The 49,243-nt window shown below is 68.8% G+C and carries 47 protein-coding genes (1 of these 47 only partly in view); 14 read left to right on the top strand and 33 right to left on the bottom strand.

Annotation, left to right across the window (positions count from 1 at the left end; all coding sequences use genetic code 11):
• Positions 1-176 precede the first annotated feature (176 nt).
• Both BLV57_RS28555 and BLV57_RS28550 read right to left on the bottom strand, forming a co-directional pair.
• The gene (locus BLV57_RS28555; protein ID WP_091293911.1) at positions 177-1,589 is read right to left on the bottom strand and encodes a S8 family peptidase; all 1,413 of its coding nucleotides are present in this window, start codon (positions 1,587-1,589) and stop codon (positions 177-179) included.
• A 116-nt stretch (positions 1,590-1,705) separates the two neighbouring features.
• On the bottom strand, positions 1,706-1,939 hold the full coding sequence (locus tag BLV57_RS28550; protein ID WP_091293908.1) for an SCO4848 family membrane protein: 234 nt from the start codon (positions 1,937-1,939) through the stop codon (positions 1,706-1,708).
• A gap of 97 nt (positions 1,940-2,036) precedes the next feature.
• Between BLV57_RS28550 and BLV57_RS28545 the strand changes: the two genes are divergently transcribed.
• On the top strand, positions 2,037-3,275 hold the full coding sequence (locus BLV57_RS28545; protein ID WP_091293904.1) for a D-alanyl-D-alanine carboxypeptidase family protein: 1,239 nt from the start codon (positions 2,037-2,039) through the stop codon (positions 3,273-3,275).
• Positions 3,276-3,307: 32 nt separating this feature from the next.
• Here BLV57_RS28545 and BLV57_RS28540 read toward each other — a convergent pair whose 3' ends face one another.
• Genes BLV57_RS28540 through BLV57_RS28530 form a run of 3 tightly spaced genes read right to left on the bottom strand, consistent with a single transcriptional unit; the run spans position 3,308 to position 6,272 of the window.
• Positions 3,308-4,315: a YhjD/YihY/BrkB family envelope integrity protein gene (locus tag BLV57_RS28540; protein ID WP_091293903.1), complete on the bottom strand. Its 1,008-nt coding sequence runs from the start codon at positions 4,313-4,315 to the stop codon at positions 3,308-3,310.
• Between the two features lie 36 nt (positions 4,316-4,351).
• Positions 4,352-5,371 (bottom strand): tryptophan--tRNA ligase, encoded by a 1,020-nt coding sequence (gene trpS / locus BLV57_RS28535; protein ID WP_091293902.1) that lies wholly within the window; start codon positions 5,369-5,371, stop codon positions 4,352-4,354.
• A gap of 13 nt (positions 5,372-5,384) precedes the next feature.
• Positions 5,385-6,272 carry a LysR family transcriptional regulator gene (locus tag BLV57_RS28530; protein ID WP_091293901.1) on the bottom strand — a complete coding sequence of 296 codons (888 nt, stop codon included), beginning with the start codon at positions 6,270-6,272 and terminating at the stop codon, positions 5,385-5,387.
• A gap of 70 nt (positions 6,273-6,342) precedes the next feature.
• Here BLV57_RS28530 and BLV57_RS28525 point away from each other — a divergent pair, with 70 nt between their 5' ends.
• On the top strand, positions 6,343-7,296 hold the full coding sequence (locus BLV57_RS28525; RefSeq protein WP_091293900.1) for an SLAC1 family transporter: 954 nt from the start codon (positions 6,343-6,345) through the stop codon (positions 7,294-7,296).
• On the opposite strand, the gene BLV57_RS28520 is transcribed toward BLV57_RS28525, so the two are convergent.
• The gene (locus tag BLV57_RS28520; RefSeq protein WP_091293899.1) at positions 7,259-7,807 is read right to left on the bottom strand and encodes a hypothetical protein; all 549 of its coding nucleotides are present in this window, start codon (positions 7,805-7,807) and stop codon (positions 7,259-7,261) included. The genes BLV57_RS28525 and BLV57_RS28520 overlap by 38 nt on opposite strands.
• A 212-nt stretch (positions 7,808-8,019) precedes the next feature.
• Here BLV57_RS28520 and BLV57_RS28515 point away from each other — a divergent pair, with 212 nt between their 5' ends.
• Positions 8,020-8,742: a S1 family peptidase gene (locus BLV57_RS28515; RefSeq protein ID WP_091293897.1), complete on the top strand. Its 723-nt coding sequence runs from the start codon at positions 8,020-8,022 to the stop codon at positions 8,740-8,742.
• A gap of 332 nt (positions 8,743-9,074) precedes the next feature.
• Here BLV57_RS28515 and BLV57_RS28505 read toward each other — a convergent pair whose 3' ends face one another.
• From BLV57_RS28505 to BLV57_RS28485, 5 genes are all read right to left on the bottom strand, one after another.
• A complete protein-coding gene (locus tag BLV57_RS28505) occupies positions 9,075-11,429 on the bottom strand; it encodes an ATP-binding cassette domain-containing protein (protein WP_091293895.1) in 2,355 nt (784 codons plus the stop codon).
• Positions 11,430-11,457: 28 nt separating this feature from the next.
• Entirely contained in the window at positions 11,458-11,868 is a 411-nt protein-coding gene (locus tag BLV57_RS28500) for a VOC family protein (RefSeq protein ID WP_091294255.1), read from the bottom strand.
• A gap of 10 nt (positions 11,869-11,878) precedes the next feature.
• Positions 11,879-12,319, bottom strand: a complete 441-nt coding sequence (locus BLV57_RS28495) for a helix-turn-helix transcriptional regulator (RefSeq protein ID WP_091293893.1) — start codon at positions 12,317-12,319, stop codon at positions 11,879-11,881.
• A 97-nt stretch (positions 12,320-12,416) separates the two neighbouring features.
• Positions 12,417-14,942: a bifunctional FO biosynthesis protein CofGH gene (locus tag BLV57_RS28490; RefSeq protein WP_091293891.1), complete on the bottom strand. Its 2,526-nt coding sequence runs from the start codon at positions 14,940-14,942 to the stop codon at positions 12,417-12,419.
• An 84-nt stretch (positions 14,943-15,026) separates the two neighbouring features.
• On the bottom strand, positions 15,027-15,323 hold the full coding sequence (locus tag BLV57_RS28485; protein WP_091293887.1) for a hypothetical protein: 297 nt from the start codon (positions 15,321-15,323) through the stop codon (positions 15,027-15,029).
• A 259-nt stretch (positions 15,324-15,582) separates the two neighbouring features.
• On the opposite strand from BLV57_RS28485, the gene BLV57_RS28480 reads away from it, so the two are divergent.
• The 3 genes from BLV57_RS28480 (at position 15,583) to BLV57_RS28470 (ending at position 20,095) form a co-directional block, all read left to right on the top strand.
• Positions 15,583-16,749, top strand: coding sequence for a cytochrome P450 (locus BLV57_RS28480; protein ID WP_091293884.1), 1,167 nt, complete (start codon positions 15,583-15,585; stop codon positions 16,747-16,749).
• Between the two features lie 141 nt (positions 16,750-16,890).
• Positions 16,891-17,937 carry a glycoside hydrolase family 19 protein gene (locus tag BLV57_RS28475; RefSeq protein WP_091294253.1) on the top strand — a complete coding sequence of 349 codons (1,047 nt, stop codon included), beginning with the start codon at positions 16,891-16,893 and terminating at the stop codon, positions 17,935-17,937.
• A 190-nt stretch (positions 17,938-18,127) separates the two neighbouring features.
• Positions 18,128-20,095, top strand: a complete 1,968-nt coding sequence (locus tag BLV57_RS28470; RefSeq protein WP_091293882.1) for a M6 family metalloprotease domain-containing protein — start codon at positions 18,128-18,130, stop codon at positions 20,093-20,095.
• A 70-nt stretch (positions 20,096-20,165) separates the two neighbouring features.
• On the opposite strand, the gene BLV57_RS28465 is transcribed toward BLV57_RS28470, so the two are convergent.
• From BLV57_RS28465 to BLV57_RS28445, 5 genes are all read right to left on the bottom strand, one after another.
• Positions 20,166-21,077, bottom strand: coding sequence for a hypothetical protein (locus tag BLV57_RS28465; protein WP_091293880.1), 912 nt, complete (start codon positions 21,075-21,077; stop codon positions 20,166-20,168).
• A gap of 21 nt (positions 21,078-21,098) precedes the next feature.
• On the bottom strand, positions 21,099-21,896 hold the full coding sequence (locus tag BLV57_RS28460; RefSeq protein WP_176968852.1) for an exodeoxyribonuclease III: 798 nt from the start codon (positions 21,894-21,896) through the stop codon (positions 21,099-21,101).
• Between the two features lie 108 nt (positions 21,897-22,004).
• Positions 22,005-22,799, bottom strand: coding sequence for an alpha/beta fold hydrolase (locus BLV57_RS28455; protein ID WP_091293876.1), 795 nt, complete (start codon positions 22,797-22,799; stop codon positions 22,005-22,007).
• A gap of 48 nt (positions 22,800-22,847) precedes the next feature.
• Positions 22,848-23,138 carry an SH3 domain-containing protein gene (locus tag BLV57_RS28450; protein WP_091294251.1) on the bottom strand — a complete coding sequence of 97 codons (291 nt, stop codon included), beginning with the start codon at positions 23,136-23,138 and terminating at the stop codon, positions 22,848-22,850.
• A 199-nt stretch (positions 23,139-23,337) separates the two neighbouring features.
• Entirely contained in the window at positions 23,338-24,558 is a 1,221-nt protein-coding gene (locus BLV57_RS28445; protein WP_091293874.1) for an NADP-dependent isocitrate dehydrogenase, read from the bottom strand.
• 162 nt (positions 24,559-24,720) lie between these two features.
• On the opposite strand from BLV57_RS28445, the gene BLV57_RS28440 reads away from it, so the two are divergent.
• Complete coding sequence (locus BLV57_RS28440) at positions 24,721-25,149, top strand: hypothetical protein (protein ID WP_091293872.1); 429 nt, start codon at positions 24,721-24,723, stop codon at positions 25,147-25,149.
• A gap of 14 nt (positions 25,150-25,163) precedes the next feature.
• On the top strand, positions 25,164-25,526 hold the full coding sequence (locus BLV57_RS28435) for a DUF2203 domain-containing protein (RefSeq protein WP_091293871.1): 363 nt from the start codon (positions 25,164-25,166) through the stop codon (positions 25,524-25,526).
• On the opposite strand, the gene BLV57_RS28430 is transcribed toward BLV57_RS28435, so the two are convergent.
• Complete coding sequence (locus BLV57_RS28430) at positions 25,523-25,975, bottom strand: MarR family winged helix-turn-helix transcriptional regulator (protein WP_091293869.1); 453 nt, start codon at positions 25,973-25,975, stop codon at positions 25,523-25,525. The genes BLV57_RS28435 and BLV57_RS28430 overlap by 4 nt on opposite strands.
• Before the next feature lie 127 nt (positions 25,976-26,102).
• Here BLV57_RS28430 and BLV57_RS28425 point away from each other — a divergent pair, with 127 nt between their 5' ends.
• Positions 26,103-27,053, top strand: a complete 951-nt coding sequence (locus BLV57_RS28425; RefSeq protein ID WP_091293866.1) for an alpha/beta hydrolase — start codon at positions 26,103-26,105, stop codon at positions 27,051-27,053.
• Here BLV57_RS28425 and BLV57_RS44440 read toward each other — a convergent pair.
• From BLV57_RS44440 to BLV57_RS28405, 4 genes are all read right to left on the bottom strand, one after another.
• Positions 26,990-27,163 (bottom strand): SEC-C metal-binding domain-containing protein, encoded by a 174-nt coding sequence (locus BLV57_RS44440; protein ID WP_425426052.1) that lies wholly within the window; start codon positions 27,161-27,163, stop codon positions 26,990-26,992. The genes BLV57_RS28425 and BLV57_RS44440 overlap by 64 nt on opposite strands.
• A 185-nt stretch (positions 27,164-27,348) precedes the next feature.
• On the bottom strand, positions 27,349-27,831 hold the full coding sequence (locus BLV57_RS28415; protein ID WP_091293865.1) for a hypothetical protein: 483 nt from the start codon (positions 27,829-27,831) through the stop codon (positions 27,349-27,351).
• A gap of 96 nt (positions 27,832-27,927) precedes the next feature.
• Positions 27,928-28,560, bottom strand: a complete 633-nt coding sequence (locus BLV57_RS28410) for a hypothetical protein (protein WP_091293863.1) — start codon at positions 28,558-28,560, stop codon at positions 27,928-27,930.
• Positions 28,557-29,201: a spermine/spermidine synthase domain-containing protein gene (locus BLV57_RS28405; protein WP_091293861.1), complete on the bottom strand. Its 645-nt coding sequence runs from the start codon at positions 29,199-29,201 to the stop codon at positions 28,557-28,559. Before BLV57_RS28405 ends, BLV57_RS28410 begins: the two co-directional genes overlap by 4 nt.
• Before the next feature lie 83 nt (positions 29,202-29,284).
• On the opposite strand from BLV57_RS28405, the gene BLV57_RS28400 reads away from it, so the two are divergent.
• Complete coding sequence (locus BLV57_RS28400; protein WP_091293859.1) at positions 29,285-29,479, top strand: DUF1918 domain-containing protein; 195 nt, start codon at positions 29,285-29,287, stop codon at positions 29,477-29,479.
• Between the two features lie 3 nt (positions 29,480-29,482).
• Here the strand turns inward: BLV57_RS28400 and BLV57_RS28395 are convergent, their stop codons facing one another.
• The gene (locus tag BLV57_RS28395) at positions 29,483-30,001 is read right to left on the bottom strand and encodes a TrmH family RNA methyltransferase (RefSeq protein ID WP_091293857.1); all 519 of its coding nucleotides are present in this window, start codon (positions 29,999-30,001) and stop codon (positions 29,483-29,485) included.
• Positions 30,002-30,387: 386 nt separating this feature from the next.
• Entirely contained in the window at positions 30,388-31,566 is a 1,179-nt protein-coding gene (locus BLV57_RS28390) for an MFS transporter (protein ID WP_091293855.1), read from the bottom strand.
• A gap of 105 nt (positions 31,567-31,671) precedes the next feature.
• On the opposite strand from BLV57_RS28390, the gene BLV57_RS28385 reads away from it, so the two are divergent.
• Positions 31,672-31,992: an ArsR/SmtB family transcription factor gene (locus BLV57_RS28385; protein WP_245757551.1), complete on the top strand. Its 321-nt coding sequence runs from the start codon at positions 31,672-31,674 to the stop codon at positions 31,990-31,992.
• 119 nt (positions 31,993-32,111) lie between these two features.
• The gene (locus tag BLV57_RS28380) at positions 32,112-33,281 is read left to right on the top strand and encodes an MFS transporter (protein ID WP_091293852.1); all 1,170 of its coding nucleotides are present in this window, start codon (positions 32,112-32,114) and stop codon (positions 33,279-33,281) included.
• On the opposite strand, the gene BLV57_RS28375 is transcribed toward BLV57_RS28380, so the two are convergent.
• Together BLV57_RS28375 and BLV57_RS28370 are read right to left on the bottom strand one after the other, a co-directional pair.
• A complete protein-coding gene (locus tag BLV57_RS28375) occupies positions 33,278-33,511 on the bottom strand; it encodes a DUF3017 domain-containing protein (protein WP_091294250.1) in 234 nt (77 codons plus the stop codon). The two genes, BLV57_RS28380 and BLV57_RS28375, sit on opposite strands and share 4 nt — an antisense overlap.
• A gap of 53 nt (positions 33,512-33,564) precedes the next feature.
• Positions 33,565-34,416 carry a bifunctional methylenetetrahydrofolate dehydrogenase/methenyltetrahydrofolate cyclohydrolase gene (locus BLV57_RS28370; RefSeq protein WP_091294248.1) on the bottom strand — a complete coding sequence of 284 codons (852 nt, stop codon included), beginning with the start codon at positions 34,414-34,416 and terminating at the stop codon, positions 33,565-33,567.
• 98 nt (positions 34,417-34,514) lie between these two features.
• Here BLV57_RS28370 and BLV57_RS28365 point away from each other — a divergent pair, with 98 nt between their 5' ends.
• Positions 34,515-36,839, top strand: coding sequence for a TNT domain-containing protein (locus tag BLV57_RS28365; protein ID WP_091293849.1), 2,325 nt, complete (start codon positions 34,515-34,517; stop codon positions 36,837-36,839).
• A 90-nt stretch (positions 36,840-36,929) separates the two neighbouring features.
• Here the strand turns inward: BLV57_RS28365 and BLV57_RS28360 are convergent, their stop codons facing one another.
• From BLV57_RS28360 to BLV57_RS28345, 4 genes are all read right to left on the bottom strand, one after another.
• Positions 36,930-37,517: a pentapeptide repeat-containing protein gene (locus BLV57_RS28360; protein WP_091293848.1), complete on the bottom strand. Its 588-nt coding sequence runs from the start codon at positions 37,515-37,517 to the stop codon at positions 36,930-36,932.
• On the bottom strand, positions 37,514-38,563 hold the full coding sequence (locus BLV57_RS28355) for a reverse transcriptase family protein (RefSeq protein ID WP_091293846.1): 1,050 nt from the start codon (positions 38,561-38,563) through the stop codon (positions 37,514-37,516). Before BLV57_RS28355 ends, BLV57_RS28360 begins: the two co-directional genes overlap by 4 nt.
• Positions 38,564-38,750: 187 nt before the next feature.
• Positions 38,751-39,224, bottom strand: a complete 474-nt coding sequence (locus BLV57_RS28350; RefSeq protein WP_245757550.1) for a VOC family protein — start codon at positions 39,222-39,224, stop codon at positions 38,751-38,753.
• A gap of 48 nt (positions 39,225-39,272) precedes the next feature.
• Positions 39,273-39,893 carry a DJ-1/PfpI family protein gene (locus BLV57_RS28345; RefSeq protein WP_091293843.1) on the bottom strand — a complete coding sequence of 207 codons (621 nt, stop codon included), beginning with the start codon at positions 39,891-39,893 and terminating at the stop codon, positions 39,273-39,275.
• 64 nt (positions 39,894-39,957) lie between these two features.
• Here BLV57_RS28345 and BLV57_RS28340 point away from each other — a divergent pair, with 64 nt between their 5' ends.
• Positions 39,958-41,292, top strand: a complete 1,335-nt coding sequence (locus tag BLV57_RS28340) for an aminotransferase-like domain-containing protein (RefSeq protein ID WP_091293841.1) — start codon at positions 39,958-39,960, stop codon at positions 41,290-41,292.
• On the opposite strand, the gene BLV57_RS28335 is transcribed toward BLV57_RS28340, so the two are convergent.
• The 4 genes from BLV57_RS28335 to BLV57_RS28320 form a co-directional block, all read right to left on the bottom strand.
• Positions 41,236-42,066: an alpha/beta fold hydrolase gene (locus BLV57_RS28335; protein ID WP_091293840.1), complete on the bottom strand. Its 831-nt coding sequence runs from the start codon at positions 42,064-42,066 to the stop codon at positions 41,236-41,238. The genes BLV57_RS28340 and BLV57_RS28335 overlap by 57 nt on opposite strands.
• On the bottom strand, positions 42,056-44,800 hold the full coding sequence (locus BLV57_RS28330) for a non-ribosomal peptide synthetase (protein WP_091293838.1): 2,745 nt from the start codon (positions 44,798-44,800) through the stop codon (positions 42,056-42,058). The genes BLV57_RS28335 and BLV57_RS28330 overlap by 11 nt, the downstream gene beginning before the upstream one ends.
• Before the next feature lie 154 nt (positions 44,801-44,954).
• Complete coding sequence (locus tag BLV57_RS28325) at positions 44,955-48,269, bottom strand: error-prone DNA polymerase (protein ID WP_091293837.1); 3,315 nt, start codon at positions 48,267-48,269, stop codon at positions 44,955-44,957.
• 108 nt (positions 48,270-48,377) lie between these two features.
• A protein-coding gene (locus tag BLV57_RS28320) for a DNA polymerase Y family protein (RefSeq protein ID WP_091294246.1) crosses the window boundary here: on the bottom strand, positions 48,378-49,243 show its 3' portion. 679 nt of this gene lie beyond the right edge of the window; only the last 866 of its 1,545 coding nucleotides appear in the window; the start codon falls outside the window, past its right edge; the stop codon is at positions 48,378-48,380.

Raw genomic sequence — 49,243 nt, 5'->3', positions numbered from 1 at the left:
GTCAGGGAGGCCCTCACCCACATAGCCGAGTCAGGGCCTCCTTCACCCGACCCACCCGAGTCAGGGAGGCCCTCACCCACATAGCCGAGTCAGGGAGGCCCTCACCCAAGCCCAGCAACGACAAAGGCCCCCTTCGGAACACCAAGGTTCCCAAGGGGGCCATCGTCAGAGCAGGGTTACTTCACCGCGTCCAGGGCGTTCACCAGGCCGTGGCCGTAGTACGAGTTGTTGTTCGCCGGCCCCGTGCAGATCGCGTCCGAGCAAGCGACCGGGTCGGCCTGACGCTCAAGCAGCCAGGTCAGCAGCGCCGGCGGAGCGAAGCGGTACTTGCTCGCCAGCAGCGCCGCGACACCGGCGGCATGCGGGGATGCCATCGAAGTGCCGCACTTGGTGCCGTAGACGCCGCCGAAGACCGACGAGAGCGGGCAGCCCGCACCCTGGCCTGCCGGGGGCAGCTGGGCGCGGTCACCGCCGGGGGCGGTGACATCGGTCTGGCCCGCGCCGAAGTTGCTGTACGAGGACTTGGTGCCCGCGTAGCCGACCGCGGACACGGTCACGACGCCGTCGATCGCCTTGGGCAGGATGCCGCAGCTCGAGTCGAGCTTGTGGTGCCGGATCTTGTCGACGGTCTGCTTGGTGACGTCGAAGCCGTCGTTGCCCGCGGCCGCGACGTTGAGCACGCCGCGGTTGTTCGAGTATGTGACGGCGCGGCGGACGGCCTCGTAAGCGGCGGCGTCACCGGCCTGCTTCGGGCAGTAGAACTCGCCGGGGTCGATGTAGTAGGAGTTGTTGGTGACCTCCATGCGGTGCTTCGCGGCCCACATGAAGCCACAGACGGCGGCCTCCGGGAGGATGTTGCCGTCGTCGTTCACCACCTTCACCGAGGCGAGCTTGACGCCGGGCGCGACGCCGGTGAACTTGGCCGCGTCGTCCTTGCCCGCGATGGTGCCAGCCACGTGCGTGCCGTGGTCCGAGGCCGTCGGAAGCCACGAGTCCGGGGTGGTGTCGGGCGCGCCGGAGTTGCAGTTGGCCGACTGCTTCGCGTCGACGGCGTTGGTCAGCGCCGGGTGCTTGATGTCGATGCCGGAGTCGAGGACGCCGACCGTGACGTTCTTGCTGCCCGGGTTGATCTTGTTGGCCTCGGGCGCGTGGATGGCGCGCATGTCCCACTGCTGAGCGCTCACGTCCGCGGCCGCGACGACCTCACGGGTCTCCTCACTCTCGCGCTCCGCGATGATCTCCCGGCGCTGGGCCGCTGCCGCCGAAGCGGGCGGGAAACGCACCTCGCGGTTACCGGAGTAGGCGCGGAACTCGCCGACCTTGGCCTGGAAGTCGGCGTTGCGCGACGACGCGACCGCGACCCCGATCTCGGGGTAGTACGAGACCCTCGTGCCGCACTTGGCCTTCAGTTCCTTGTCGACCAGGAACTGCGGGGTGTGCGGGTTGTAGATGACCACGTAGTTGAAGGCTTCGCTGGTCGTGTCGCACGTGGGCGCGGCCGGTGCGGCGGCGCTCGCGCTCGGCGCCATGCTCGCGGTCAGCGCGAGCACGGTGGCCGCCGGGAGCAGCCATCGACGGATGGGGGACATTCCACCTCCAGTGAACGGGCAGGGCGCGGTTCGGCGCGACATGCCCTGAACAAACCTGATGGCGAGAACGTTAGGCATTCGAAGGACTCAGCACTGTCCCCCATATGGGGTAATGCTCACCCATTGTTCGTTTTTTGCCGCCGGAATCCCCGCCATCCGATCACCCCAATGATCGAGCCGAGCGCGAACGACACCACGGCGAGCACGAAGTGCACGATGAAGAACGCGGTCGGGGAACCGTCGGCGGCCCAGGACCGATCGCCTGCCCACAGGTTCTTCACGAACGTGATCCAGATGATCCACGACCAGACGCCGAAGGCCAGCAGAAACAGCGAGACGCGACGAGACATGCCCCCGAGTATGCAACTCTCCCACCGCAGGTACCGCCTGCCCCTCCCCACCACCACCCTCAACGGAGGCGCTACGCGCCGCAGCTATATTCCGAGGGTGCACTCCGCAGTTACCCGGTCGCTCAAGGTTCTCGTTCCTGCCGTGATGTCGCTTTTGCTGACGGCTTCACCGGTTTTGGCGGCTCCGCCGTCGACGACGGCGAACGCACCCGCGTCCGGCTGCTCGAACCGGGAAACCCCGCCGCCGCCCATCGACACCTCCGAGAAGCCGTTGCCGGGAAAGCAGGCCCCTGCCCCGCTTCCGGTGCCCGCGACGCCGCAGGGCGGCCCGCGGATGGCGGAGTGCGACACCGTCGTCCCGAAGAACGCGCTCAACCCGCCGGACGTCACCTCGGCGTCCTGGGTGCTGCAGGACCTCGACACCGGCGCCGTGCTCGCCGCGAAGAACCCGCACGCGCGCCAGCGCCCGGCTTCGCTCATCAAGACGCTGCTCGCGCTCGTGGTGGTCACCGAGCTCAAACCCGAACAGGTGATTTCACCGACCAAAGAGGACGCCGAGCAGGAATGCACCTGCGTCGGCATCGTCGCGGGCGGCAAGTACACAGTGGACCAGCTGCTGCACGGCCTGCTGATGCACTCCGGCAACGACGTCGCGCACACCTTCGCGACCGCGCTCGGAGGCGTCGACGCGACGCTCGGGAAGATGAACGCGCTCGCCGCCAAGATCGGCGCGACCGACACCCGCGCGGCCTCGCCGTCCGGGCTCGACGCGGCGGGCATGTCGACCTCGGCCTATGACCTGAGCGTCGTCTTCCACTACGCGATGAAGCAGCCGGAGTTCGCGAAAGCCGTTGGCACCAAGGAATTCCAGTGGCCGGCGATGGGCGACAAGCCGTCGTTCCCGGTGTACAACGACAACAAGCTGCTCGGCGTCTACCCCGGCTTCCTCGGCGGTAAGACCGGCTTCACCGACGACGCGCGGCACACCTACGTCGGCGGCGCGGCGCGCAACGGCAAGCGCATCGCCGTGGTGACCATGCGCGGCGAGCAGCGGCCGACGCGCATCGTCGACCAGGCGTCGAAGCTGCTCGACTACGGCTTCGCGCTCGAAGCGTCGAAGGCCGAGCCGGTCGGCCAGATCGTCTACAAGGCGGGCACCAACGGCAAGGCCATCCCCGACCCGCAGGACAACTCGACCCCGAACGCGGCCGTCGCCGCGCCGGAGGACCGCTTCGGCGTCGTCGGCTGGATCCTCACCCTCGTGGTCGCCCTGATCATCGTCGCGGGCTTCACCATCGGCCACTTCCGCAGGAAAGCCGCAGCTCAGGGCTCGTGAGCGTTCCGACCGGTTAGAACCGGCCGGAACGCTCACGACCCTTTACGGCCCCTGAGGTAGCCGACAAGCGCTCCGGCCCCGAATGCGGCTGCGGGCACCCCGAAGCTCGGTCGACGCTCCACGGTCACGTTGGGCCGCAAAACGACCGGGTCCGGTGGCCGCACTACCTTGACCTCGTTCTCCGGAGCCGTGGCCGTCCAAGCGGTGACGAACAGCAGGAACCGCGAAACCAGGTTCGCGAAGAACAGCAGACCCAGGATCGGCCCGAACAGCACGGTGCTCGGCGACGAGCTCACGAAGCCCAGGTAGACCGTGGTGACCTGCTTCAGCACCTCGAAGCCGACGGCCGCGATCGCCGCACCCTTCAGCGCGCTGCGGAAGCTGACCTTCTCGCGCGGCAGCCGCGCGATCACCCACGTGAACACGAGCATGTTCCCGGCGAGCCCGAGCAGGATCGTCGCCAGCCGCAGCAGGAACACCGCCCAGCCCTCGTTCTCCAGCCCGACCAGCCGCAGCAGCAGACGGCCGACGCCGCTGCCCGCGGCGGTGATGCCGAACGAGAACGCCAGCGCCAGCCCGAGGCCGACCAGCCGCAGCAGATCCTTCAACGTCGTCGAGATCAGCGGCAGCGCCTGCTTCTCCTGACCCCACTGCGCCGTCAACGCGTCGCGCAGGTTCGTCATCCAGCCGATGCCCGAGTACAACCCGAGCACCAGGCCGAAGATCCCGGTGCCAGCGCCGGCCTGCAACGCGGTCGTGACGATCTGGTTCAGGAAGTCCCCGAGCCCGGCAGGCGCCGACTTCGTGATCCCCTGGCGCAACTGGTCGAGCGCGGCGGGGTCACCCTGCAGCACCATGCCCGCGATCGAGAAACCCACCATCAGCAACGGGAACAGCGACAGCACACTGAAGTACGTGATCGCCGCGGCGTAGTGATTGCCGTAGCGTTCGGTGAACGCGTCGTTCGCGCGGATCAGGTGATCGAGCCACGCGTACTTGCGCCGCAGCCGGGGCAGTAGTTTCTCTTCGCTTTCAGCCACCTACAAACGGTAAACCAGCGAACGCCCCCGCGCTGGTCAGCTGGGCGGCAGGAAACCGATCCGGTCGTACGCCGCCGCCAGCGTCCGCGAGGCCACCTCGCGTGCCCGCTCGGCGCCGCGCGCGAGCACCTTGTCCAATTCGGCCACATCGTCCATATAGGACTGAACCTGCGCCTGGAACGGCGTCACGAAGTCGACGAGCACCTCGGCGAGGTCCTTCTTCAGGTCGCCGTAGCCCTTGCCCTCGTAAGCGGCTTCGAGCTCGGCGATCGTCCGCGACGTCAGCGCCGAGTAGATGGTCAGCAGGTTCGCGACCCCAGCCTTGTTCTCCGCGTCGAAGACGACCTCGCGGCCGGTGTCGGTGACCGCCGACCGGATCTTCTTCGCCGAGCGCTTCGGGTCTTCCAGCAGCTCGATCAGCCCGTTGCCGGTGGACGCCGACTTGCTCATCTTCGACGTCGGGTCTTGCAGGTCATAGATCTTCGCGGTGCCCTTGACGATGTACGGCTCCGGCACGGTGAACGTCTTGCCGAGCCGCTTGTTGAACCGCTGCGCCAGATCACGCGTCAGCTCCAGGTGCTGGCGCTGGTCCTCGCCGACCGGCACCGCGTTGGCCTGGTAGAGCAGGATGTCCGCGGCCTGCAGCACCGGGTAGGTGAACAGCCCGACGCTGGCGCGGTCGGTGCCCTGCTTCGACGCCTTGTCCTTGAACTGCGTCATCCGGCTGGCCTCGCCGAAGCCGGTCTGGCATTCGAGCACCCAGCCGAGCTGCGCGTGCTCGGGCACGTGGCTCTGCACGAACAGCGCGCTGCGGTCCGGGTCGACGCCCAGCGCGAGCAGCTGCGCCGCCGAGAGCCGCGTGCGGTGCCGCAGCACCTTCGGGTCCTGCTCGACGGTGATCGCGTGCAGGTCGACCACGCAGTAGTAGGTCTCATGCGTGTCCTGCAGCGCCACCCACTGCCGGACGGCGCCGAGGTAGTTGCCGAGGTGGAACGAGTCCCCGGTCGGCTGGATCCCGGACAGCACCCGCAGCTTCGTAGTCACGTCTTCAGACACGGGGTCAATTCTGTCAGGAACCCCTGACCGCGATGGCAGCGAGGTCGGCCGCGAGCCCACGCGGCGAACGACCGGCCCGCCAGACGACCCGCAGCTCACGCCCGAGGTCGGCGCCCGCGACGTCCACGCCGACCAGCGTCCCGGCCGCCAGCTCGGCCGCGACCGTGTGCGCGCTCAGCACCGCAGGGCCGATCCCCTCGATCACCGCGGCCTTGATCGCCGTTGTCGAGGACAGCTCCAGCAGCGGCGCGGCCAGGTCGAGCGGCCGGACCGCCAGCTCGAGCGCGCGCCGGGTGCCGGATCCGCGTTCGCGGCTGATCAACGGGGTCGCGGCCAGCTCGGCGACGTTGATCCGGCGTCGCGCCCACCGATGACCGGGCGCGACGACCAGCCGCAGCTTGTCGCGGCCGACGCTGTGCGCTTCGAGCCCGCCGCGCAGATCCGGGCCCTCCGTGAAGCCCAGGTCGACCTTGCCGTCGAGCACCAGCTCGGCCACCTCGGCGGAGTTCCCGGAGCTCAGCGCGACCGCGCTCCCGGCGGGCAGCGCCGCCAGCCACTTCGGCATCAGGTACTCCGCGACCGTCAGGCTCGCCGCGACCCGCAGCTGGGTATCGCGTTCCGCGCGCAGCGCGGCGATGCCCGCCTCCAGATCGGCGGCCGCGTCGACCACCGGCCTGGCCCAGTCGACGACCAGCGCGCCCGCGTTCGTGAGCCGGGAGCCACGCGGCGACCGGTCCACCAGCGGCACGCCGACCTGGGTCTCCAGCTGCCGCAGCCGTGAGCTCGCGGCGGGCTGCGAGATGCCGTGTGCCCGCGCCGCCAGCCCGATGCTGCCCAGCTTGGCGATGGAAAGCAGCAGGTCGAAGCCGGTCAGGTCGGCCACCCTCGTCGGTAGAGCCATAGGCAAAGCTTATGAGTTCATCGCGGATCGGTCCCTACCGAGTGGGCGCGGAACCCACGATCGTGAAGTCATGCTCAAATCCGCGCCCGCCCGCCTGGCTCCGAAATGGTTCACCTCGGTCATGGGCACGAGCATCGTCGCGAACGCGGCGGTCACCCTCCCTGTGCACGGCCTGAAGCCGGTCGCCGCGGTGATCTGGGCCTGTGCGGCCGCCTGGCTGCTCGTGCTCTGCTGGAAACTCGTCAAGTCGGGCCCGGCGCCACTCGAGCATTTCTGGGGCGCGCCGCCGATGGCGTTGCTGACCATCGGCGCCGGTGCGCTCAACTTCATCGGCGGCACAACGGGTCTGGCCATCGACTGGACACTGTGGACGGCCGGAACCGCGCTCGGGCTCTTCACGACGGTGACGGTGCCGTATCGGATGATCACCGGCCGGATCGACGCGAGCGAGGTCTCCCCCACCTGGCTGCTGCCGGTCGTCCCGCCGATGGTGTCCGCGACGACCGGCGCCGCGCTGGCCGCGCATTTACCTGACGGGCAAGGAAAACTCGCGCTCGTCTTGGCTTGCTACGGCTTCTTCGGCATCAGTCTCTTCGCGACGGTCGCGCTGCTGCCGCTGATCTGGGGCCGCGTGATGCGCGGCGGCCTGCCGTCGCCGACGCTGTGGATCGTGCTCGGCCCGCTCGGCCAGTCGACGACCGCGGCGCTCGTGCTCGGCGAAGTGGCCCCGGCGCCGTACGGCAACGCGGCCCGGGCGTTCGGCTTGCTCTACAGCGTGCCGACGTTCGGGTTCGCGATGGTGTGGCTGGCGCTCGCGATCGCGGTCACCGTTAAGGAACGACCGGAATTCTCGTTGTCCTGGTGGGCTTTCACGTTCCCGCTCGGGACATGCGTCACCGGTGCGAGCGCGCTTGCCGCCCGCACCGGGTCCGCGGTGGTCACCGGTCTCGCGGTGACCCTCTATGTGCTGCTGGTCGCGCTCTGGTTCAGCGTCGCACGAAAAACGCGTTGGCGTCAGGCCTGAACTGGAAGTAGATCGCGCCGACGAGCAGCGCGATGTTCACCAGCGAGAGCAAGCCGTAGAGCGCGCCGAAGAAGCCGATCGCGAAGAAGATGCCAAGCGCGAGCAGGCCGATCAAGCTGAAGAGCAGGACGATGCCGCCGACGACGGTCAGCGTGATCCTGGCCCAGTTCTGGCCTGCCTTCATCTGCAGAACGAAGAAGACCCAGAGGCCGATCAGCACCAGGTTGAAGACGATGCCGCCGACGTTCGAACCACCGGATGGGAGGCCGCGGGCGACCAGCTCGGCGTTGATCGAGCTGTTGGTCACGATGCTGATGATGACGTTCAGCACGGCGAGACCGGCCGCGACGAACCAGATCTTGACCGAGGTGTCGAGTGACTTGGGCACCGGGCCCTGCGCGGCGGGCGCGTGGGGCGGCGGCGGCGGAGGCGCGGCGGGGAAACCGCCACCTGGAGGAGGCTGCTGCGGTTGCTGCTGGCCCCAGTTCTCAGGGCCGGGATTGGTCGACATAGCGCAGCAAGCTACTGCAGTCCAATCAGCCAAAACAGACGAAAACCGAAAAGTTACCCCCTACTTATCCACGACCGGGTGACCCCAGGCTCCCCCTAGCCGACAAAAGTACTAAACGGTTAAACCGCCCATACTTCCGTAGGTTATTCACCAACCGCAAGCGTTCCTAACGTGCAGGATGACCGGTTCACTCCTCACTGAAGGAGCACATGATGAAAGCAAGGTCCCTGCTCGCCGGCCTCGCCGTCACGGCGGCTGCGGCACTTTCGCTGACCGCGCCAGCCGCCGCCCAGACCGACATCGTCGGCGGCGGGAACGCGACCCAGGTCTACTCGTTCATGGCTTCACTGCAGTCCGCCAGTGGCGGTCACTCGTGCGGTGGCTCGCTAGTCAAGGCCAACTGGGTCGTCACCGCCAAGCACTGCGGGCAGCCTGCCCAGGTGCGGGTCGGCACCACGAACCGGACCAGCGGCGGCACGGTCGCCAGGGTGAGCAGCCGCATCGCCCACCCGAGCGCCGACCTCGCGCTGCTCAAGCTCGCCACCTCGGTGCCGCAGGCCCCGGTCGCGATCTCGGACTCATCCGGCCCGGTCGGCCAGGCCACCCGGATCATCGGCTGGGGTCAGACCTGCGCACCCGCGGGCGCCTGTGGGTCGCCGGTGACCCTGCAGCAGCTCGACACCTCGATCGTCGCGGACAACAAGTGCCTCGGCATCAGCGGCGCCAGCGAGATCTGCACCAACAACCCCGGTGGCAACAAGGGCGCCTGCTACGGTGACTCCGGTGGCCCGCAGGTCAAGCAGGTCAACGGGACCTGGGAGCTGATCGGCGCCACCAGCAGGGCCGGGAACAACTCCAGCACCTGCGCCACCGGCCCGTCGATCTACGTCGACGTGTCGTACTACAAGTCCTGGGTCACCAGCAACACCCAGTGACCGCCGGCTCGCGCCGCCCCATCTGCCCCGGGGGCGGCGCGGGCCGAGCAACACGGTGAGCGCACCGGGCGGCAGCTCGAACAGCTCCTCGAAGATCCGCACGGCGCGCAGTGAGTCCCTGCGCTCCGGGCGGCTTCTTCCGTTGCGCCAGTAGCTCAACGTCGCGACGCTGACGCGCACGCCGCGTTCGGCGAGGCGGTGGCGGACCCGTTCCAGGCTCAGCCCACTCGAGGTGATCGCGGCGTCCAGTGCTCGGGGGAACGCGTTCTGCATGTCTCCCGACACTGCCCGTTGATCACCACGGGAAACAATCAGGGACCACTACGTACTTGTCACCCGACGTAAGCCGCCAAGTGCTCACCGGTGAGTGTCGAGCGCTTCGCGACGAGGTCGGCGGGCGTGCCCTCGAAGACGACCTTGCCGCCGTCATGGCCCGCGCCAGGCCCGAGGTCGATGATCCAGTCCGCGTGCGCCATGACCGCCTGGTGGTGCTCGATCACGATCACCGACTTGCCCGCGTCGACGAGCCGGTCGAGCAGGCCGAGCAGGTGCTCGACGTCGGCCAGGTGCAGGCCGGTTGTCGGCTCGTCGAGCACGTAGATGCCGCCCTTCTCGCCCATGTGCGTGGCGAGCTTGAGCCGCTGCCGCTCGCCGCCGGACAGCGTGGTGAGCGGCTGCCCGAGGCTGATGTAGCCGAGCCCGACATCGGACAGGTGGGTCAAGATCTTGTGTGCCGCCGGGGTTTTCGCCTCACCGGCCGCGAAGAACTCGCTCGCCTCGGTGACCGACATGGCGAGCACCTCGCTGATGTCCTTGCCGCCCAGCTTGTACTCCAGCACCTCGGCCTGGAACCGCTTGCCCTCGCACTCCTCGCAGAGCGTGGCGACGGTGGCCATCACGCCGAGGTCGGTGTAGATGACGCCGTTGCCGTTGCAGGTCGGGCAGGCGCCCTCGGAGTTGGAGCTGAACAGCGCCGGCTTGACGCCGTTGACCTTCGCGAACGCCTTGCGGATCGGCTCGAGCATGCCGGTGTACGTCGCCGGGTTGCTGCGCCGTGACCCCCTGATCGCGCCCTGGTCGACCGCGATGACGCCGTCCAGCCCGGCGACCGAGCCGTGGATGAGCGAGCTCTTGCCCGAACCCGCCACGCCGGTCACCACGACCAGCACGCCGAGCGGGATGTCGACGTCGACGTTTTGGAGGTTGTGCGTGTCCGCGCCGCGGATCTGCAGCACTTCACTGGATTCCCGGACTTCCGGCTTGAGCGAAGCGCGGTCGTCCAGGTGCCGCCCGGTGAGCGTGCCGCTGGACCGCAGCCCGTCGACCGTGCCCTCGAAGACCACCTCGCCGCCCTTGGTGCCCGCGCGCGGGCCGAGGTCGACCACGTGGTCGGCGATCGCGATCGCCTCCGGCTTGTGCTCGACGACGAGCACGGTGTTCCCCTTGTCCCGCAACTGGATCAGCAGGTTGTTCATGCGCTGGATGTCGTGCGGGTGCAGCCCGATGGTCGGCTCGTCGAAGACGTAGGTGACATCGGTGAGCGCCGATCCGAGGTGCCGGATCATCTTGGTGCGCTGCGCCTCGCCGCCCGAGAGGGTGCCCGCCGGGCGGTCGAGGCTGAGGTAGCCGAGGCCGATCTCGACGAACGAGTCGAGCGTGGCCGTCAGGTTCGCCAGCAGCGGCGCCACCGACGGCTCCTTGAGGCCGCGCACCCAGTCGGCGAGATCGCTGATCTGCATCGCGCAGGCGTCGGCGATGTTGATGCGCTTGATCTTCGACGAGCGCGCCAGCTCGGACAGCCGCGTGCCGTCGCATTCGGGGCAGATGGTGAACGTGACCACCCGCTCCACGAACGCGCGGATGTGCGGCTGCATCGCCTCGACATCCTTGGACAGGAACGACTTCTGGATCTGCGGTACCAGGCCCTGGTAGGTCAGGTTGATGCCTTCGACCTTGATCTTGGTCGGTTCCTTGTACAGCAGGTCGTTCAGCTGCTTCTTGGTGAACTTCGCGATCGGCTTGTCGGGGTCGAAGAAGCCGCTGCCGCGGAAGATGCGGCCGTACCAGCCCTCCATGCTGATCCCCGGGATGGTGATCGCGCCCTCGTTGAGCGACTTGGTCTCGTCGTAGATCTGGGTCAGGTCGATGTCGTTGACCCGGCCCCGGCCCTCGCAACGCGGGCACATGCCACCGGTGATGCTGAAGCTCCGGCGCTCCTTGACCTTCTGCCCGGCCTTCTCGATGGTGACCGCGCCCGCGCCGCTGATGGACGCGACGTTGAACGAAAACGCTTGCGGTGAACCGATGTGCGGCTTGCCGATCCTGCTGAAGAGGATGCGCAGCATCGCGTTGGCGTCGGTGGCGGTGCCGACCGTCGAATGCGGGTTGGCCCCCATCCGCTGCTGGTCGACGATGATCGCCGTGGTCAGCCCCTCCAGCACGTCGACCTCGGGCCTGGCCAGTGACGGCATGAACCCCTGGACGAACGAGCTGTAGGTCTCGTTGATCAGCCGCTGCGACTCCGCCGCGATCGTGCTGAACACCAGCGAGCTCTTGCCGGAGCCGGAAACACCCGTGAACACCGTCAGCCTGCGCTTGGGCAGCTCGACGCTGACGTCCTTGAGGTTGTTCACACGCGCGCCCAGCACCCGGATGAGATCGTGGCTGTCTGCGACGGGCTTGCTCATCGTTTCTCCATCGGTCGTGAGCGGCTGGTTACGGCTGCTGCTGGATGCGGATCAGGTTGCCCGCCGGGTCGCGGAAGGCGCAGTCGCGCACGCCGTACGGCTGGTCGACCGGCTCCTGGACGACTTCGGCGCCCGCCGCCTGCACCTGGTCGAAGACGTCGTCGACGTTCTTGGTGGCGAGGCTGAGGCTGCCGTACGTGCCCTTGGCCATCATCTCGGTGATGGTCTTGCGCTCGTCGTCGGTGAGCCCGGGGGTGGCCTCCGGCGGGAACAGCACGATGTTGGTGTCCGGCTGACCGGCCGGGCCGACCGTGATCCAGTGCAGTCCCTTGTAGTCGACGTCGTTGCGGACCTCGAAGCCGAGGATGTCGCGGTAGAAGCCCAGCGCGGCGTCGGGGTCGTTCTGCGGAAGGAAGCTGGCGTTGATGGTGATGTCCATGGCGATCACACTAAGTGCGCCCCGAAGACCGCGCTTCTCGATTCCTGATCGGTCTGGTCACCTGCTTGGCCACGCACGCGGGCATGCCTTCCGTCGCGCTCGCGGCCTGGTCACGGTAGGTGCTGGGCGGCACGCCGACCAGCTCGGTGAAGCGGGTGCTGAAGGTGCCCAGCGACGAGCAGCCGACCTCGAAGCAGACCTCGGTGACGCTGAGGTCACCACGGCGCAGCAACGCCATCGCCCGCTCGATGCGCCGGGTCATCAGGTAGGAGTACGGCGCTTCGCCGTACGCGCGCTTGAACTCGCGGCTGAGATGCCCGGCGGACATGTGCACACCGCGCGCCAGCGCCTCGACGTCGAGCGGCTGCGCGTACTCGCGGTCGATCCGATCCCGGACGCGGCGCAAGCGCGCGAGATCGCTGAGTCTCGCCGCGTCGGGGCTGCTGGTCACGCCGACGATCGTGCCACGCGCACGCCCGCGGTGCCTAGAAAGCGGGATAAAGCGGGCTTTACTCCTTGGTGGAGTTAAGCCCGCTTTATCCCGTACCTCAGCCCGCGACCAGAGTTCGCCCGTAGGTGGTGGTGCGCTGGCGCGAGGGACGGCCCGCGAGCGAGGCCAGGTGGTCCAGCTCGGCCGCGGTCCGCGAGGAGCCGTGCTCCGAACCGGCCATCCGCGAGATGGTCTCCTCCATCAACGTGCCGCCGATGTCGTTCGCGCCGCCGCGCAGCACCTGCGCGGTGCCCTCGTCGCCGAGCTTGACCCAGGAGCACTGGACGTTGTCGATACGGCCGTTCAGCGCGAGCCGCGCGAACGCGTGCACCGCGCGGTTGTCACGCACGGTCGGGCCGGGCCGCGCCACACCGGCCAGGTAGATCGGCGCGTTGTGGTGCACGAACGGCAGGCCGACGAACTCGGTGAAGCCGCCGGTCTCGACCGCGATCCGGCCGAGCACCCGGAAGTGCCCGAGCCAGTGGCCGGGGTGGTCGACGTGGCCGTACATCATGGTCGACGAGGACTGGATGCCGAGCCGGTGCGCGGTCGACACCACGTCGATCCAGGTCTGCGCGGGCAGCTTGCCCTTGGTGAGCACCCAGCGGACCTCGTCGTCGAGGATCTCCGCCGCCGTGCCGGGGATCGAGCCGAGCCCGGCGTCGCGCAGCTCGGTCAGCCACTCCTCGACGCTGACGCCCGCCTTCGACGCGGCGGACACGATCTCCATCGGCGAGAACGCGTGGACGTGCATGTCCGGCACCGCCGCCTTGATCGCGCGGACGATGTCGGCGTAGTAGCTGACCGGCAGCTTCGGGTCGATGCCGCCCTGCATGCAGACCTCGGTCGCGCCGGCCGCCGCGGCCTCGACGGCACGCGCCGCGACCTCCTCGACGGACAGCCGGAACGCGTCGGCGTCGCGCTCACGCTGGGCGAACGCGCAGAACCGGCAGCCGACGTAGCAGACGTTGGAGAAGTTGATGTTCCGGTTGACGACGTAGGTGATGTCGTCGCCGACCACGTCGGCGCGCAGGTCGTCGGCGAGCTTGGTCATCGTCTCGAGCGCGGCGCCGTCGGCGGTCAGCAACGCCATCGCGGCACTCGCGTGCGCGGGCTCCAGCAGCGCGCCGGGGTAGTTCTCGGCGAGGCGCAGGCCCTCTCGGACGTCGGTGTCGAGCCGCTCGGCCGACGGGACCTGGGTCTTGAGGATGTCCCAGTCGCCGTAGACGCTGTCGAAGTCGCCACGCCGGTCGGAGGTGCGGCCCTCGGTGTCGATCGAGGTGTTGAGGTCGGCCCGGCCGATGGTCTCCAGCCCGCCGTCCGGCTCCTGCCAGCGGTGGCCGACCACGGGCGCGGACTCGTTCGCGAGGCCGTCCGCGTCGGCCAGCGCGGAGATGTGCGGGTCGAGCCGGATGTCGAGCCACTTCTCGGCGGCCTTGACGTACTTGGGGTACACCGCGAGCCGCTCGCGCAGTTCGAAACCGGCCTCGGCGGTCAGCGCGCGCAGCGCGTCGACAGCGGGCCACGGGCGCTCGGGATTGACGTGGTCGGGGGTGACCGGCGAGACGCCGCCCCAGTCGTCGATCCCGGCGCGCAGCAGCAGCGCGTGCTCGTCGCCGACGAGGTTCGGCGGCGCCTGGACGCTGACGCCGGGCGGCATCAGCAACCGTCCGACCGCGACCGTCGCGGCGAGATCGTGGAGGTCGGCGTCCGGGGTGTCGCGCATCGCCGTGTCCGGCTTCGCGCGGAAGTTCTGGACGATGATCTCCTGGATGTGGCGGAACTGCCTGGCGCGCTGGCGGATCGCGTGCAGCGACTCGGCGCGCTCGGTCAGCGTCTCGCCGATGCCGAGCAGGATGCCGGTGGTGAACGGGACGCCGACGCGGCCGGCGTCGTCGAGCACGCGCAGCCGGACGGCGGGCTCCTTGTCGGGGCTGCCGTAGTGCGGACCGCCCTTTTCGGACCAAAGCCGCGTCGCGGTGGTCTCCAGCATCATCCCCATGCTCGCCGCGACGGGCTTGAGCCGCTGCTGCTCCTCCCAGCTCATCACGCCGGGGTTCAGGTGCGGCAGCAGGCCGGTCTCCTCGAGCACCGCGATCGCGCAGGAGCGCAGGTAGTCCAAAGTGGAGTCGTACCCGCGCGCGTCGAGCCACTCACGCGCCTGGGGCCACCGGTCCTCCGGCCGGTCCCCCAGCGTGAACAGCGCCTCCTTGCACCCGGCGGCGGCGCCGGCACGGGCGATCTCCAGCACCTCGTCGCGTTCGAGGTACATCGAGTGGAGCTTGCCGGGGACGGTGACGAAGGTGCAGTAATGACATCGGTCCCGGCACAGCTTGGTCAGCGGGATGAACACGCTGCTGCTGTACGTGACGATGCCGCTGCGGCCCTGGTCGGCGAGGTGCGCGTCGCGGACCTTCGCCGCGGCGGCCAGGAGTTGCTCGAGGTCGTCACCACGGGCGTGCAGCAGCACGGCGGCCTCGGTGACGTCCAAGGCCACCCCGTCCGAGGCGCGGCGTAGTGCCCGTCGCATCGCGGAGGGAGTCGGCTTCGGCTCGGGCGGGGTGATCAACACGCGGTCAGCCATGACGCGAGCCTACGGACGTGGAGTAAGTCCTAGTAAGAGTTTTCGCTGTGAGGGATGTTGGCCTCACATGGGAATAAAACAGCCTCAGCCCGCGAGCGGCGCGCGAGAGGGCGGCTCGTCGGCCAGCACGGCCTCCGCCATGCCGGTGGCGGCCTGCGCCTGTGCCTCGGCGCGCGCCTTGCGGCGCTGGCGCAGCACCCCGAGCCCCATGCCGACGATCCCCAGCGCGACGGCGATGAGACCGACCGGGCCGAGCAGTCCGAACGCGACGGAATTGGACTCGACGGCGGCCGCGCCCTGCGCGTTCGCCGCGCCCGCGCCCAGCACGAGCAGCCCGGCGGCGAGTGCCGCTCCACTGACCGCGCGCAGGGCGGATCGCATGAGCAGATGAACTGGGTTGTGCACCGGAGTGCCCTCCCGCAACGTAACGGCTCGCCCGAAGGCCTTCACCCGGAAGAGGGATCCTCTTCGCGTCGATGCTGAAAAAGCTACCCAGTGTGTCAAGACCAGGGGGTCCCGCCGCACTGGGACGCCCAGAATAGCGACCAGCCGGGTACGCACCGCGACCGGGACGGCGGCTTGCCCCTGACCTGCGACAGGGCCGAATCTGGCTGTCCGACTTCACGCACAGGAGACCGCCATGGTGTCGTTCCCGTTCACCACTCCGCACAGTGACCACCAGGAGACGGAAGGTGCCAAGCTGCTGGCCGACGCCACCGTGGTCAGCGCCGAGCTCGCCGGGTCACCCATCTGGCTGGCGCTGGGTCACGACGCCTGCCGCAAAACGCTCTCGGATCAGCGCTTCAGCCGCGCGGCCGCGGTGGGGCCCGGCGCGCCGGTCATCGTGCGGAGCGCGGCCGACCCCGATGTGCTGACCAGCATCGACCCGCCGCGGCACGCCCAGCTTCGCCGCCTCATCGCGACGGCGTTCAGCCCGCGGATGGTGGAGGCGATGGCGCCGAGGGTCCAGCAGATCGTCGACGACCTGCTCGACGCCGTCCAGGCGGGCGACAGACCGGCGGACCTGGTGCCCGCGTTCGTCGCGCCGCTGCCCATCACGGTCATCTGCGACCTGCTCGGCATGCCCGGCGCCGACCACGCCCGCATCGGCGCCTGGTCGCGCAAGCTGATGGCGTCGACGGCGTACACCCCGGAGGAGATCGCCGCCGCCGTGACCGACATCCGCGAGTACCTGAGCGGCCTCGTCGCCGAAAAGCGGGCGAACCCCGGCTCGGATCTGACCTCGGTGCTCGCCGCCGCGCCCGAGCTGACCGAGGTCGAACTGCTGGCCAATTTGCAGATGCTGCTCATCGCGGGCCACGAAACGACGGTCAATCAGCTCGGCAATTCGATCGTCGCGCTGCTGCGCAACCCGGACCAGCTCGCGCTGGTGGGCGCGAAGCCCGAACTGATGCCGCAAGCGGTCGAGGAATTGATGCGCTACACGCGACTTACGACGAGCACGCTGCCGCGAGTGGCCACAGAGGACGTCGAACTCGATGGCAGGCTCATCAAGAAGGGCGAAGCGGTGATCGCGCTGACCGGCGCCGCGAACGTCGACCCGCGCGTGTTCACCGACCCGGCGGAGCTGAACATCGAACGCACCGACCGTGCCGTACAGCTGGGCTTCGGCCACGGCACGCATTTCTGTCTCGGCGCACACCTCGCCCGGCTGGAACTGCGCACGGCACTCGCCGCCGTGGTGACCCGCTTCCCCGATCTGGCATTGGCCGTCGACGAATCCGAGCTGCGCTGGAACGAAGGCACGCCGGTGCGCGCACTGAAAGCGCTTCCGGTCACCTGGTAGCCGCGAACGGACTCCCTCACTGGCGGAAACCCGACACCTGAGCCGCTCCTGCCCAAAATTGGTCTATACCTAACGTGGTATGGACCAATTGCCGCACAAAGGAGTGCTCTGGTGTCGATACAGCGTGTCTTCGCGTCCTTGATGGCTTTCGCCGCCGCCACGACACTCGCCGTGGTACTCCCGATGTCCTCCGCGTCCGCCGCGAGCTGTGTGGCGGCCTGGAGTTCGGGGCAGGTCTACACCGGCGGCATGACGGCCTCCTACAACAGTCACAACTGGTCCGCGAAATGGTGGACGCAAGGCGAGATCCCCGGCACCGTCGACGTCTGGGCCGACCAGGGCTCGTGCAGCGGCGGCTCCACCCCTCCCGGTGGCGGCGGAAGCTGTGACTACCCGGCCTGGGTCGCCGGAAAGTCTTATGTGACAGGCAATATCGTCAAGTACACCGACGGCAACTACTACATCGCCGAGCACGACAATCCCGGCTACGACCCGGTGATCAGCACCTGGTTCTGGGACCCGTACACCTGCGGCGGCACCCCGCCGACCACTCCGCCCACCAACCCCGGCGGGTTCGTGGTGAGCGAGGCCCAGTTCAACCAGATGTTCCCGAGCCGCAATTCCTTCTACAGCTACGCGGGTCTCACCGCGGCGATGAGCGCGTACCCGGCCTTCGCGCAGACCGGCAGCGACACGATCAAGAAGCAGGAGGCGGCGGCGTTCCTCGCCAACGTCAACCACGAGACCGGTGGCCTGGTGTACATCGTCGAGCAGAACACGTCGAACTACCCGCACTACTGCGACTACAGCCAGTCTTACGGTTGCCCCGCCGGCCAGGCCGCTTACTACGGCCGAGGCCCGATCCAGCTCAGCTGGAACTTCAACTACAAGGCGGCGGGCGACGCGCTCGGCATCAACCTGCTCGGTGACCCGTGGCAGGTCGAGCGCGACTCGGCCGTCGCGTGGAAGACCGGCCTCTGGTACTGGATGACACAGAACGGTCCCGGCACGATGACCCCGCACAACGCGATGGTCAACAGCCGCGGCTTCGGCGAGACCATCCGCAGCATCAACGGCAGCCTGGAATGCAACGGCGGAAACCCCGGCCAGGTGCAGAGCCGGATCGACGCCTACCAACGTTTCGTGCAGATCCTCGGCACCACCCCGGGCGGCAACCTGTCCTGCTGACCCGCGGGTGTCCGGCTCCCGGGATGATTCCCGCGTCATCCCGGGAGCACCACCTGCCCCACACGTCCGGCATGACCGACTTTCGTTGTGGGGCAAGCGGTTAGAGCCTGCGCGAGACTCGGAAACTCCTCCTTACCGTGATCTTCGGGGCCGTCACCCACGACGGCCCCGAAGATGTGAGGAGCCGCAGATGCGCTTAAGAGAAGCGTTTGCCCTACTCGCCGCCGCCGTCCTGCTGACCGGGCTAGGCACCGGCACCGCTTCGGCCCAGCCGCTCACCCGAGGCTGGCCCGCCCCGATCGACGCCGCCACCTGGCAGAACCAGGACGACATGACCTGGGCCGACTATCACAAGGTGCCAGGCACGAACTGGGCCGATCCGTCACTCAAACCGACCAAACGGACCTTCAAGGGCGCCGTCGTCCTCGCCGACTACCCCGACCAGAACTTCGTGGTGACCCAGCCGCCGAACTCGACCGTCTTCGGCAACCCCGGTGTCGCCGCGAGCAACATCCCGAGGGCGAACGTCGCCAAGTACTACCAGGACTTCCTCAACAAACCCGGTGCGCTCAACCACGGGCACACGATCAACGAGTACTGGATGGAGGACTCGCTCGGCCGGTTCGGCGTGCAGCTGACCGCGTTCGGCCCCTACCGGATGCCCGGCAAGTCCTTCGAATACGGCATGGAGTTCCAGCCCAACGCGTGCCCGCCGGACGCCAACTGCAACCGCAACCTCCGCACCGACGCGGGCAACGCATGGCGCGCCGAAGTCGGCGGCGGCGCGAACCAGTTCGACTTCATCTTCTACCTCTCAGCAGGTCAGGACGAGAGCTCGACGTGGCAGGAATTCGGCGAGATGAAGTTCGGCAGCAAGGAAAACGTGCCGGACACCTTCGGCCCGCCTAACCACAACCTCCCCAACTACGCCGCCACCCGCTACGTCCCCTGGACCTCGTGGAAGTCCGCCGCGAGCATCTGGCCGAACGCGCAAAGCGGCAGCTCGACCCAGGCCGAAAGCTCAGGTCAGTCCACCTACGCGCACGAGTTCAGCCACATCCTCGGCATCGCCGACAACTACAACAACCCGTTCGCCACCCCACCGTCACGCGACTACAGCGGACCGTGGGAAATGCTTTCGCGCGGCACGTTCAACGGCCCCGGCGGCCCGCACACCCGGTGGCAGATCCCGGCCACCCAGGGCAGTTCGATGGGCTCCCAGCACATGATCCGCAACAAGATGAAGCTCGGCATCGTCGACCCGGCCGCCATCCTCCAGCTCGACCGCAACAAGCTGGCGACCACCGGCCCGGTCACCGCCCGTATCACCGCCCGTGTGGCGGCGCCGCTGCCCGGCACCTACAGCGGCCTCAACATCAAGCTCACCGGCGGCGACAAGTCCCCGAAGTGCGACCGCGCGAAGGACCCGTTCTGTGACGGCGGCGGCTACGACAATTACACGGTCGAGGTCGTCGACCGGCTCGGCGCGGACTCCTTCAACCCGGATTCCGGCGTGCTGATCACCAAGACGAAGAACGCGGACAACGCGCCCTTCGAGTGGGTCATCGACGCCAACCCCGGCGACATCGGCATCACCGACTACAAGAAGCCCGACGGCACCCCGGTCAAGATCACCATCGGCGACTACCGCCAGCTCAACGACGCCGCGTTCAAGGCGGGCACCGGCGCGGCCAGTCCGTACGAGTACACCGACACGGCGAACCGGCTCCGCTTCCTGATCACCAATGTCGCCAAGGACAGCCGGGGCGTGCTCACCTACACGGTCACGGTCGCCTCACTGGACGGCTCAGGCACCCAGGAACGCGGGACCACGCTCTGGCCCGCACCACCCGCGTTCGGCGAGGGCGGCCTGGCTTCCTGCGACTTCACGCTGCTGAACAGCGGATCACCGCAGGGCGCCGAGGCCCCGTACGACACCGACACCTACCGGCTGACCGCGTCCACCGACGCGAAGGGCTGGGAGGTCCGCCTCCCGAACGCCCTCGCGACGGCCAAGTTCGGCCAGCACGTCAAGGTCGGCGCGCTGGCCAAGCGAAGCCAAGGCGGTGACCTCACCGCCCGCGTCAAGCTGACCGCCACGTCGATCAGCGACCCGTCGAAGACCGCGACGGGCACCTGCACCGCCTTCGGCTACTAAACAAGGTCGTGCGCGTTGCGGGCGGTTCCAACCGCCCGCAACGCGCACGAGCCCTGAATTCCTGCTCGCCTCAGTACCCTCGCGGCGGCCCGTACTGCCCGGGCGGCCCAGGTTGGCCCGGCTGGCCGTAGTGCCCGGGCTGCCCCGGTTGGGCGTACTGGCCAGGCTGCGGATAGCCGGGCGGGTAAGCGGGCGGCGGGTACGCCTGCGGGTTCTGCGCCGGGTAGCCGTGCTGCTGTGGCTGAGGCTGCTGCCACTGCTGTGGTCGCGGTGGCTGCTGCCCTTGGTGGAACTGCTGGGCTTGCGGCGCTTGCTGGACTTGCGGCGGCGGCGGGGCCTGTTGCTGCCCGAGATGTAGTGGCAGCAAGGAAACCAGCGACAGGAGTTTCCCCAGCACCGCCAGCACGTCGTCCGGCTTGGTCCGGCCGAAGATCGGGTGCTCGACGTAGACGAGCTCGTTCCCCACGAGCGACCAGGTGTGCAGTTTGAGCTGACGCATGGTGCCCATCACCTGCGGCGTCAGGACGTGCACGGCGAGATTCGGGTCGGTGTCGATCAGCTTGTACCACCGGTTGAACTTCCGGTCGGCCGTCGCGGGCTCGGGGTAGGCGTCGGTCTCGAACGCCGAGTCCACACTGGACACGATCTGGAAGTTCGGCATCGCCACGGGCAGCGTGATCACCCACACCGAGTCGATGGTGATCGTGTCGAGCTCGTTGATCTTCTTGTTCGTCCACCGGGTGTGCACGCTCGTCACGGTCGGCCGCCGGTGGAAGTCGAACGTCGTGAACGGCATGCCCTGGTACGCGCCGGCCAGCATGCCGAACGCGAGCCGCTTGTCACCGTGCTGGCTGAACGGCAGCACCCGCCACCGCTCGAGCAGATCCGGCGCGTCCGCGCGGAAGTGCCAGCCCTGCGCGAGCGAGAGCTGATACCGCTCGGAGTTGGTCGTCTCGATCCGGTTGGCCTCGTTGGTGTCCACGGTCCGCCCCAGTCACTTCGCTCAGTCGGAGTAGGTCACCGTGACCGGCGCATGGTCTGACCACCGCTGCGCGTAGGTCTCGGCACGCTCGACCACCGCGAGCTTCGCCCGCTCGGCCAGCCCGGGGGTGGCCACCTGCAGGTCGATACGCCAGCCCGCGTCGTTGTCGAATGCCTTGCCGCGGTAGGACCACCAGGTGTACGGGCCGGGGCCTTCCGGGGCGAGCCTGCGCTGGACGTCGACGTACCCGGCCTCGCCGTAGACCCGGTCCAGCCACGCGCGCTCCTCCGGCAGGAAGCCGGAGTTCTTGCGGTTGGTCTTCCAGTTCTTCAGGTCGACCTCGGCGTGCGCGATGTTCCAGTCACCGACCACCAGCACCTCGGAGCCCGCCGCCTCCGCCTTGCCTCGCAGCTCGACGAGGTAGGGCAGGAACGCCGCCATGAAGCGTTCCTTCTCCTCCTGGCGCGGGGTACCGACATCGCCGCTGGGCAGGTACAGGCTCGCGACGATCACGCCCGGCAGGTGGACCTCGACATACCGGCCGCTGTCCTCGAACTCGGCCTCGCCGAAGCCGATCCGCACCAGCTCGGGCTCGATCCGGCTGAACACCATGACGCCATTGCGCCCCTTGACCGCCGACGCCGCGTGCGCGACGTGCCAGCCCTCGGGCGCGGCGACCTCCGACGGAAGTTCGCCGAGCTCGGCACGCACCTCCTGGCAGCAGACGACATCCGCCTCGGTGGCGGCGAGCCACTCGACGAAGCCTTTCTTGGCGGCGGCGCGCAGGCCGTTGACATTCACACTGGAGACCGTCAGCACGCCAGCGAGGCTACCGGCAGGGTCCGACAAGTCCGCTCAGGCCCGTCAGCCGGTCAGCTTCTCCGCGAGCGCGGCCTCGTACTTCGCGGCGATCTTCCGCGGAAGGGCTCACTGTGAAGTTGTGAGCATGTCCAGCCAAGCGCCCACCTCCTTCGCGTAGCGCTCCGGCTCCACCCGGTGCGGTGTGTGCCCGGCCTCCGGGAAGGTGGCCAGCCGCGTACCCGGCCGCGACTGGACCATCTCCCGTGCCTCGGCGGCGGACAGCACCTCGCTGCGCCCGCCGTGGATCAGCAGCGCCGGGCAGCCGGACCCGAGCCAGTCCGGCCACCAGTCACCACCCAGGCTCCGGCCCGCGGACTCGATTTCGGCGGCGCGCCACCGGAATCCCCAGCCGTCTTCGAACTCGGCGGCGTTCTCGAGGAAGTAATCCTCTTGACCGGCCATGGCTTCGCCGAGTGCCCGCCGCAGGTCGCGGAAGGCGTCGAATCTGACAGGGAGCTCGTACATCCAGTCCGCGGGTCCGGGCTGAGGCCTGGCGCCGATGTCCTCGACCACGATCGCCGTGACCAGCTCGGGGCGCCAGGAGGCGAGCTGGAAGGCGTTGACGCCGCCTAGCGAATGCCCGAGCACCGGACACGGGCCCATGCCCAGTCGCTCGATCATTTCCGCGGCGTCGGACACGAAACCCTCACGCGAGTAGCAGGAAGCCGCGTCCGACCAGCCGTGTCCACGCTGGTCCGGTGCGACGACGCGCCACCGCGGGCCGAGCCGCCGGGCGAGGCCGGCGAACATCCGCCCGCGTCCGCAGATGCCGTGCAGCGCGAGCAACGGCCGCCCTGGCCCGCCTTGGTCGAGATAGGCGAGCCGGCGTCCGTCCGCGAGGGTCAGGAACCGGGTTTCCATGCCCCGATGTCTAGCAGGGCACACCGACAACTTTTGAAGATCAGCAGGTCAGCCGCAGTTCGCGGAGCCTTCGAGCGGCTTGACGAAGTCGGCGGACACCCACTTGCCCTCGGCGATCTTGCGGTAGCCGTTCTGCACGATCGGGAGCGCGTCGATCTTCGCGTCCTTGTTGTACTTGCCGACGATGCCGCCGTTCACGGCAGGCGCGTCGCGCGCGTTGAGCACGTCCGCGGTGACGATCACTTTGCACCCCGTGGGCGAACTCGCCGCGGACTGCTTGTCGGAGCCCAGCACGTAGACGATCAGGACACCGGCCAGCACGGCGATGACGATCAGCATCTTCTTCGGAATGCCCAAGAACACCTGTGCTCCTCAGGACGGAACTTGTCCTCGACCAGGGTAGACACACAGTGGGCCCGGCGGACAGCTCTGGCGCGATCAACCACCCGACAGCGCCAATGGCGTGACCGCCCAACTACTAAAAGTGATGGCCCCCTTCGCGAACGAAGGAGGCCATCACGGTCTATCAGGTGAAAAATCAGCCGGCGATCTTCTTGGCCAGGTTCTCGTCGAGGGTCGCGAGGAACTCCTCGGTGGTCTGCCAAGCCTGGTCAGGGCCGACCAGCAGCGCGAGGTCCTTGGTCATCTTGCCGCTCTCGACGGTCTCGACGACGACCTGCTCCAGCTTGTTCGCGAAGCCGATGAGCTCCGAGTTGGAGTCCAGCTTGCCGCGGTGCTCGAGGCCACGGGTCCACGCGTAGATCGACGCGATCGGGTTGGTCGAGGTCGGCTTGCCCTGCTGGTGCTGGCGGTAGTGCCTGGTCACCGTGCCGTGCGCGGCCTCGGCCTCGACCGTCCGGCCGTCCGGGGTGCGCAGCACCGAGGTCATCAGGCCGAGCGAGCCGAAGCCCTGCGCGACCGTGTCGGACTGGACGTCACCGTCGTAGTTCTTGCACGCCCAGACGTAGCCGCCCTCCCACTTCATCGCCGCGGCGACCATGTCGTCGATCAGGCGGTGCTCGTAGGTGATGCCCTTGGCGTCGAAGTCGGCCTTGAACTCGGCCTGGAAGATCTCCTCGAACACGTCCTTGAACATGCCGTCGTAGGCCTTGAGGATGGTGTTCTTGGTCGACATGTAGACCGGGTACTCACGGTCGAGGCCGTACTGCAGCGAAGCGCGCGCGAAGTCCTCGATCGACTTGCGGAAGTTGTACATCCCCATCGCGACGCCACCGGCCTCGGGGAACTTGGCGACCTCGAACTCGACCGGCGCGGAGCCGTCCTCCGGCGTGTAGGTCATGGTCAGCGTGCCGGCGCCGGGGACCTTGAAGTTGGTCGCCTTGTACTGGTCGCCGTGCGCGTGACGGCCGATGATGATCGGCTTGGTCCAGCCCGGCACCAGGCGCGGGATGTTCTGGATGACGATCGGCTCGCGGAAGATGACACCGCCGAGGATGTTGCGGATCGTCCCGTTGGGCGAGAGCCACATCTTCTTCAGGCCGAATTCCTCGACCCGCGCCTCGTCCGGGGTGATCGTCGCGCACTTGACGCCGACGCCGTGCTTCTTGATGGCGTTCGCGGAGTCGATGGTGACCTGGTCGTCGGTGCGGTCGCGCTCCTCGATGCCCAGGTCGTAGTAGTCCAGGTTGACGTCCAGGTACGGGTGGATCAGCTTGTCCTTGATGAACTGCCAGATAATGCGGGTCATCTCATCGCCGTCAAGCTCGACGACGGTGCCCTGGACCTTGATCTTGGCCATGAGCGACGGTGCTCCTCTCGCGCGGATCTTCGCGTCTTCTTAAGCCTCTGGGTAGCGGTACAAGCGTACTGCTAAACGGACCTGAATGGTTCTAGAAGTGGTCAGCATCAAGTCTCTCAGCAGGCCATTGTGTGCGACATCACCGGGCGGGATCGTAGGGGGATGAGATCTCTCGGGATCGGGGTCGTCCTGGTGCTGCTCTCGGGGTGCGCGGCAGCGCCGACGCAGGTCACAGCGCAGGCCGACTGCGCGCATCCGCCCGCCTACGCCGACGGCCACGGGGTACAGGCGACGTCGGCGGGCGGCACGATCTACGCGTTGTTCTTCACCGGCGACGAGGGGGTGATCGCGGGCGTCGAGAGCAAGATCGTCTGGCGGATCACCGGCACCGGACCGGCCCGCTTCAGCGCGACCGGGCCGAACTTCCAGTCGGTCACACCGACCTGGGGCCCCGAGGGCCATGGCGGCTCGACCTTCAACCACCCTGGCGAGGAGTGGGGAACCGGCTTCGTCTTCCCCAAGCCGGGCTGCTGGACGATCCATGTCGCGCGCGACGGCGTGAGCGGGTCTCTGAGCCTGCCCGTTCGCTAATTACGATTACGGCCATGGGTTTGTTCACGGTGCCAGAGGCGCGCGCCGAGCTCGTCCGCCTGCGCCCGGTGCTCGACGAGCTGGTGGCCGTCCGCGCGGACGCCGCCGAGCTGGCCGCCTCGCTGAACCCCGGTGGCACCCCGACCGAACTCGGCGGGCTGCCCGAGCTCAAGGGTGCGCAGGCCAGGCTCGACGAACTGATGACCACCGTCCAGCGCACGGGGGCGGAGCTCAAGGGCTTCGCGCCCCTGCTGGTCGACTTCCCCGCGGACCTCGACGGCGTGCCGGTGCTGCTGTGCTGGCTCGAAGGTGACACCGAGCTCGCTTGGTATCACCGGCTCGACCTGGGCTTCGCGGGACGGCGACCGCTGTCTTAAAGCGTCTGACGGTATGCGTTCACCGAACGGGTCAGCTCGCGCAGCGTGGCTTGCAGCTGAGCGAAACGCACTGGGGGAAGTCCCATCGCTTCGCTGACGACGCCAGGCACATGAGTCGCCTTCGCGCGCAGCGCATCGCCCTCTTCAGTAAGCGTCACACGCACTGAGCGCTCGTCGTCACTGCGACGCTCGCGACGCACGAGCCCGAGCTTTTCAAGCCGCTTGAGCAACGGTGAAAGCGTGCCGGAGTCCAGACTGAGCGCGTCGCCGATCTCGGTGACGCCGCGGTCGCCGTGCTCCCAGAGGGTGAGCATGACGAGGTACTGCGGATAGGTGATCTCCAGCTCTTTGAGCAGCGGCCGGTACAGCGCGGTCACCGCACGCGAGGCGGCGTACAGCGAGAAGCACATCTGGTCTTCGAGCAGGGGCGTCTCTTCCACATCGTCCATTGTGGCCACAGCTACTCCGACCCGCAATCTAAGTGCGCTACATCTCATCATGCACAGTTTAGTTGTGCACAACTTAGTTGCTCGCTAGCTTATGGGAGACAGCTCAACGGCACCCGAGGAGATCGAGATGACCGCCAACCCCCACAACCTCGCCCTGGAACCCGCCGCGCAGGCCTTCGCCGAGGCCACCGACAACCCGCCGTACCTGTTCGAGCTGGATCCGTCCGAAGGCCGCAAGGCGGTCGACGAGGTCCAGTCGGGTGAGATCACGAAACCGGCCGTCTCCATCGAGGACCTGACCGTTCCCGGCGGCCCGAAGGTCCGGATCTTCCGCCCGGAGAACGCGACCGGGCCGTTGCCGGTCATCGTGTACCTGCACGGCGCGGGCTGGGTCTTCGGCAACGCGCACACGCACGACCGGCTCGTCCGCGAACTCGCCGTGGGCACCGGGGCCGCGGTGGTCTTCCCCGAGTACAGCCTGTCCCCGGAGGCCCGCTACCCCGTGGCGATCGAGGAGAACTACGCCGCGGCGAAGTGGGTGGCCGAGCACGGCGCCGAGCACGGCTTCGACACCACGCGCATCGCCATCGCCGGCGACTCCGTCGGCGGCAACATGACCGCGGCCGTCACCCTGCTCGCCAAGCAGCACGGCGATGTGACCTTCCGCCAGCAGGTGCTCTTCTACCCGGTGACCGACGCGAATTTCGACACCGAGTCATACCTTCGCTTCGCCGAGGGCTACTTCCTCGGACGCGAGGGCATGAAGTGGTTCTGGGACCAGTACACGACGGACCCGGCGCAGCGCGCGGAAATCACCGCGTCACCGCTGCGCGCGAGCCTCGAAGAACTCACCGGACTGCCGCCCGCCCTCGTCATCACCGGCGAGGCCGACGTGTTGCGTGACGAGGGCGAGGCGTACGCCGCGAAGCTGCGCCAAGCGGGTGTCGCGGTGACGGCGGTGCGCTACCAGGGCATCATCCACGACTTCGTGATGCTGAACGCGCTGCGCGAGACTCACGCCGCCGAGGCCGCGATCACCCAGGCGATCACAACGCTTAAGAAGGCGCTCAGTCTCTGAAGTAGTAATGCCCGAGCGTGTCGTCGAACCGGCCACCGGCGCGGCAGCACTTGCCGAAACCGCCGCCCGGATCCACACGGGCACGGGTCCTTGCCGCCGAGCTTTTCGATCAGCTCCTTGCCGTCGCCGATGACGCGATCGCCACGCTTGACCTTCGTCTCGCTAGAGGGAACCCCCTGCGGCGCTTGGCGATCGGCTCAAAAGGACGCCTCGGCGTCGTAGTCGCGATGCATGATGACCTCCCGGTTTCGGATCGCCCTGATCTTGGGTGATCCGAAACCGGGAGTCGATTCATTTATCGCTCGAAGTGCACCGAGCCGCGGAACGCCGGGTGGTCAGGTCCGCTACACCGCTGCTCGAAGGTGGCGTCGAGCGCGACGAGCTGACCGCCGTCGCGCTCGATGCGCGAGATGGTGAAGGCGGAGTAGTCGTCGGTACAGCCAAGACCCGCTGAAATGGCGAGGATGTGCGCGCCACCCGCGTGGTCGTAAGCGCCGGGTTGCAGCGCCGCACCGTCCGGACCGGTGAACTCGAGCGCGAAGTAATCGAACCCGTTGTTCGCGTCCGCGTCGACTTTGAGGACGTTGTCGTGTTCGCGGATCATCACCTCGTGGTCGGGCCCGGCGACCCAGTGCCCGCTCTGTCCGCCGAACGGGTAGGCACCCTCTTCGGCGACGAAGTCGACGGTCTCCGGACTGCTCTCCGCGAGCGCGGCGGGCGCCAGCGCGGATCCGATGCCCGCTACGACGGCGACAACGGTCAGTGCACGACGAAACATGTACTCCCCCAGGAGTTGATGCCGTCCCCCATGGATCGGCAGCCTCGATAGTGCCACAAAAGCCGTTGAGGCCTCGAAGTTGCCGGTGACCGGGACCTACGGCTTGAGCCAGACCCGCAAGTCCCCCAACGGCTTGAACCCGGCTGCCCAAGCCGCAGTCAGGTCGTCGCCGTGTTCGTAGCCGACGATCGGCCGCTCCGGGAACCGCGTGGCGATCGCGGCGGTCACACCGGACCAGGCTTCGCCGAGATCGCCCGTGGTGAAGAGGTTGGACAGGCCGGCGACCTCGCCGCTGAGGTTGACGATCGCGCCGCCGCGCCAGTGGTCGCCATCGAGGTCGCCGAGGACGAACACCGAGTCGTCGACCGGGAAGACCTCCAGGCCGAAATTCGCTGTGCGCAAGGCTTCCGGGTCACGGACGACGGTCCAGGCCGAAGGCCCCGGGCTGGGACGGCAGGTGATCCAGGTCGCGGTGAAGAGGACTTCAAAGCCTTCGAGATCCAGGGTCGCGAAGCTGTCTTTGATCGAACAGCCGGAGGAGACGTCGATGCCGGGCAGGACGTCGGCGGCGGTGGCGGCCGGGTCCAACGTGACGGCGTCGGGGTAATACAGCGGGGTGCGCGACTTCGCCGTCCAGGCGAGCGAAGTGAATTCGCCAGGGTTGGCGTTGGCGCGGCAGACGAGGTCGCACCAGCGCGCGTTGTTGTGGACGGCTTCGGTGAGCGTCATCGGCGGGCCAGCCAGATGACATCCGGTTCACCTTTGGGTACCGGGATTTTCAACACCCGCACCTCACTGAAGCGGGAACGGAGGCGGCGAGTGAACGCGGGGTCGGACTCGGCGCTCCAAACCGCTACGGCACCGCCGGGGCGCAGCCGCGCGGAAAGCATGTCGAGACCCGCGTCACTGTAGAGCGCCGCGTTACCTTTGCTCACGGTCCATTGTGGACCATTGTCGATGTCGAGGCACAAGGCGTCGAAACGCTCTTCGGTGCGGTGCAACCACTTCACGAGGTCACTCTCGACGACGGTGACACGGTCGTCGGCGAGCGCGTCACGATGGACCTCGCGCAAAGGGCCACTGCGATTCCATTCGATGACCGAGCGCTCCCGTTCCACGACGACGATCTCGCCGACTCCGGGATGATCCAGTGCCGCGCGCAGTGAGTAGCCGACGCCGAGCCCGCCGATCAGCATCCTCGCCTTGCCGGGCACCATGTCCGCGGCGACGGAGACGAGCAGCCGCTCCGACTCGCCGTTGCGGGTGTCCATCAGGAAGACGCCGTTGGCGATCACCTCGAAATCGGCGCCGTCCTGGCGCAGCACGAGTTTGCCGCAGACTCCGTTCACCTCGTCGAGCACCTTGGTCATCCGGCCACCCTAGCGATTTCTCCCCGATCGCCCCCTGTACGACGCAGCCGCCTGCTCCTAACCTGGGATGTCGGAGGTACGCCATGCATGCGACAGTCGGAGACGAAATCCACGTCCACGGCCGTACCGTGGGCGCGGGCGGCCAGCGCGGCGAGATCATCGAAGTCCGCGGCGCGAACGGCTCGCCCCCGTATCTGGTCCGCTTCACCGACGGCCACGAAGGTCTCGTCGTACCCGGCCCCGACTGCGAAGTCGAAGCCGCAGGCGCCAAGAAGTAGCGGTCACAGCAACCCGGCGAGCTTGTACAGCACCAGGCTGCCCGCGACCGCGACGTTGAGGCTCGAACCGCTGCCCACCATGGGAATCTCGACGGCGACGTCCAGCAGTGCGACGGCCTCGTCCGGGATCCCGGACTGCTCATGCCCGAGCACCGCGACCGTCCGCCGCCGCGCGGCGGGCAGATCCGCGAGTCGCATCGCCCCCTCGGCGAGTTCGACGCCGACGACCGAGCTGCCCGCCGCCCGCTCCCTGGCGAGCCAGCCGAGCGGATCACCGACCCAGTGCACACAAGCGGGCTGGCGCAAGGTGTTCCCCTTGCGCAACGCGTCCGGCACCCAGGGGTGCCGGGGCACCGCGAGGCACGCGCCGACGGCATCGCAGGTCCGCAGCAGTGTGCCGAGGTTGACGCCATGCAGCGGCCACAGCGGAGCCGCGACCAGATGTCCCCAGCAGGAATGCTTGCGTTGGCGCCGGGACGCCTTGAGTTCCGCTCGACCGCGGACCCGGATCGACGGGCTCACCAGAGCCGAGGCTCAGGGCCTCCAAGGTTGATCGTCATGGCTCCAGTCTAAGGCAACTCGCGTACGGGAGCGGCCAATTCGCGCGCGCGAAGGGCGAACATGCGTACGGGAACGGCAAACACCCGTGCGGGAAAGGCAAACTCGAGCATGCGTGAGGGGTCGGGACGCGGGCCTCGACGGTCGGGACGCGAGCGTGGACGGACGACATGCGTACGCGACTGGACGACACGCGTACGTGGACGGACGACACGCGTACGTGGACGGACGGCACGCGTGCACAGACGGACGACACGCGTACGTGGATGGACGACACGCGTGCGCAGGCGGACGACACGCGGTGCCCGAGCGTGGAACACGCGGTGTCTCAACGTGGGACACGGGGTGGGTTAGGCGGGGGTGGGTTCTAGGTCGGGGGTGGGGGTGGGGGTGCGGCGGAAGCCTAGGAGGACTACGGCGAGGGCGAGGGCGGTGAGGAGGGCGGACATCTCGGGGAGGAGGCGGGGGCCCGCGGTGTGGAGGACGGCGCCGCCGACCAGGCCGGAGAGTCCTACGCCGAGGTAGATGGCGGAGGCGTTGAGGGACAGGACGAGGCCGGTTTGGCGGGGCGAGAGTTCGATCAGGCGGCTTTGGATGGGCGGGTTGACCGACCAGGTGCAGAGGCCCCAGAGGAAGAGGATCACCGCGGCGCCGGTGATCGTGGACGAGGCCAACGGGAGGGTGGCGAGCACGAGGGTGGTGGCGGCGAAGATCGTGAGGAGGGGGCGGCGGGAGCCCCAGCGGTCGGTGACGCGGCCGCCGAGCCAGTTGCCGATCGCGCCGCCGATGCCGTAGCAGAACAGGAGCAAGCTGACGGCCGTGCCGTGCACGCCCGTGGTCTCCGCCAGCACCGGCGCGATGAAGGTGTACACGCTGAAGGCGGCGAGGCAGCCGAGCACCGTCGCGCCCATCATCGCGAGGACGCGGGGATCGGCGGCCGCGGTGAACCGCTCGGCCAGGCGGACCGGTGGCGGCGGGGCGACCTTGGGCAGCACCAGGCCGACGGCCACCGCTCCCAGCAGCGAGAAAGCCGCGACCAGCGCGAACACCACGCGGTAGCCGAAGTGCTGCGACAGCAGGCTGCCCAGCGGGACGCCGAGGATGGTCGCGATCGTCAGCCCGCCGAACACCAGCGCGACCGCACGGCCGCGGTGCTCCGGCGCGGTGAGCTCGGCCGCCACGGCGCTGGCCGCCGGCGTGAACACGGCCGCGCCGATCGCGGTCACCACCCGAGCCGCCAGCAACGGCTCGAAGCCGGACACAACGGCGGCCAGCGCGTTGCCGAGCGCCGTGACGCCGAGCGCGACGACCAGGAGACGGCGCCGCTCCCAGCGCCCGGTGGCGGCCGCGAACAGCGGGGAACCGACGGCGTACGCGATGGCGAAGGCCGTGACCAGCTGGGCGGCCGTCGACGGGGACACGGCGAGCTCCGTCACCAGCGCGGGCAGAAGCCCGGCGACGACGTACCCGCTGGTGCCGACCGCGAAGGTGCCCAAGGCTAGTACCGCGGTGCGTGGTGGAGCTGGCATCGGATCCCCCGTGTTCACTAAAGAATGTTTGATGGCTGTCGTACTACGAAGGACACCGTACTACGAGGGTCCGACAATTTCGATGGGTGTCGTACTATGGATGCCATGAGCGCACCCATCGAAGCCGTCCTGCAGGCGCTGGCCGACCCGGTCCGGCTCAAGATGGTGCGACAGCTCGCCGAGCGGGACGGCGAGATCTCGTGCAGTGGATTCGACGTGGCGGTGACCAAGTCCACACTCACCCATCACCTGCGCACGCTGCGCGAAGCGGGCGTCATCCAGGGCAGGCAACAGGGCACCACAAGATTCAATTCGTTGCGGCGCAACGATCTTGACCTCGCGTTTCCCGGGCTACTCGACGCGATCCTCGCCGCGCCCGCCGTCGATCACCAGCCGAGTGGGCAGCCTCACGCGATATCGGGATGACAAAACATCCCCTCATAGGTTGAACTAACCGCAGGACAGCTCAGCGACGTCGGGGGCCACGCTGACTGTCTTTATTCATGCTCGTGAACTGTATCGATTCAGTACCTGGAAGGAGAGCCGTGCCCATCGCGCTGCTCGCGCTCGCCATCGCCGCCTTCGGCATCGGCACCACCGAGTTCGTCATGATGGGCGTGCTGCCGCAGGCGGCCGCCGACTTCGGAGTGTCCATCCCCTCGGCGGGCTATCTCATCTCCGGCTACGCGCTCGGCGTCGTGGTCGGCGCACCGCTGCTCACCGCGGCCGCCGTCCGGCTGCCGCGCAAGACCATGCTCCTGGGCATGATGGGCCTGTTCACCCTGGGCAACGTCCTGTTCGCGCTCTCGCCGAACCAGGAGTTCGGGGTCGCGTTCCGCTTCCTCGCCGGACTGCCGCACGGCGCGTTCTTCGGCGCGGGCGCGGTCGTCGCGTCGAGCCTGGTCGAGAAGGGCAACCGCGCCAAGGCCGTGTCCATGATGTTCATGGGCCTGACGCTGGCCAACGTCGTCGGCGTGCCGCTGGGCACCCTGCTCGGCCAGCGCGTCGGCTGGCGCGCGACGTTCCTGGTGGTCTCGCTGATCGGCGTGGTCGCCATGGTCGCGATCGCCAAGCTCGTCCCGCACCAGGGCCGCCCGGAGAACCCGTCGCTGCGCGGCGAGCTCGGCGCGTTCCGTCGCCCGCAGGTGTGGCTGGCGCTGGCGATCGTCACGTTCGGCCTGGGCGGCGTGTTCGCCTGCCTGTCCTACATCGCGCCGATGCTCACCGACATCGCCGGCTACTCCCCCGGCCACGTGACGGTGCTGCTCTCGCTCGCCGGTGTCGGCATGACCATCGGCAACTACGTCGGCGGCCGCCTCGCCGACAAGCGCCTCATGCCGAGCCTGTACGTCTCGCTGCTCGCGCTGGCCGCGGTGCTCGGTATCTTCACGATCACCGCGCAGGGCAAGGTCGGCGCGGCGATCACGATCTTCTTCGTCGGCCTCGCCGGCTTCATGATCGGCCCGATGATGCAGGCGCGGATCATGGAGAAGGCGGGCGGCACGCCGTCGCTGGTCAGCGCGGCCGTGCAGTCGGCGTTCAACATCGCCAACTCGATCGGCGCCTACCTCGGCGGCCTGGTGATCGCGGGCGGCCTCGGCCTGGTCGCGCCGAACTGGGTCGGCGCGCTGCTGGCCGTGTTCGGGCTCAGCATCGCCGTGGTCTCCGGCGGGCTGGACAAGCGCGAGGAGCGCCAGCAGCTCGCGCTCGCCTAGTCGAGCGGTCCGCCGGTGATCGTGAAGGTCACGAACAGCATCAGGGTGGCAAGGCCGGCGTAGGTCAGGAAGTCGACGGCCTTGCCCCTGATCGCCAGCAGCCCGGCCTGCTCATCGGACAGCACCGCCCGCAATACCGCGCCGACCAGCAGCGCGGCGCCGATCAGCGCCGCGCCCTGGCGCCAGTGGTACTGCCCGATCCGCAGCGCCGCGACGGCGACGATCAGCATCACCACCGCGAACGGCAGCTGCGTCAGCCGGGTGCGCTTGGGCGTCACGACACTCACGCGAGCGATCGCTCAGCGGCTTCGACGACATTGCTGACGAGCATCGCCCGTGTCATCGGCCCGACCCCGCCGGGGTTCGGCGAGAGCCAGCCCGCGACCTCTTCGACGCCGGGTGCGACGTCGCCGGCGAGCTTGCCGTCCACTCGGGACACACCGACGTCGAGCACGGCAGCGCCGGGCTTGACCATGTCCGGGGTGATGATCCCCGGCACGCCGGCGGCGGCGATGACGATGTCCGCGCGCTTCACCTCGGCCGCGAGGTCGCGGGTACCGGTGTGGCACAGGGTGACCGTCGAGTTTTCACTCCGCCGGGTGAGCAGCAGGCCCATCGTGCGACCCACGGTGATCCCGCGGCCGACGACCGTGACGTTCGCGCCGCTGAGCGGGACGTCGTGGCGGCGCAGCAGTTCGATGATCCCGTACGGCGTGCACGGCAGCGGCCCTGGCTGGCCGAGCACCAGGCGGCCGAGGCTGCCCGGCGCGAGCCCGTCGGCGTCCTTCTGCGGCGCGATGCGCTCCAGGATCGGGCCCGCGTCCAGGTGTTTCGGCAGCGGGAGCTGCACGATGTAGCCGTGGCACGCCGGGTCGGCGTTGAGCTCGTCGATGACGGCTTCGAGCTTCTCCTGCGTGATGTCGGCAGGCAGGTCGCGGCGGATCGAGTTGATGCCGATCTTCGCGCTGTCCGCGTGCTTCATCTTCACGTAGGAGTGCGAGCCCGGGTCGTCACCCACAAGGACGGTGCCGAGACCGGGTGTCACCCCCCGGGCAGCGAGAGCCGCGACGCGGGGCTCGAGCTCCGCGAAGATGGCGTTTTTGGTGGCCTTGCCGTCCAGAACGATCGCCGTCACGGCGCCCATTCTGGCAAAGCCGTCTCCGACGGGTTCAGTGTGGACACATTTGCCCTGGTCAAGGCATTTCGCAAGGTGTTCAAGGCCGCAAACCTCACATGCGGGGTGCACAGCGGCCGTTGAACAGTCAAAATGTTCACGTGGCACAACCGACGACCCAGCTGAACGCGACCGAGCAGGACACACTGGTCAAGCAGATCGGCCTTGCCCTGCTGCGAGCCGCCCCGCGCGACTGGCGCCGGGTCACCGCGGAGTACCGAGCCGTCGGCAGGTACCACGAGATGACCGGCGAGATCATCACCGAGGACGGCTCCGCGGTCGAGTGGGTCGCCACCCACGACATCGCGACGCTGTTCGGCAAGCTCCGTGCCGGGATGTACCGGGACGGCCGCGGTACCTGGTTCAACGCCAAGTACCAGCTGGACCACCCGTCGAGCTACAACCTGGAGTACAACCGCGACGAGCCGCGCTGGCACCTCGCGCCGCCGCCGCAGGCCTACTCGGACGAGCTGCGGATGTTCCCGCGCTCGGAGGAGAACGTCCCCGAGTGGCTCATCCGCCGCATGTCGGGGCTGCAGCCGGAAGGCGGCCCCCGGTTCCGCATCGCGCGGATCTTCGACACCATCGGCCCGGCCGGGCGTCCGGTGATCAACCGGCCCGACCTCGAGGTCGAGGAGCAGGACAGGCTGCTTGACTACCTCGACGCCGCGCCGCTCGTGGTGTCCGAGCGCGGGTACGACGTCGACCGGCTGGCCCAGACGCCGGAGGCGACCGTGCCGGTGGCGTTCCACAGCGACGGGCAGTGGATCTGGCCGGCCGCCGTCAACTTCTACCTGCGTGAGTACGGGGTGTCCCCCGAGCCCGACCTGGTCGAGCACATCAGGGGCACCGGGTTCACGCTGCCCGACGCCGACGAGGCGACGCTGCAGGCGGCCGCCGCGTACCTCCAGCCGCCGCGGCCCGCCCAGGTCCCGCCGCAGGCCAGCGCGCCGCCGCCGCCCGCGGCGCCGCCCGCTCCCCCGGTGGCGCCCCCGCCCGCGCCGCCGGTGGCCGAGCCGGAGCCCCCGGCGCCCGTCGCGGCCGAGCACCCGCCGTTCGAGGACGAGTTCGACCAGACCCAGATCCACGATCCGTTCGTCGACGACTTCGACGAGGACGAGGACGAGCAGTTCCACCAGCCGGAGCCGGCCGCTCAGCTGATCGAGGAGAGCCCGGAGGAGATCACCGAAGAGGTGCCTGCCGGGATGGGCGCGAACGGCACCGAGCCCGGTGTCGAGCACCCGACCGCGTTCGCGCCGCCGCCGGTGCCCGAACCGGCGCCCGTGGTCCCGGTCGTGCACGAGCCGGAACCCGAGCCGGAGCCCGAACCCGAGCCGGAACCGGAGCCCGAACCGCGTGAGCCGGTGCTGAACCAGCTGCAGGCGAAGCTGGGCGAGCTGAACGTGCCCGAGGAGGCGTACCGCATCGGCGAGCCGGCCGACCACGGCTGGAGCGTCGAAGAGGTCGAGTCTGGCTGGCGCGTCGGCTGGTACGACGGTGAGCTGACCAACCCGGCCGTGTTCGGCGACGCCGAGGACGCGGCCGCGTTCATGCTCGGCAAGCTGCTGCTCGACCCGGACGGCCAGGCCTTCGCCGCGCCGCCGGAGCCGGAACCCGAGCCCGAACCGGAGCCGGTCGCCGAGGAGCCGCCCGCGCCGGTCATGGCGACGTTGACGCCGGAGCAGGCGACGGGTGTGCCCGCCGCGGCTCCCCCGGAGCAGGACGACTTCGACCCGCAGGCGACGCTCGCGGAGGACCCGCGTGGTGGCCCGCCGACCATCGCGGCGCCGCCGCTGGCCGCGTCGGCGCCGCCCCCGCCGTTGCCGCAGCGTGGTCAGGGCGCGCCGATCCCGCCGCCTCCGCCGCCCGCCGCGGCACCTGTCCCGCCCGCGCCGCCGCGCCGGGAACCGCCTCCATTGGCCGCCGCACCCGCGCCTACCGTCGCGGTCCCGGTTCCGCCGCCTCCGGCGCCCGCGCCGGTGCCGCCCAGGCAGGAGCCCGCTCGCGCGGCCGCGCCGTCGTCGAACCAGCAGTGGCCGATCGGCCCGATGGCGGGCGAGCCGCCGTTGACGCTGTTCCGCGGCAAGGAACTGCGCGAGTTGCCTGCGGGCAGCGAGCTCGACCGCTTCGGCGGCCCGAACGGCAACCTGACGTACGCCGCCGGGACGCCGTTCGAGGAGCGCTCGCTGGTGCCGGAGTGGGTCAACCGGCCGTACCACGTGTACCGGGTGCAGCGGCCGATCGAGGCGCTGGCCGGCGTCGCGATCCCGTGGTTCAACCAGCCTGGTGGCGGGTCGGCGTACCTGCTGCCTGCCTCGATCGAAACCCTGCTGGCCGAGGGCGACCTGATCGAGCTGGAACCGGGCGAGCCCCCGGTCGACTGAGCAAAAAAGCCCGAAAGGGGCTTTCGTCAGGTTAGATCTGACGAAAGCCCCTTTCGGGCTTTTAGACCTGACGAAAGTGGCTTTCGGGCTTCAGGCGACTACTAGGCCGTGGGCGGCGGCGTAGGCGACGGCGGTGTCGAGGTCTACGGTCGCGCCGGTGAAGGTGCCCTGGACCAGGCCGTGGGCGTCGAGCTTGGCCGAGCGGAGGTCGGCGCCGGTGAAGTTGGCGCCTTGGAGGCGGGCGCCGCGCAGGTCGGCCGCCGTGAGGTCGGTTTCGGAGAGGTCGGCTTCGAGGAGGTTGGCCTCGCGGAAGCGCAGGCCGGACAGCACGACCTTGCCGAGGCGGGCTCGGCTGAGTGAGGCGAGCGAGAAGTCGCAGTCCGTCAAGGAGATCGGGCGCATTCGGCAGTCCACAAAGGACGATCCGAGCAGTGAGCAGCCCGACCAGGTGGTGTCCGCGAGCACCGTCCGGTCGAAGGTGCACGAGCGGAACGCCGACGAGGTGTGCACGGAATCGCCCAGATCCACCTTGGTGAAGTCGCACTCGTCGAAGGTGCAGCCCTGGGTGCGCAGGCCGCGCAGGTCGGCCTCGCTGAAGTCGCAGCGGACGAACTGCCGCTTCTCCCACCGCGCTCCCGGCATGACGGCGTCGCGGTAGTCCTCGCCCGTTTCGATCACCCCGGCAGCGTATCCGGCCACTCGACGCGGTCGAACAGGGCGCGTAGCCGGGCGGCCCGCGCGGGATGCCCGGTGCCGATCCAGCCGATGCGGCCGAGCAGATACGCGCGGAAATCCGGGTGTCCGTAACGGTTTTGGGCCGCCGGGCAGGTGCGGGCGCAGTTGTGCAGCAAGGCCCGCAAGTCGTCGTAGTCCGCGCGTGCCGCGGCGGGCGCGGAGTTGACGACCAGGCCGGCGACACGTTGCCGGTGCTGCGCCGCGGCGACCGAAGTCTTGTTGTCACGCAAGCGAAATCCCTCGGCGCGCACGATCTCGCGGACACCCGGCAGCAGCCGGTGCAACGGCAGCTCAGCGGGTCCCGAGAAGGCGAGATCGTCGGCGTAGCGGGTGTACGTGGCGCCGAGCACGCGCGCGAGCCCGGCGAGCCTGCGGTCGAGATGATGGGTGACCGCGTTCGCCACCGACGGCGACGACGGCGCGCCCTGCGGCAGGTGTGTGCGGGCGAGATTGTTCAGCAGCCGCACGCGGGACGCGTCGCGCGTGCCGTCGGGCGCGCCGGTGATGACGTCGACCGGCGCGGCCGTGGTGAGCACTCCCGCCAGCGCGAGCGCGACGGCTTCCGGGTAGCCCGCGAGCAGGAGCAGCGACCGGACCCGGCGCGCGGACACCGACGGGAAGAACCCCTCGAGGTCCATGCGCACGACCAGCGCCTGACCCGCGTGCGGCGCGGCGCAGGTCAGCGCCGACCTGCCCGCGCGGAAACCATGCGCGGCGTCATGCACCGGCAACGCGTTCACGACATGGCGGACCACCCGTCGTTGCAGCTCGGCGAGCCGCGGCTTCGGCCGTTCGAGCAGCCGGATCCCGCCGCTCGCCGTCGGAATCCAGCGATACGTGTAGTGCCGCAACGGTGCGTCCGCGCGCCTGTTCCACGTGCGCGCGTCGGCGAACCAGCTCAGCTCGCCTTCCGTCAGGTCCAGCGCCCGCGCGCAGTCCGTGAACGTCTCCCAGCGCGCGACCGGCCACCGCCACACCGGATCGAGCACCGGAAACCCCCTCCACGACGACGCGACGCGGAGATGACCTCGTTCTCCGTTCGACCGCGCCGCGTCGTCCGCGGAGCGTGCCCCATCGGCGTGGGGTGCCGTGCGCGGGTGCCATGGTGCGCCCCGGGGTTGCCCCGGAGCGGGCGGATCGCTCCACCTTGCTCATCTCCGCGTCGCTCACCCCACACTAGCGAGTGGGCATGATCTTCGCGCTCGTCACGTAGTCCATCGCGGCGGCGTAGCGCGGCATTGTCATGCGGCGCATGGCTTCCGCTTCGTCAAGCTCCTCCAGCCGCTCCTGGATCCACCAGACGTTGCCGAACGGATCACGGACCCGGCCGACCTTGTCACCGAAGAACAGCTCGGTCATCTCCGTGACGGCGGTGGCGCCCGCTTCGAGTGCCTTCTTGAACGTGGCGTCGCTGTCCTCGACGTACAGCCGCAGGTACGCGGGCGAGTCCTGCCACTCGGGGCGCGAGTCGAAGAACATCACCACCGAGTCGCCGATGCGCATCTCCGCGTGCCCGACCGACCCGTCGGGCATCGCCACCACCGCGATCTCCTCGGCGTCGAACGCCTGCGCGGCGAACGCCATCGCCTTGCGGCTGTCGGGAGTGATGATCCACGGGGTGACGGTGTGGTAGCCCTGGGGAATCGGCATCGTCTGGCTCCTTTTCGGTTGGCTGCTGAGGCCAACGTTAAGGACCATCTAGGACAGATTATGTCCTACTGGGAGAAAAGGTGCCACATTTCCCATGGCGCGTGCGACGTACTCCTCCTTCTCCCCCACCGGCGCGACGTAATGAATCGCGTCCACGGCGGCTTCGGGCCCGGCCAGGTGGCCGATGACCCAGGCGGCCAGGTAGTGCGAGGCGAGGCAGCCGCCGGCGGTGGCGACGTTTCCCTTGGCGTACAAGGGCTGGTTCAGCACTTCGACCCCGGCCGCGATGACCCACGGCTTGGTCGTGAGGTCGGTGCACGCGGGCACACCGTCGAGCAGGCCGAGCTTGGCCAGCACGAGCGTCCCGGAACACTGCGCGGCGAGCAGCTGCCGCGACGGGTCGAGCTCCCGCAGCACGGACATGATCGCGGGATCCTCCACGACCTCGCGGGTTCGCGCCCCGCTGCCCACGATCACGGCGTCCGCCGCGCAGGCCTCTTCCAGCGTCGCCATCGACGAGATCACCACGCCGTTCATCGAGCGGACCGTCGGCGCGGGGCAGGCGATCGACACTCGCCAGCCCGGCAGTTTGACTCGGTTGAGGACACCGAGCGCGATGAGCGAGTCGAGTTCGTTGTAGCCCTCGAAGGTCAAGATCGCGATATGCATGGGGAAGAGCCTAGAAACCGAATCCATGACAGTCGAATAATTGTCATGGATACAATCCGGGACCGTGGCACGGATACCCCGGTACAAGCACGTGGTCGACGCCCTCGCGGCCGACCTCCGTTCAGGACGCTGGCCAGCCGGAACCCGCCTGCCCACCCACCGCGAACTCGCCGCGCGCGAAGGCATCGCGCTGGTGACCGCGACCCGCGTCTACGCCGAACTCGAGGCGATGGGCCTGGTCAGCGGCGAACAGGGCCGGGGCACGTTCGTCCGCGACCTGGCGGTGCCACCCGGTCAAGGGATCGACCAGCGCGCGCTGGCGGTCGACGCCGTCGACCTCAGCTTCAACTACCCGTCGGTGCCCGGCCAGGCGGACCTCTTACGCCAAGCACTGCGCGAACTGGCGACCGCCGGCGACCTCGACGCGCTCCTGCACTACCAACCCCATCGCGGCCGCGCCGTCGACAGGGCCTCGATCGCACGGCACCTCCGGCGTCGCAGCCTGACCGTGAGCGCCGACCAGGTCCTCGTCGTCAGCGGAGCCCAACACGGACTCGCGGCGACAGTCATGGCCACGCTCCAGCACGGGGACATCGTGGCGGTGGACGCGCTCACCTACCCGGGTTTCAAGGTGCTCGCACACGCGCTCGGACTGGAGTTGGCGCCGCTCCCGGTCACTCCGCACGGCCCGGATCTCGAAGCACTCGAACGACTTTGCGCCCAACGACCGGTCCGCGCGATCTACGCGATGCCGACGCTGCACAACCCACTGGGCTGGGTTCTGCCGACGCGCGTACGCAAGCGGTTGGTGGCGATCGCACGCCACCATGACCTGCTCATCATCGAAGACGCCGCCTACGCCTTCCTGGCCGAGAACTGCCCGCCACCGCTCGCGGCGCTGGCGCCGGAGACCACGATCTACGTTTCCAGCCTGTCCAAAAGCGTCGCCACGGGCCTGCGCGTCGGCTTCGTCGCGGCGCCCGAAGCACTGGTCACGGGCATCGAACGGGCGATACGGGCGACCACCTGGAACACCCCGGCACTCACCACCACGATCGCCTGCCGCTGGCTCGACGACGGCACCGCCGACAGTCTCGAAGCCCGGAAGCGCGAAGACGCGGCCACGCGACAGGCCATCGCCCGCGAAGTCCTCACTGGACTCGTCGGCCACCCGGCGTCCTACTTCGCCTGGCTCCCGCTGGCGGAAAGCGCCCGCGCGGACCGCGTCGCGGCGACGCTGGCACGTCAGCGGATCTCCGTCTCCACCGCCGAGCCGTTCGCCACCACATCCGCTGTGCCGCAAGCACTTCGGCTGGCGCTCGGCTCGATCGGGCTCCCCGAGCTACGCCGGACGCTGGCCGAGGTCAAGCGGGTCGTCGACGAAGACGCCCACGCCTAACCGGGCCAGGAGAGGCTCGAGCAGCCGTTCCGGGCACGTCTCCAATATCCAATGCCCGGCCCCGGCCAGCCCGACCGCGCGGAACGGCCCGGTGACCCAGTCCGCGCACCGCGAGGCCGTGCTCGTGGTCAGCGCGGGCCCGGCTGAGTGGAAGAACAGCGTCGGAACGGTGGTCTTCGGTACCGCCGCCAGCTCGTCCAAGGTCACCGAATTCCAAGCCAGCGCACCGGAAAGCGCTTCGACCGAGCCGAGTCTCGCGACGGTACGCGCGATCAGCGCGGAGTCCATTCCGGACTCGCGAAGGAACTCACGCAAGCCGCGCGCACCGTCCGCGAGCAAGGCACGGGCCGCGGGCTCCGGCGGGGTGAAGCGGTCGAGTTTCGCCCAGGCGGCCGCCTGCGCCGGATCGGTGCGCAGACCGTGCGCGAGCGCGGCGGGGTGCGGATAGCGGATGGTGGTCAGCGACCGGACCCGCTCCGGATGCCTGCTCGCGAGCGTCCAGGCCTGCATCGCGCCGACGCCGAACCCGGCGACGTCGAACCGGTCCAGCCCGCGGGCGTCGGCGACGGCCAGCGCGTCGCCGACGAAAGCGTCCAGGCCATAGGTGTCCAACGGCGGCCGCGCACCATAACCACGCTGGTCGAACGCGATCACCCGGACACCCCGGGAGGCGAGCAGCCGGGCCAGGCCGTCCCACCTGGCCGCCTCCTGGGGAAAACCGTGCAATGCCAGCAAGGTGCGCCCCTCGGCAGGGCCCCAAGTCTCAGTCCTCACCGAGTGCTCGCTTCAGTTCGCCGCTGAGCACCTCGTGGACCGCGGCTACGAACTCCGGGCCGAGCAGCGTGTGGTGCTCGCCGGGCACCGGGTGATAACGCACCGGCGTCCGCGAATGCTCATCCCAGCGCCGCATGCGCGCGGTCCAGTCCTCCTCGGTCCACCGCAACGGCGACGCGTACAGCACGGTGACCTCCTCGACCGTGCCGGTGGGTTCGTAGGTCTTCGCGGCCGTGACCAGCGCGTGGGCGATGTGCACCCACTCGCTGAACTGGGCCAGGTCGAGATCGAGTTCGGCGAGCCTGGCCGGGCTGGCGAGGCCGATCAGGTGAGCCAGCTGATCTTCCTGGGACATGCCCCGCAGCACCGGCGGCAGCGTTTCCAGCTGCTCGACGTTCGTCAGGCCGACGAAGAGCGCGAGATTTGTTGCCGTGCAAGCGAAATCGAAGACGTCGATGTCCGGGATGTGCGGCGGGAGGTCGATGCTGCAGTAGAAGTCGACGCGTTCTCCGGCCGCCTCCAGCCGCTTCGCCACGTCGAAGGCGATCGCGCCGCCGAGCGAATAGCCGGTCAGTGCGTAGGGCCCCTCCGGCTGGGTGCGGCGGATCGCGTCCACGTAGCAGTCGACCATCTCGTCCCAGCTGCCGAACGGCTCCTCGTCCGCGCCGAAACCGCGGAACCGCAAGGCGTAGAACGGCCGCTCGCCGGTGAAGTGCTTGGCCAGCGCGACGAAGACGAGCACTTCGGCGCCTGCCGGGTGCACGCAGAACAACGGCGTCCCCGAGCCACTGGTCTGCAGCGGGACGATCGGGTCGTAGGGCAGGTCGCCCGCCGCGTCGACACGCGTGGCCAGCAGGCGCACGGTCGGCGCGCCGAACAGCTGCGGCACGGTCACCTCGGTGCCGGGCAGCCGCTGCTCGACCAGCCGCCGCAGCCGCAGCACGTCGACGGAAGTGCCGCCGAGATCGAAGAAACTCGCGGTCGCGCTGACCGTGGCGGGGTCGAGACCGAAGACCTGACCGTAAAGCTCGGCGAGGAGCTCCTCGGTCGGCCCCTCCGGCGCGGTGTAGCCGCCCAGCTTCCGGCGCACGAGGTCGGTCACCGCGGACTCGTGCTCGGCGTAACCGCCGGATTCGAGGGTACGGCGCATGAGCGGGCGCTGGATCTTGCCGAGGCTGGTCTTGGGAAACTCCGCCGCCGGCAGCGGCAGCACCAGCGCCGGGCGGAAACCCCAGTGCAGCGCGGTGCGGTCGCGTACCGCCGTCACGACCCGGTACAACGCGGCCTCGTCGGCCGCGACCTCCGGAGCGGCGGTGAAGGCGACGACCAGCTCTTCGGTGTCACTACCGGGCGGCCGGATCGCGAAGGCCGCGACGAACGACGGCTCGACGCCCGGCATCGCGGTGATCACCGCTTCGAGGTCGTGGCTGAAGTAGTTGACGCCGTTGACGACGATGGAGTCCTTGTTGCGGCCTGCCAGCGTCAGCCGTCCGTCACGCAGGCTGCCGAGGTCGCCGGTGCGGAACCAGCCGTCCTCGGTGAAGGCGGCCGCGTTCGCCACGGGGTTGCCGCGATAGCCCGGCGTGATCATCGGCCCGCGCAGCTGCACTTCGCCGTCGTCGGCGATGCGGATGTCCAGGCCACGCACCGGCCGCCCGACGGCGGCGAACTCCGCGCCGGCGTCGGCGATGGGGAATTCCTTGTTGTAGATGGATCCGGCGCAGGTCTCGGTCATCCCGAACGCTGGCCACAGCGCCCTGCCGTGCAGGCCGTATGGCGCGAGACGGTCGAGGAAGCCGACGCCGGTGCTGACCGGATTCGCCTCACCGCCGGAGATGACGTGGCGGACGGCGGACAGGTCCACGTCCAGCGGCTCGCTCAGCCGGTCGAGTTCGGCGTTGACCAGGCCGAGCAGGAAGTTGGGAGTGAAGGTGATGGTCACCCGGTGTTCGCTGATCAGCCGGGGGAACTCCAGCGGATCGGCCAGCACGTGCGACGGCGGCACGTGCACCTGGACCGCGCCCGCCGCCAGCGGCAGCAGGTGCGTCTCGATGGTGGCCGCGACATGGTCGAACGAGACCCAGTTGAGCATGACGTCGCCGGCGGTCAACGTCAGCGCTTCGATCTTCGCGGCCAGCGCGGCCAGCAGGTTCGCGTGCGTCAGCTGGACCGCCTTGGCCACGCCGGTCGAACCGGAGGTCAGCATGGTCAGCGCCACCTCCGACGGCGACGGCCGGTACGGCCGGACCTCGTGCGGCGCGACGGTGGCGCCCAGCAGCCGCGCCTGCTCGATTCCGGCGACCAGTAATCCGCTTTCCGCGGCGCGCGTGGTCAGCGCGAGATCATCGGTCACGAAGAACGGCCGATCCAGCAGTTCGTCGAGCTGGTTGAGCCGCGCCACCCGTTCGTTCAGCGAATCGGTAATCGGCGCCGGTGCGCAGGCAATGAACCCACCGAGGAAACACGCCCACAATGCGGGGATGAAATCCTCACCGCGCTCAGGCAGCAGCGCGACCACTTGCCCGGGAACGACACCGAGTTCACGCAACCCGCCCAGCATCCGAAGCGCTTCGTCACGCAATTCCGAATAACGGACAAACTGGCCCGTCGTGGCATGAAGAAGGCCTTTGCCTTCATGCTGCTCGGCCGCCTGGAACAGCAGGTCACCCACACTGCCCAGGTCGGAGTTCGAGGCAAAAAGGGCGCGCGGCAGCAGATCTTCGTGGATCGACATGGACTCGTTCTCCCGTGGAATTCGGTTGAAGTACGCGGTCTGATTTCCGCAGCGGAACCTTTTCCAGGTTAGCCCGTACCCCATTGACGTACGTATGACTTCCACGCGTTGCTGTCAGGTCAGCACTTTTCTCTCACACTGTGCCAACCTGTTGCTAACGAAAATCCCGTGACTTCGACCGGATGCGCATGGGCAGATTCTGCAGCCGATCGGCCAGGATGTTGACCACGCCTTCGTTCTTTTCCACCACACCGCGCACGAGCAGCGCGCCGCTGTTCCTGGCGATCCGGTGATAGCGCCGCCAAAGGCCGAGTGTGCAGATCACGTTGATCATTCCCGTCTCGTCTTCGAGGTTGAGAAAGGTGATACCGCCCGCGGTCGCCGGACGCTGGCGATGCGTCACCGCGCCGCCGACGAGCACCCGCTGACCGTGCTCGCAGTCCTTGAGCTTGCTCGCTGGCACCACGCCGAGCGCGTCGAGCCGCTCGCGGATGAACTGCGTGGGAAAGCTGTCCGGGGACACGCCGGTCGCCCAGACGTCCGCGATAGCCAGGTCGAGACCGTCCATTCCGGGCAGTGACGGAGCCTCGATTTGGCTTCCTGGCAGCTTTTCCGCGCGCTCTTCGGCGGCGGGACCCGCCGCCCAGAGCGCTTGCCGCCGGTCTTCGAGGAAGCAACCGAACGCGCCTGCTGTCGCCAAGGCCTCCACCTGCGGAGTGGTCAGCCGGACACGCCTGGCGACGTCGGTCATGTCCTGATACGGCCCCTGCTTCCGTTCTTCGGAGATGCGCTCGGCCAGCGCCTGCCCGATCGTCCGGATGCTGGCCAGTCCTAATCGGACGGTCCCGGCGCCTTCGAGGGTGGCGTGCGGGAGGCTGGCGTTGACATCGGGGCCGAGCACGGTCACCCCATGCCGCCGCGCGTCGGCGACCAGCGACTGCGGCGAGTAGAACCCCATCGGCTGAGCGCGCAGCAACGCCGCGCAGAACGCGTCCGGGTGATACAGCTTGAAGTACGCGCTCGAAAAGACGAGGTGCGCGAAGCTCAGCGCGTGACTCTCCGGGAAGCCGAAGTTCGAAAAAGCCTTGAGCTTCAAGAAGATCTTCTCCGCGAGTTCCAGCTCGACACCGTTCTTCACGGCGCCCTCGAGGAACCTTTTCCGCAGCCGTTCCATCCGCTTCTCCGACCGCTTGGACCCCATCGCGTGCCGGAGCTGATCGGCCTCGGCCGCGGTGAAGTTCGCGACGTCGAGCGCGATCTGCATCATCTGCTCCTGGAACAGCGGCACCCCGCACGTCTTGTGCAAAGCCTTGCGCAGCAACGGATGATCATAGGTCCAGGTCTCCGCCCCGGTCTTGCGCCGGATGTACGGGTGCACGGACCCGCCCTGGATCGGGCCGGGCCTGATCAGCGCGACCTCGACCGCGAGTTCGTAGAAACACCGGGGTTTCAGCCGGGGCAGGGTCGCCAGCTGAGCCCGGCTCTCCACCTGGAAGACGCCGATCGCGTCGGCCTCACAAAGCATGTCGTAGACTTTTTCGTCCCCGATGTCGAGCTGGGCGAGGTCGACCTTCACGCCCTTGTGCTCCTCGACGAGGTCGAGCATGTAGTGCAGCGCGGACAGCATGCCGAGGCCGAGCAGGTCGAACTTCACCAGCCCGACGTTCGCGCAGTCGTCCTTTTCCCATTGCAAGACACTGCGATTCTCCATCCTGGCCCACTCGATCGGGCAGATCTCGCTGACCGGCCGGTCGCAGATGACCATGCCACCCGAGTGGATGCCGAGGTGACGCGGGAAGTCCTCGAGCGCGTTCGCCAGCGCGACCACCTCGTCCGGGATGTCGTGATCGTGGTCCTTTTCGGTCTCCCGCAAGGAACCCCAGCGGTCGATCTGCTTGCTCCACGCGTCCTGCTGCCCGGTCGGGAAGCCGAACGCGCGCGCCGCGTCGCGGACCGCGGAGCGCGAGCGGTACGTGATCACGTTCGCCACCTGCGCGGTCCGGAGCCTGCCGTGCTTCTCGAAGACGTACTGGATGGCCTCCTCGCGGCGGTCGGACTCGATGTCGACGTCGATGTCCGGGTAGCCGTCCCGGTCCGGCGCGAGGAACCGCTCGAACAGCAGGCCTTCCTTCACCGCGTCGACGTTGGTGATGCCCAGCGCGTAACAGACCGCGGAGTTTGCGGCGGATCCCCTTCCCTGGCAAAGGATGTTGCTGCGGCGGCAGAAGTCGACGATGTCGTGCACGATCAGGAAGTAGCCGGGGAAACCCAGGTCTTCGATGATCCGCAGTTCGTGGTCGAGCTGCTCGTAAGCGTCCGGCCGGTCCGCGCGGGGACCGAACTTCCGCAGCGCGCCGATATAGGTCAGCTCACGCAGGAACGTCGCTTCGCTGTGCCACTCCGGCACGTCGAACGGCGGCAGCTTCGGCGCCACCAGCTTGAGATCGAAGGCGCATTCGGTGCCCAGCAACGCCGCGCGCTGCACGGAGCCGGGATACCGGTCCCGGAAGATCTCGTCCATCTCTTCGCCGGACCGCAGGAAGGCCATCCCGGACGCGGGCAGCCAGCCTTCCATGTCGTCGAGGCTGCGCCTGGCCCTGATCGCGGCCATCGCCGCGGCGAGCCTGCCGCGCTCCGGCCGCGCGTAGTGGGCGGCGGTGGTGGCGACCGTCGGCAGGCGGAACTCCCTGGCCATCTCGTACAGGATGTCGTTGTGCGTGCTGTCGAGCGGCTGACCGTGGTCGGTGAGTTCGACGTACACGTTGTCGGCGCCGAACAGGTCGACCAGCTCCTGCAGGCGCATGGCCGCCGCGTGCGCGCCCTGAGTGAGCAACGCCTTGCGCACCGCGCCCTTGCGGCAGCCGGTGAGCACCGCGCACTGGCCGCGCACCTCCTCGGCGACCTCTTCGAGCCGGTAGACCGGGCGGCCTTTCTCCGCGCGCTGGGCCTTGGGCAGCTCCACGTCGTGCCCGCGCAACTGGCCCGCGGTGATCGCCCGGCACAGGCTCGCGTAGCCGTCGGTCTGGCGCGCGAGCAGCAGGAGATGCTCGCCTTCGGGATCGGCGATCCCGTTCTGCGGCTGGGAAAGCCCGAAACTCAGCTCGGTGCCGTACACCGTGCGCACGCCGAGTTCGCGTGCCGCTTCGGCGAAGCGGACCACGCCGTACATGCCGTCGTGGTCGGTGAGCGCGATGGCGTCGAGCCCGAGCCTCGCCGCCTCCTCGACCAGCTCCTCGGGGTGGCTCGCGCCGTCGAGGAAGCTGAAGTTGGAATGGCAGTGCAACTCGGCGTACGGCACCCGCTTTCCGGTGCCGGCGTCGTCTTCGCCACGCAGGCCGAGTTCGCCGGGGCGCAGGTAGCCCTCGCGCTTGCGGCCCCACGCCGGGCTGTCGTTGCCGTCGCCGGGCGGGTCGCCGGTGAGTGCCCGGTTGAGCTCCGCCCAGCGCATCGGCGGGTTGTTCCAGCCCACGTCAGCCTCGTAGGTTTTCCTGCGGCACGCGCTGCGCCGGGATGAGCGTCGCCAGATCGATGTCGAGCCACTCCAGCAGCTGCTGGTTGTAGTCCTCTTCCTCGGCCATCAGTCGTACATCCCTTCGATTGTCCACACTGGACGGTCTCCGCCCATCCGCGCCAGCAGCAGCGCGGTGTCGTCTTCCAGCAGCACCTGGATGCGCGCGGCGACGCCTCGGCCGTCGCGCGCCCACCACTGGCCGTCCACCAGCCACGGGCCGGCCCAGTCGAGCACCAGCTTCGGTTCGCCGCCGTCGAGGCTGACCTGGCGCGGCGGCGCGGTGACCCGTCTTCTGGCGCCGATGGCGACCTCGCGGCCGTCCGCGTCGACGACACTCGCCCGGACCGGCCGGTCGAGCACGATCGACGGCGAAGGCGACGGCAACCGGCCAGGCCACGTCGTGCCCTCCGGCGCGGTCTCGGCACGCGGGTCGCCCCACGGCACCAGGCGAACCCGCTCGGCGGGCCCCCGGCCGCCGTCGAGCAACCCGGTGAAGACGCTCTCCGGGCCGAGCAGGCCCTGCACCCGGACCAACGCCCTGGCCGCCTTGTCGGCGGCGAGCGCGTGTTCGGTGCCCAGCAGCCCGAGCTGCAGCGAGCGGCCTTCGACGGTCTCTTCCGGTTCGAGCCGCAGCCGCACCACGCCGGAAGTCGGGCGGTCGCGTGCCTTGAGCCAGCCCTCGAACTGCCAGCGCACCCGGTCCGCGATTCCTTGCGGGGTAAGGGGTTCCGCGCACCGCCAGACCCGGCCGAACTCCTCGCCGCGCTCGGTGAGCGCGTAGATGCCGATCCGCGTGCAGGCCAGTCCCCGGCTCGCCAACCCGGCGTGGAACCGTTCGCCGAGCGGCTTCGCGATGAAGGCGGCGGCGTCCACCCGGTCGAGCGGTGGTTCGAAAGTCTTGGTGACGGCCAATTCCGGCGGTGGCTTGCGCC

The organism is Amycolatopsis xylanica (assembly GCF_900107045.1).
Lineage (GTDB): Bacteria > Actinomycetota > Actinomycetes > Mycobacteriales > Pseudonocardiaceae > Amycolatopsis > Amycolatopsis xylanica.
The sequence above is the reverse complement of the archived record's forward strand: the minus strand, read 5'-3'. Positions and strand labels throughout refer to the sequence as shown.

Bases quoted from the DNA above. Each gene is read 5' to 3' on its own strand.
- BLV57_RS28385 (WP_245757551.1), top strand. From the start codon at position 31,672: ATGAGCGCACCCATCGAAGCCGTCCTGCAGGCGCTGGCCGACCCGGTC.
- BLV57_RS28530 (WP_091293901.1), bottom strand. From the start codon at position 6,272: ATGGCTCTACCGACGAGGGTGGCCGACCTGACCGGCTTCGACCTGCTG.
- BLV57_RS28330 (WP_091293838.1), bottom strand. From the start codon at position 44,800: ATGTCGATCCACGAAGATCTGCTGCCGCGCGCCCTTTTTGCCTCGAAC.
- BLV57_RS28485 (WP_091293887.1), bottom strand. From the start codon at position 15,323: ATGCGATCCGCCCTGCGCGCGGTCAGTGGAGCGGCACTCGCCGCCGGG.
- BLV57_RS28505 (WP_091293895.1), bottom strand. From the start codon at position 11,429: ATGAGCAAGCCCGTCGCAGACAGCCACGATCTCATCCGGGTGCTGGGC.
- BLV57_RS28415 (WP_091293865.1), bottom strand. From the start codon at position 27,831: ATGTTTCGTCGTGCACTGACCGTTGTCGCCGTCGTAGCGGGCATCGGA.
- BLV57_RS28525 (WP_091293900.1), top strand. From the start codon at position 6,343: ATGCTCAAATCCGCGCCCGCCCGCCTGGCTCCGAAATGGTTCACCTCG.
- BLV57_RS28550 (WP_091293908.1), bottom strand. From the start codon at position 1,939: ATGTCTCGTCGCGTCTCGCTGTTTCTGCTGGCCTTCGGCGTCTGGTCG.
- BLV57_RS28405 (WP_091293861.1), bottom strand. From the start codon at position 29,201: ATGACCAAGGTGCTCGACGAGGTGAACGGAGTCTGCGGCAAACTCGTG.
- BLV57_RS28445 (WP_091293874.1), bottom strand. From the start codon at position 24,558: ATGGCCAAGATCAAGGTCCAGGGCACCGTCGTCGAGCTTGACGGCGAT.
- BLV57_RS28490 (WP_091293891.1), bottom strand. From the start codon at position 14,942: ATGGCTGACCGCGTGTTGATCACCCCGCCCGAGCCGAAGCCGACTCCC.
- BLV57_RS28345 (WP_091293843.1), bottom strand. From the start codon at position 39,893: ATGCATATCGCGATCTTGACCTTCGAGGGCTACAACGAACTCGACTCG.
- BLV57_RS28430 (WP_091293869.1), bottom strand. From the start codon at position 25,975: ATGGACGATGTGGAAGAGACGCCCCTGCTCGAAGACCAGATGTGCTTC.
- BLV57_RS28400 (WP_091293859.1), top strand. From the start codon at position 29,285: ATGCATGCGACAGTCGGAGACGAAATCCACGTCCACGGCCGTACCGTG.
- BLV57_RS28350 (WP_245757550.1), bottom strand. From the start codon at position 39,224: ATGCCGATTCCCCAGGGCTACCACACCGTCACCCCGTGGATCATCACT.
- BLV57_RS28520 (WP_091293899.1), bottom strand. From the start codon at position 7,807: ATGTCGACCAATCCCGGCCCTGAGAACTGGGGCCAGCAGCAACCGCAG.
- BLV57_RS28470 (WP_091293882.1), top strand. From the start codon at position 18,128: ATGCGCTTAAGAGAAGCGTTTGCCCTACTCGCCGCCGCCGTCCTGCTG.
- BLV57_RS28375 (WP_091294250.1), bottom strand. From the start codon at position 33,511: ATGCTGATCGTCGCCGTCGCGGCGCTGCGGATCGGGCAGTACCACTGG.
- BLV57_RS28555 (WP_091293911.1), bottom strand. From the start codon at position 1,589: ATGTCCCCCATCCGTCGATGGCTGCTCCCGGCGGCCACCGTGCTCGCG.
- BLV57_RS28515 (WP_091293897.1), top strand. From the start codon at position 8,020: ATGAAAGCAAGGTCCCTGCTCGCCGGCCTCGCCGTCACGGCGGCTGCG.
- BLV57_RS28425 (WP_091293866.1), top strand. From the start codon at position 26,103: ATGACCGCCAACCCCCACAACCTCGCCCTGGAACCCGCCGCGCAGGCC.
- BLV57_RS28475 (WP_091294253.1), top strand. From the start codon at position 16,891: ATGGCTTTCGCCGCCGCCACGACACTCGCCGTGGTACTCCCGATGTCC.
- BLV57_RS28390 (WP_091293855.1), bottom strand. From the start codon at position 31,566: ATGCCAGCTCCACCACGCACCGCGGTACTAGCCTTGGGCACCTTCGCG.
- BLV57_RS28440 (WP_091293872.1), top strand. From the start codon at position 24,721: ATGAGATCTCTCGGGATCGGGGTCGTCCTGGTGCTGCTCTCGGGGTGC.
- BLV57_RS28410 (WP_091293863.1), bottom strand. From the start codon at position 28,560: ATGACGCTCACCGAAGCCGTCCACAACAACGCGCGCTGGTGCGACCTC.
- BLV57_RS28365 (WP_091293849.1), top strand. From the start codon at position 34,515: ATGCGGGGTGCACAGCGGCCGTTGAACAGTCAAAATGTTCACGTGGCA.
- BLV57_RS28455 (WP_091293876.1), bottom strand. From the start codon at position 22,799: ATGGAAACCCGGTTCCTGACCCTCGCGGACGGACGCCGGCTCGCCTAT.
- BLV57_RS28435 (WP_091293871.1), top strand. From the start codon at position 25,164: ATGGGTTTGTTCACGGTGCCAGAGGCGCGCGCCGAGCTCGTCCGCCTG.
- BLV57_RS28500 (WP_091294255.1), bottom strand. From the start codon at position 11,868: ATGGACATCACCATCAACGCCAGCTTCCTTCCGCAGAACGACCCCGAC.
- BLV57_RS28450 (WP_091294251.1), bottom strand. From the start codon at position 23,138: ATGCTGATCGTCATCGCCGTGCTGGCCGGTGTCCTGATCGTCTACGTG.
- BLV57_RS28480 (WP_091293884.1), top strand. From the start codon at position 15,583: ATGGTGTCGTTCCCGTTCACCACTCCGCACAGTGACCACCAGGAGACG.